The 57,205-nt window shown below is 47.3% G+C and carries 60 protein-coding genes (2 of these 60 cut by a window edge); 56 read left to right on the top strand and 4 right to left on the bottom strand.

Annotation, left to right across the window (positions count from 1 at the left end):
* The 3 genes from OSQ85_RS04570 to OSQ85_RS04560 all read right to left on the bottom strand — a co-directional run.
* Positions 1-214 carry the 5' end (the start) of a S1C family serine protease gene (locus OSQ85_RS04570; protein ID WP_265821618.1) on the bottom strand. It extends 1,142 nt beyond the left edge of the window, so the window shows 214 of its 1,356 coding nt (coding positions 1-214); the start codon lies at positions 212-214; its stop codon lies off the left edge, out of view.
* A gap of 75 nt (positions 215-289) precedes the next feature.
* Positions 290-4,075, bottom strand: coding sequence for an NACHT domain-containing protein (locus OSQ85_RS04565; RefSeq protein ID WP_265821617.1), 3,786 nt, complete (start codon positions 4,073-4,075; stop codon positions 290-292).
* Positions 4,072-4,791: a hypothetical protein gene (locus OSQ85_RS04560; RefSeq protein WP_265821616.1), complete on the bottom strand. Its 720-nt coding sequence runs from the start codon at positions 4,789-4,791 to the stop codon at positions 4,072-4,074. Before OSQ85_RS04560 ends, OSQ85_RS04565 begins: the two co-directional genes overlap by 4 nt.
* A gap of 137 nt (positions 4,792-4,928) precedes the next feature.
* Here OSQ85_RS04560 and OSQ85_RS04555 point away from each other — a divergent pair, with 137 nt between their 5' ends.
* The 46 genes from OSQ85_RS04555 (at position 4,929) to OSQ85_RS04330 (ending at position 46,749) form a co-directional block, all read left to right on the top strand.
* The gene (locus tag OSQ85_RS04555; protein WP_265821615.1) at positions 4,929-6,740 is read left to right on the top strand and encodes an ATP-dependent DNA helicase; all 1,812 of its coding nucleotides are present in this window, start codon (positions 4,929-4,931) and stop codon (positions 6,738-6,740) included.
* Positions 6,715-8,073, top strand: coding sequence for a glucose-6-phosphate isomerase (locus OSQ85_RS04550; RefSeq protein WP_265821614.1), 1,359 nt, complete (start codon positions 6,715-6,717; stop codon positions 8,071-8,073). The genes OSQ85_RS04555 and OSQ85_RS04550 overlap by 26 nt, the downstream gene beginning before the upstream one ends.
* Positions 8,057-9,295: a tRNA lysidine(34) synthetase TilS gene (gene tilS, locus OSQ85_RS04545; RefSeq protein WP_265821613.1), complete on the top strand. Its 1,239-nt coding sequence runs from the start codon at positions 8,057-8,059 to the stop codon at positions 9,293-9,295. Before OSQ85_RS04550 ends, tilS begins: the two co-directional genes overlap by 17 nt.
* A 133-nt stretch (positions 9,296-9,428) precedes the next feature.
* A complete protein-coding gene (hpt, locus tag OSQ85_RS04540) occupies positions 9,429-9,962 on the top strand; it encodes a hypoxanthine phosphoribosyltransferase (protein WP_265821612.1) in 534 nt (177 codons plus the stop codon).
* An 87-nt stretch (positions 9,963-10,049) separates the two neighbouring features.
* Entirely contained in the window at positions 10,050-11,957 is a 1,908-nt protein-coding gene (ftsH, locus tag OSQ85_RS04535; protein ID WP_265821610.1) for an ATP-dependent zinc metalloprotease FtsH, read from the top strand.
* Positions 11,944-13,134: a dihydropteroate synthase gene (folP, locus tag OSQ85_RS04530; RefSeq protein WP_265821609.1), complete on the top strand. Its 1,191-nt coding sequence runs from the start codon at positions 11,944-11,946 to the stop codon at positions 13,132-13,134. The genes ftsH and folP overlap by 14 nt, the downstream gene beginning before the upstream one ends.
* Positions 13,127-13,900, top strand: coding sequence for a diadenylate cyclase CdaA (gene cdaA, locus OSQ85_RS04525; RefSeq protein ID WP_265821608.1), 774 nt, complete (start codon positions 13,127-13,129; stop codon positions 13,898-13,900). Before folP ends, cdaA begins: the two co-directional genes overlap by 8 nt.
* Positions 13,897-14,802, top strand: a complete 906-nt coding sequence (locus OSQ85_RS04520) for a CdaR family protein (protein ID WP_265821607.1) — start codon at positions 13,897-13,899, stop codon at positions 14,800-14,802. The genes cdaA and OSQ85_RS04520 overlap by 4 nt, the downstream gene beginning before the upstream one ends.
* Before the next feature lie 2 nt (positions 14,803-14,804).
* Positions 14,805-16,163, top strand: coding sequence for a phosphoglucosamine mutase (glmM, locus tag OSQ85_RS04515; RefSeq protein ID WP_265821606.1), 1,359 nt, complete (start codon positions 14,805-14,807; stop codon positions 16,161-16,163).
* Positions 16,163-16,897: a pyridoxine 5'-phosphate synthase gene (locus tag OSQ85_RS04510; protein ID WP_265821605.1), complete on the top strand. Its 735-nt coding sequence runs from the start codon at positions 16,163-16,165 to the stop codon at positions 16,895-16,897. The genes glmM and OSQ85_RS04510 overlap by 1 nt, the downstream gene beginning before the upstream one ends.
* Positions 16,884-17,231: a holo-ACP synthase gene (acpS, locus tag OSQ85_RS04505; RefSeq protein ID WP_265821604.1), complete on the top strand. Its 348-nt coding sequence runs from the start codon at positions 16,884-16,886 to the stop codon at positions 17,229-17,231. Before OSQ85_RS04510 ends, acpS begins: the two co-directional genes overlap by 14 nt.
* Before the next feature lie 150 nt (positions 17,232-17,381).
* Positions 17,382-18,113, top strand: a complete 732-nt coding sequence (gene kdsB, locus OSQ85_RS04500; protein WP_265821603.1) for a 3-deoxy-manno-octulosonate cytidylyltransferase — start codon at positions 17,382-17,384, stop codon at positions 18,111-18,113.
* On the top strand, positions 18,106-19,731 hold the full coding sequence (locus tag OSQ85_RS04495) for a CTP synthase (RefSeq protein WP_265821602.1): 1,626 nt from the start codon (positions 18,106-18,108) through the stop codon (positions 19,729-19,731). The genes kdsB and OSQ85_RS04495 overlap by 8 nt, the downstream gene beginning before the upstream one ends.
* Before the next feature lie 2 nt (positions 19,732-19,733).
* A complete protein-coding gene (locus OSQ85_RS04490) occupies positions 19,734-20,699 on the top strand; it encodes a KpsF/GutQ family sugar-phosphate isomerase (protein WP_265821601.1) in 966 nt (321 codons plus the stop codon).
* A complete protein-coding gene (locus OSQ85_RS04485) occupies positions 20,696-21,193 on the top strand; it encodes a KdsC family phosphatase (RefSeq protein WP_265821600.1) in 498 nt (165 codons plus the stop codon). The genes OSQ85_RS04490 and OSQ85_RS04485 overlap by 4 nt, the downstream gene beginning before the upstream one ends.
* Positions 21,166-21,699 carry an LPS export ABC transporter periplasmic protein LptC gene (gene lptC / locus OSQ85_RS04480; RefSeq protein ID WP_265821599.1) on the top strand — a complete coding sequence of 178 codons (534 nt, stop codon included), beginning with the start codon at positions 21,166-21,168 and terminating at the stop codon, positions 21,697-21,699. Before OSQ85_RS04485 ends, lptC begins: the two co-directional genes overlap by 28 nt.
* Positions 21,674-22,150: an LptA/OstA family protein gene (locus OSQ85_RS04475; protein WP_265821598.1), complete on the top strand. Its 477-nt coding sequence runs from the start codon at positions 21,674-21,676 to the stop codon at positions 22,148-22,150. Before lptC ends, OSQ85_RS04475 begins: the two co-directional genes overlap by 26 nt.
* 1 nt (position 22,151) lies before the next feature.
* Complete coding sequence (lptB, locus tag OSQ85_RS04470; protein WP_265821597.1) at positions 22,152-22,871, top strand: LPS export ABC transporter ATP-binding protein; 720 nt, start codon at positions 22,152-22,154, stop codon at positions 22,869-22,871.
* Entirely contained in the window at positions 22,871-24,277 is a 1,407-nt protein-coding gene (gene rpoN / locus OSQ85_RS04465) for an RNA polymerase factor sigma-54 (protein ID WP_265821596.1), read from the top strand. Before lptB ends, rpoN begins: the two co-directional genes overlap by 1 nt.
* 1 nt (position 24,278) lies before the next feature.
* Positions 24,279-24,812 carry a ribosome hibernation-promoting factor, HPF/YfiA family gene (gene hpf / locus OSQ85_RS04460; protein ID WP_265821595.1) on the top strand — a complete coding sequence of 178 codons (534 nt, stop codon included), beginning with the start codon at positions 24,279-24,281 and terminating at the stop codon, positions 24,810-24,812.
* 9 nt (positions 24,813-24,821) lie between these two features.
* Positions 24,822-25,277, top strand: coding sequence for a PTS sugar transporter subunit IIA (locus tag OSQ85_RS04455; RefSeq protein WP_265821594.1), 456 nt, complete (start codon positions 24,822-24,824; stop codon positions 25,275-25,277).
* A 26-nt stretch (positions 25,278-25,303) separates the two neighbouring features.
* Complete coding sequence (hprK, locus tag OSQ85_RS04450) at positions 25,304-26,305, top strand: HPr(Ser) kinase/phosphatase (RefSeq protein WP_265821593.1); 1,002 nt, start codon at positions 25,304-25,306, stop codon at positions 26,303-26,305.
* The gene (rapZ, locus tag OSQ85_RS04445) at positions 26,305-27,156 is read left to right on the top strand and encodes an RNase adapter RapZ (RefSeq protein WP_265821591.1); all 852 of its coding nucleotides are present in this window, start codon (positions 26,305-26,307) and stop codon (positions 27,154-27,156) included. The genes hprK and rapZ overlap by 1 nt, the downstream gene beginning before the upstream one ends.
* A 5-nt stretch (positions 27,157-27,161) precedes the next feature.
* Positions 27,162-27,566 (top strand): PTS sugar transporter subunit IIA, encoded by a 405-nt coding sequence (locus tag OSQ85_RS04440; RefSeq protein ID WP_265821589.1) that lies wholly within the window; start codon positions 27,162-27,164, stop codon positions 27,564-27,566.
* Complete coding sequence (locus tag OSQ85_RS04435; RefSeq protein ID WP_265821587.1) at positions 27,563-28,054, top strand: PTS system mannose/fructose/N-acetylgalactosamine-transporter subunit IIB; 492 nt, start codon at positions 27,563-27,565, stop codon at positions 28,052-28,054. Before OSQ85_RS04440 ends, OSQ85_RS04435 begins: the two co-directional genes overlap by 4 nt.
* Positions 28,051-28,707, top strand: a complete 657-nt coding sequence (locus OSQ85_RS04430; RefSeq protein WP_265821586.1) for a PTS sugar transporter subunit IIC — start codon at positions 28,051-28,053, stop codon at positions 28,705-28,707. The genes OSQ85_RS04435 and OSQ85_RS04430 overlap by 4 nt, the downstream gene beginning before the upstream one ends.
* Entirely contained in the window at positions 28,704-29,402 is a 699-nt protein-coding gene (locus tag OSQ85_RS04425; RefSeq protein ID WP_265821584.1) for a PTS system mannose/fructose/sorbose family transporter subunit IID, read from the top strand. The genes OSQ85_RS04430 and OSQ85_RS04425 overlap by 4 nt, the downstream gene beginning before the upstream one ends.
* Positions 29,403-29,678 carry an HPr family phosphocarrier protein gene (locus tag OSQ85_RS04420; RefSeq protein ID WP_265821583.1) on the top strand — a complete coding sequence of 92 codons (276 nt, stop codon included), beginning with the start codon at positions 29,403-29,405 and terminating at the stop codon, positions 29,676-29,678.
* The gene (gene ptsP, locus OSQ85_RS04415) at positions 29,675-31,417 is read left to right on the top strand and encodes a phosphoenolpyruvate--protein phosphotransferase (RefSeq protein ID WP_265821582.1); all 1,743 of its coding nucleotides are present in this window, start codon (positions 29,675-29,677) and stop codon (positions 31,415-31,417) included. Before OSQ85_RS04420 ends, ptsP begins: the two co-directional genes overlap by 4 nt.
* A 73-nt stretch (positions 31,418-31,490) precedes the next feature.
* Entirely contained in the window at positions 31,491-32,060 is a 570-nt protein-coding gene (gene pgsA / locus OSQ85_RS04410; protein ID WP_265821580.1) for a CDP-diacylglycerol--glycerol-3-phosphate 3-phosphatidyltransferase, read from the top strand.
* Complete coding sequence (locus OSQ85_RS04405) at positions 32,041-33,123, top strand: DUF362 domain-containing protein (RefSeq protein WP_265821579.1); 1,083 nt, start codon at positions 32,041-32,043, stop codon at positions 33,121-33,123. The genes pgsA and OSQ85_RS04405 overlap by 20 nt, the downstream gene beginning before the upstream one ends.
* Positions 33,120-33,710, top strand: a complete 591-nt coding sequence (plsY, locus tag OSQ85_RS04400) for a glycerol-3-phosphate 1-O-acyltransferase PlsY (RefSeq protein ID WP_265821578.1) — start codon at positions 33,120-33,122, stop codon at positions 33,708-33,710. The genes OSQ85_RS04405 and plsY overlap by 4 nt, the downstream gene beginning before the upstream one ends.
* Positions 33,685-34,842 carry a bifunctional diaminohydroxyphosphoribosylaminopyrimidine deaminase/5-amino-6-(5-phosphoribosylamino)uracil reductase RibD gene (ribD, locus tag OSQ85_RS04395; protein WP_265821577.1) on the top strand — a complete coding sequence of 386 codons (1,158 nt, stop codon included), beginning with the start codon at positions 33,685-33,687 and terminating at the stop codon, positions 34,840-34,842. The genes plsY and ribD overlap by 26 nt, the downstream gene beginning before the upstream one ends.
* The gene (locus OSQ85_RS04390) at positions 34,824-35,447 is read left to right on the top strand and encodes a riboflavin synthase (protein WP_265821576.1); all 624 of its coding nucleotides are present in this window, start codon (positions 34,824-34,826) and stop codon (positions 35,445-35,447) included. The genes ribD and OSQ85_RS04390 overlap by 19 nt, the downstream gene beginning before the upstream one ends.
* 136 nt (positions 35,448-35,583) lie before the next feature.
* The gene (locus tag OSQ85_RS04385; RefSeq protein WP_265821575.1) at positions 35,584-36,798 is read left to right on the top strand and encodes a bifunctional 3,4-dihydroxy-2-butanone-4-phosphate synthase/GTP cyclohydrolase II; all 1,215 of its coding nucleotides are present in this window, start codon (positions 35,584-35,586) and stop codon (positions 36,796-36,798) included.
* Positions 36,799-37,290: 492 nt separating this feature from the next.
* On the top strand, positions 37,291-37,761 hold the full coding sequence (ribH, locus tag OSQ85_RS04380) for a 6,7-dimethyl-8-ribityllumazine synthase (RefSeq protein WP_407649315.1): 471 nt from the start codon (positions 37,291-37,293) through the stop codon (positions 37,759-37,761).
* Entirely contained in the window at positions 37,754-38,191 is a 438-nt protein-coding gene (gene nusB / locus OSQ85_RS04375) for a transcription antitermination factor NusB (protein WP_265821573.1), read from the top strand. Before ribH ends, nusB begins: the two co-directional genes overlap by 8 nt.
* Entirely contained in the window at positions 38,184-38,591 is a 408-nt protein-coding gene (locus OSQ85_RS04370) for a hypothetical protein (protein ID WP_265821572.1), read from the top strand. The genes nusB and OSQ85_RS04370 overlap by 8 nt, the downstream gene beginning before the upstream one ends.
* Positions 38,569-38,817 (top strand): DUF4911 domain-containing protein, encoded by a 249-nt coding sequence (locus tag OSQ85_RS04365; protein ID WP_265821571.1) that lies wholly within the window; start codon positions 38,569-38,571, stop codon positions 38,815-38,817. Before OSQ85_RS04370 ends, OSQ85_RS04365 begins: the two co-directional genes overlap by 23 nt.
* Complete coding sequence (locus OSQ85_RS04360) at positions 38,811-40,175, top strand: TldD/PmbA family protein (protein ID WP_265821570.1); 1,365 nt, start codon at positions 38,811-38,813, stop codon at positions 40,173-40,175. Before OSQ85_RS04365 ends, OSQ85_RS04360 begins: the two co-directional genes overlap by 7 nt.
* Positions 40,175-41,107, top strand: coding sequence for a 3'-5' exoribonuclease YhaM family protein (locus tag OSQ85_RS04355; RefSeq protein ID WP_265821569.1), 933 nt, complete (start codon positions 40,175-40,177; stop codon positions 41,105-41,107). The genes OSQ85_RS04360 and OSQ85_RS04355 overlap by 1 nt, the downstream gene beginning before the upstream one ends.
* 146 nt (positions 41,108-41,253) lie before the next feature.
* A complete protein-coding gene (locus OSQ85_RS04350; protein WP_265821568.1) occupies positions 41,254-41,907 on the top strand; it encodes a DUF502 domain-containing protein in 654 nt (217 codons plus the stop codon).
* Complete coding sequence (gene aroE, locus OSQ85_RS04345; RefSeq protein WP_265821567.1) at positions 41,876-42,715, top strand: shikimate dehydrogenase; 840 nt, start codon at positions 41,876-41,878, stop codon at positions 42,713-42,715. Before OSQ85_RS04350 ends, aroE begins: the two co-directional genes overlap by 32 nt.
* Positions 42,716-42,747: 32 nt before the next feature.
* Entirely contained in the window at positions 42,748-44,433 is a 1,686-nt protein-coding gene (pilB, locus tag OSQ85_RS04340) for a type IV-A pilus assembly ATPase PilB (protein ID WP_407649314.1), read from the top strand.
* A gap of 16 nt (positions 44,434-44,449) precedes the next feature.
* On the top strand, positions 44,450-45,535 hold the full coding sequence (locus tag OSQ85_RS04335) for a type IV pilus twitching motility protein PilT (RefSeq protein ID WP_265821565.1): 1,086 nt from the start codon (positions 44,450-44,452) through the stop codon (positions 45,533-45,535).
* Positions 45,536-45,540: 5 nt separating this feature from the next.
* The gene (locus tag OSQ85_RS04330) at positions 45,541-46,749 is read left to right on the top strand and encodes a type II secretion system F family protein (protein WP_265821563.1); all 1,209 of its coding nucleotides are present in this window, start codon (positions 45,541-45,543) and stop codon (positions 46,747-46,749) included.
* Between the two features lie 104 nt (positions 46,750-46,853).
* Here the strand turns inward: OSQ85_RS04330 and OSQ85_RS04325 are convergent, their stop codons facing one another.
* Positions 46,854-48,122 carry a TolC family protein gene (locus tag OSQ85_RS04325; protein WP_265821561.1) on the bottom strand — a complete coding sequence of 423 codons (1,269 nt, stop codon included), beginning with the start codon at positions 48,120-48,122 and terminating at the stop codon, positions 46,854-46,856.
* A gap of 269 nt (positions 48,123-48,391) precedes the next feature.
* Between OSQ85_RS04325 and OSQ85_RS04320 the strand changes: the two genes are divergently transcribed.
* The 10 genes from OSQ85_RS04320 to infB form a co-directional block, all read left to right on the top strand.
* The gene (locus tag OSQ85_RS04320; RefSeq protein ID WP_265821559.1) at positions 48,392-49,066 is read left to right on the top strand and encodes an LOG family protein; all 675 of its coding nucleotides are present in this window, start codon (positions 48,392-48,394) and stop codon (positions 49,064-49,066) included.
* 36 nt (positions 49,067-49,102) lie between these two features.
* Positions 49,103-49,759 (top strand): histidinol phosphate phosphatase domain-containing protein, encoded by a 657-nt coding sequence (locus OSQ85_RS04315; RefSeq protein ID WP_407649312.1) that lies wholly within the window; start codon positions 49,103-49,105, stop codon positions 49,757-49,759.
* 1 nt (position 49,760) lies between these two features.
* The gene (locus OSQ85_RS04310) at positions 49,761-50,333 is read left to right on the top strand and encodes a hypothetical protein (protein WP_265821555.1); all 573 of its coding nucleotides are present in this window, start codon (positions 49,761-49,763) and stop codon (positions 50,331-50,333) included.
* Positions 50,334-52,073, top strand: a complete 1,740-nt coding sequence (gene iorA, locus OSQ85_RS04305; RefSeq protein ID WP_265821553.1) for an indolepyruvate ferredoxin oxidoreductase subunit alpha — start codon at positions 50,334-50,336, stop codon at positions 52,071-52,073.
* 2 nt (positions 52,074-52,075) lie between these two features.
* Entirely contained in the window at positions 52,076-52,648 is a 573-nt protein-coding gene (locus tag OSQ85_RS04300; protein ID WP_265821551.1) for an indolepyruvate oxidoreductase subunit beta, read from the top strand.
* A 418-nt stretch (positions 52,649-53,066) separates the two neighbouring features.
* A complete protein-coding gene (locus OSQ85_RS04295) occupies positions 53,067-54,227 on the top strand; it encodes a PHP domain-containing protein (protein ID WP_265821549.1) in 1,161 nt (386 codons plus the stop codon).
* Positions 54,228-54,342: 115 nt separating this feature from the next.
* Complete coding sequence (locus OSQ85_RS04290; protein WP_265821547.1) at positions 54,343-54,828, top strand: ribosome maturation factor RimP; 486 nt, start codon at positions 54,343-54,345, stop codon at positions 54,826-54,828.
* A gap of 8 nt (positions 54,829-54,836) precedes the next feature.
* Positions 54,837-56,195 carry a transcription termination factor NusA gene (nusA, locus tag OSQ85_RS04285; RefSeq protein WP_265821545.1) on the top strand — a complete coding sequence of 453 codons (1,359 nt, stop codon included), beginning with the start codon at positions 54,837-54,839 and terminating at the stop codon, positions 56,193-56,195.
* Positions 56,146-56,790: a YlxR family protein gene (locus tag OSQ85_RS04280; protein ID WP_265821543.1), complete on the top strand. Its 645-nt coding sequence runs from the start codon at positions 56,146-56,148 to the stop codon at positions 56,788-56,790. Before nusA ends, OSQ85_RS04280 begins: the two co-directional genes overlap by 50 nt.
* Before the next feature lie 39 nt (positions 56,791-56,829).
* A protein-coding gene (gene infB, locus OSQ85_RS04275; RefSeq protein WP_265821541.1) for a translation initiation factor IF-2 crosses the window boundary here: on the top strand, positions 56,830-57,205 show its 5' end (the start). It continues 2,993 nt past the right edge of the window; 376 of the gene's 3,369 nt are visible here — the first part of the coding sequence; the start codon lies at positions 56,830-56,832; its stop codon lies beyond the right edge, outside the window.

Here is a 57,205-nt window from a genome sequence, read left to right as displayed (position 1 = left end):
TCACCACGCTGTCTTCAATTTTGCGTATTGCAAGAACAGTGGGAGTGACCCTGCTGGACTCGGATGCATCCGGCTGATGTCCGGGATGAACAGGAGCCACAGCCTCCGCCTTCGGCTGCTGATCGTCAGCCTGCGCGGGCTTTTCGTGCTTTGCCGCTCCGCAGCTTACGCTGAGGATGATAATTATGAGGACTGCTGATAATTTTCTGAACATTTAACTCTCCGACGGGTAAAAATTCTATCAGAAAATGGACGCATAAAAAAGATGTTTTGTTCGCCAGTTTTATTTTTAAAAGGTTAGATCTATGCAGAGAACTTTAATGGAATCACTTTTTTCTTGTGGAATATTGCTTATAATTTTGTTTACCATGTTTTCTTGATTTTTCGTTTTATTGAAGAAAAATACAATATATATTCCGAATTCACAGCCATTCAGATATTTTTTATATAGTTGCTCATTTATCCCTTTATAAAGTTCACTGTTCGAGTCATTTTTGCATTCAATCTGCACTTCATAGTCCGTATTTGCTTTATACTTGATATTGATGTCAACTCTGTTATTAGCCTCATATTTCTCTTTTGTAATCAGAATATCTTTATTGTACAGATTCGATAAGTTACGCATTATTTCATCTCTGCACATATTTTCATCTTTTTTTGTCTTTGTCTTTTTAAGATGATTATAGAATGCATCCTTTTCGTTGTTTCTGTTATTTTGAATTTTATCTCTCAGCTTTTCCAACCGGGCGTATACTTCTTCGAAAAAATCTTTTTTATTTATTATTGCTTCAGATAATATAAAATTTTTTGTACTTTCAATTGAATAAGGATTGTAACTGTCATTCGCTCTTGTTGATTCTATTTGATTAAGACGGCTTAAAATTCGGTATCTCCATATGTCGCCATCATTATTATGTTGCGATAATAAATATTTTAAATCGTTATAAGGCAAATCATTTATAATGTGTTCTCTCAAAAATGATGCGCATTGGTCGTGGATTGATTGGACTCCGTTTCTATGTTTGATAAGATCCTCAGTGTTAAAGGAATTAAACATGAAATCAATCAGACGTACTTTCATTTTATTTGTAATTTTAAATGAAAAGTATTTTCTGTCCCTATCCATCAGACCGAAAACAGCTAATGCCGAACTCAATGTAAAGTTTTCTTTGTTATTGTTATTTAATAACAACAGTGCTTTAATAATATTGGTGTTTTCCTGATTAATTCCTGAGTTCCGCTGGAGTGTTTCTAAATCATTTGTAGAAAGCTCAAAAGCATATATTTTTAAAAACTCAAATAAAAATGTATTAAAAAGATCTTTATTCTGGAACACTGAAATTGAGGCGAGCTTTCTGAGACTGCTATATTTTGTATTCTTTAAGTAATTTGAAACTGTTTCATAGTTTTCTTTGAATAAGTGTTTACAAATTCTAATTAAAAAATTCTTAATAATATTTTCGGATTTCGATTTGAACTCTTTTTCATAATAGTTGTGAAATTTTAATGGAATAATGCCATGTATATTTTCATTTCTTAATGATTGAATGAAAACATAATCCAGTATTGTCTTATGGAGAGCAATAAGGTCTTCCGGTTTATTTAGAGCACACGATACATAGTAAACGTCGTCAACATTTCTGCTTTCTAATTGAGCGTCATTTATCAAAGATTCCAAGCTTAAGAGTTTATTATCGACAGGTTGGAATATCGCTTGTTTCATAATTTGCTTGAGTCTTTGAACTGTGTTTTGTTCCAGATAGTTAATTTCTGATTTTTGACGAGTAATATAGAATAATCTGGATATAAAAAAAAGATCATCGAAGTCAGATAGAATATCATCATCCGATCTCGCACTGAAATATGTTTCATTATTTTCTTTGATTTTTACGGACTTTTCTTTTCTCTTTTTTTCATGTTCTCGTTGTTCAATTTCCCACTTTTTAGGTTTCAGCATTTCATTCAGTGTTTCTTCTAGCTTATGTGTTTTAATAACTTCTTTGATTTCCTCCGTTAATTTAGGTTTTCCCGATTTATTTTTTGGTAATCCTATTATGAGAATATGTAAAAGAGATTCATTTTTTTCTTTTGAGTTAGTGTTATTGAATTTACTCATGTTTATTTCTGTTCGTCTTGTCGGAGGATATTTAGAGAAAAAACTCATCATGAAATAGCGCATATCCATGTTCGCATCATCGTCTGTATGCTTTGCGTATAGCTCGTTTGAGAGCTTTTCCAGACGGTTTTGCTTTTCTGTTTCATTTTCTTCAGAGTTGATTCTGAAAGCTTCAAAATCAAAATGAAAGAAGTCATAACTACTGCTTAACTCATAAAAAGTTGAGTATATTTTATCGGCAGTATTTTGTTCTCTGAATATTGTTTCATGGAGGTAATCATTGATGAATTTTTCCAGAAAATATAAACGTCTTCTGACTTTTTCATTGTGGAGTTCTTTAAACTTTATAAGAAGATTTTTAATAAGCTTCAGTTTCTCTTCATAAGGAGTCGAGAATAAGAAGAGACAGTCAAAAGAGCTGTCAGTATGATATAGCGTAACATAATCAACAACTTCATGCGGAGTGATTTCTTTAAGGTATAAGTATCTTAGTATTTTGTTTTTTATTAAGTCTCTTGAATCAGGAATCTCAGCATTTTTTATTTTATCCAGAACCTGCTTTAAAAAGCTGACATCAGCCTTAAGCAGTTGGATAAAGTCGGTTTTAGCTGAATAATCCTCATTATTTTCATCAATATAGTTTTTAATAAAGTCAATTAACTTTGCACTAGGGCCGGTTGCAGTTGAAATTATTGTTGAAATGAAAAAACGATAGTGAGTTTTTATATTTAGAGATTCTTGAAATTCATTTATTAAAAAGTCATCCAGTTTTGTATCATAGAATCCGATTAGTTCCGGTTCATGAAGTGAGTTCAAAAACCAAGGCTCTGTTTCCTGTGAATACTTTTTGACTTGTTTGATAATCTCTTTTTTTAATTCAATATCAAAAAGCGAGTTATCTCCATAAATAATCTGATTGTAGGGATCAGCGTTAGTTAATTCTTCTTTTTGACTTATAGAACATAGCCATGCATAGGTTGCTCTCAATTCAGATGGTATTTTGTTCTTAACTATAAACAGCGAACGGATTTTTCTGAGATTATTTTCACTTTCACTACTCAAAAAGACCTTACTCAGGAAGTAAGCAAATGCAAACTCCGCAATTGTTCTGTGGGTAAAGCAGTTATCGTTGAACAAAGTTGTATCAAGTGCTTTTTTTAAGTTCTCTTCGCTGTATTTATCGGTACTTATCATGTTTATTACGTCATCAGTAAACTTTGTGACTCTTGATAGTATATAATATGAAGCTATATAACCGACATATTCTAAAATTTCCTGTTCGCTGAGCTTTTTTAAGTCTGAGTATATTCTTGTGTGGTTCTTTTCTTTTGCTGACGATATGTACTTTTCAAAAAGCTGCATTTTTTTTTCAATTTGTTCAGGGGAGTTTTGGGATAGTTCATACAGCATTTTGAACATCTGCGGGTTTTCCAGAAAACCGTAATCTTTGTATTTTTTAATAAAATCATCTGTGTTTGCAATACCGTAGCATTGCGCCAGTTCACGTTTTTTGTCATCACTTAAAAGCTGAACGTAATAAATATTAACATCTGAGTCTAGGTAATCTTCTAATGCTTCTATATCATTATCACCGTACCAATCCATTTCTCTGCAAGCAATTACTATATTAGAAGAGAGATTCCTCAGCTTGTTTCCTAGCTCCCTTGTTACAAAGGATTTATCTGGTTTTATACTTCTGTATTCATCCAGTCCGTCAAGCAACAAGACAGTAGTTTCCTGCTTGATTTCAATGTTATTTATTAAAAATTCTCTGACTGTCGTGTATTGTGCGGTTTTTTGCTTTTCTTCTTGAAACTTTTTAAGAATAGATGTTTTTCCGCTTCCAGGTGAACCCAGAATTACTGAAAGCTTATTATTTACAATCTGGTCTATATAAACGAGCTCACTTTTATCATCTTCTTGATTATTTTTTAGTAATTCAAGATTTATAAAGGTCATAAAATCCACCCATCAAGGCAATTTTTTTGTAAAGGTTGTTTAAATTTGTGATGATAATACCTTAAAAGCCAGACATACTTATCTCTCACTGATGTTTCTTTTTTATATTCAGCTATTTTGCTATCAATTAAATTATAAAACGATTCGTTTTCTTCGTTAATAAAATCAATAAAGTAAATATCTTCACCATTTTTATTAAAGCATTTTATAAGATTAAAATTTTCTTCAGGGTCTTGTATGTTCAATTTTTCTCTAATTTCATTTAAATGATTTTTATTTGTGCCAACGATAGGCCAGTTAATTTTTGTGTTCTCAATTTTTACCGCCCTCGCTAGTCCGTTGCTGATGTATGATTTGTTTTCTTGATCTTGTTTAAGCCTGCTCCCTACCGCAATACCCCCACGAATAAAGTGCCTATCCTTGAGGATAAACTCGTACTGTTTTTCTCCGATTGATTTAAATACTTTGCTAATAGTGTCTCGATCAGAAATATCTATGTTTATTATTATCCCATCAGATATTATATCCGCTTGGCATCCTTGTAATTTTGTAAACGCATTCTTGAAGTTGTCTAGTATATTAGCAAGCTCAGTATATTTTACCTCATCTTCAACTATACTGCTGAAACCTAAAATATCTATCCAGATAAACAGTTGTTGATTGTATTCTTTCGATGAACCTGATGGAGAAATATTAGATAGACCTGCCCGCATCATTTTGAAGTTCCTTGTAACTTTTTGATTAGTTTAACTCATTGAAATTAAATTATCAATTTGTTGTATGACTGTTTTTGCGTAAATAATAATTTGTTTATACTTCCGCCGCTGTGTGATATAAATTTTCCTGTGATGATATGAATATAAAAAATTACTTTGAAGATGAAGACTTTCTGCCGTCAGTGCTGAGCGGCTACAGGCCGAGGAAGCAGCAGGCGGAGATAGCGGAGTTCATCCATAAATCTATGAGCGGTCATGTTCCGGCTGTGGTTGAGGCACCCACAGGCTCCGGCAAGACTCTGTCATACCTTATTCCCGCCCTTGAGCTTGAGCGGAAGGTGATAATATCCACCAAGACAAAGCAGCTCATGCTCCAGATCCTGAACAAGGATATTCCCATAGCTTCAAAGCTTTTCGGACATTCCCCAACGGTGTACTATCTCAAAGGGCGCAGGAATTACTTCTGCCATGAGCGTTTTTTTCGTCTGGTTTATCCGAACTCAAGCTTTTACCCCGATGCGGTTAAGTGGTTTGAAGGGATAGCCGAAAACTACGTGATAGAGATACCCTTCGGCATGTTCGGCGGGGAGGTCATAGAGAAAATGACCGCAGACAGCTACCAATGCTCCGGAAGCGGCTGTCAGTTTTTTGCCCACTGCTCATTCTACAGGGCAAAGGAGGCGGCGAACGCATCGGATGTCATCGTCACCAACCATCACCTCATAGCAAGCGATATAGCAATGAAGAGCAAAAGCGAGTTCGGCGCTGTGTTCGACTTCGCCGAGCATGTAATATTCGATGAGGCGCACGCCCTGCCGGATATTTACCCGCAGTTCGCAGGGAGCGACATCAACCTGCGGAGCTTCATGTCCCTCATACGTGAGAACAAGGCGCATTTCTCACCGAAAGATGTGGAAACAGCCACCGGAGCCTACAACACTCTCCTTGCCGGAGTAAGGGAAAGCCGCATGCTCCTTGAGCAGATGAAAGGGGATGTGGACAGATACGTAGAAACAGTTTTCAGAATAATAGAAGACAAGACAGAGAAAGAGATAAAAGACCCTTTCACAAAGCTGAAAGCCGCCCTTGTCCCCATACGCGGGGATGAGGAGGGAGTGAGGCTCTGCGAAGCGGGAGCGGGCTCTTTCACAGTGAAATTTATTCCGCTTATCGCGGGCGATAATTTCAGGGAAGGCCTGAAAGGAACCTGCATTTCCCCTCTGTTCATAAGCGCTACACTCACCGCGGGGGACAGCTTCGGCTATTTCCTTTCGGAGCTTGGCTATGACGCAAGCGAGGTCAACGCACTTAAAACAGGTGCGGTTTTCGATTACGAGACCAGAGGGCGTATTTACGTTCCCAAAGGTTTATGGAACGATAAAAACGCAGACGGAATATACACCTCCCTTGCCTCCCGCCTTGAGGGCTCAATGCTTGTTATATGCAACAGCACGAGAAGGATGGAGGAGCTTGCCGCTCTCTTTGAAAACACTATGCCCCACAAGAAGATTTTTATGCAGGGGAATGTGGATATAAGCGACCGGGAACTGGAGACAGGGGGCATATTCATAGGCTGCAACATCTTCCGAGAAGGGGTGGATTTTGCTCACACAGGGCTTAAGTGCGTTGTGCTGGACAAGCTCCCTTTTGAATACCCGGATGATGCTTTTCTCAAACAGAAATCCGAGAAGGTTAAAAATAACGGCGGCAATCCTTTCATGGATTTTTTCCTTCCCCGTGCCGTGATTTACTTTAAGCAGGCAGTGGGAAGACTCTTCCGCCATGAGGATGATATGGGGCTCTGGGTGGTGCTGGATGACCGCCTGTTAACTAAAAATTATGGAAAGTCCTTTATGGATGTGCTAAAAAATGTACACAGGGTACGCACGCTGAGCGAAGCCCTGAGCTTTCTGGAGGTTTGCGATGGAAAGGATCAGGCTGGATTATAACTATACGTCATCCGTTTTTATTAAAGGCGGCATGGGCGAGGCTGACTTCGAGCAGTACAAGGAGAAAGCCAGACTAGGCCTTTCCAGACTGATAGACCTTGTTAACTCCGGTGCGGTGGGCTTCCCGAACCTAAAAGGGCAGAACACGGTCGCCATGAAGAGCTTCGCCAAGGAGATAAAAGGCTCCGTGAATGACTTCATAGTGGCGGGCATAGGCGGCTCATCCCTTGGGCTTGAAACCCTGTGCGATGCTCTGCTGCCTTTCGGCTACAACTCGCTTTCCTACGGGGAGAGGGGCAGCAAGCCCAGAATATGGGTGGCGGATAATGTCGACCCTTCCAAAGTCGCCTCCATAATGAACACCTGCGAACCTGACGACACTTTCCTGTGTGTTATCTCTAAATCGGGCAGCACGGTGGAAACAGCCGCAAACTTCAACATCATCTATGAATGGCTCAAGAGCAATGTAAAAGATATATCAAAGAAAGTGGTGGTTATAACAGATCCTGAAAAGGGGATCATGCGTTCCATCGCCTCCGAAAAGAAATTCCGCGCGTTTGATGTTCCCTCTAATGTGGGCGGAAGATACTCCGTGCTCAGCCCTGTGGGGCTTCTCCCCGCTGCTGTTCTGGGCATGGATATTGACAGGCTCATAAAGGGCGGAGCCTCGGTCACGGCAGATAATTACGAGATGATTCTCGTTCTCGCCTCTATCTACATGTATTACATGGACAAAGGGCGCAACATGAACGTTATGATGCCCTACAGTTCAAGGCTTAAGTCGTTTTCGGCATGGTTCTGCCAGCTCTGGGGCGAAAGCCTCGGCAAAAGGTACGACCGCAGCGGAAAAGAGGTATTCTTCGGCTCCACCCCTGTTCCGTCAGTGGGCGTTGTTGATCAGCATTCCCTTGTGCAGCTTTTCAAGGAAGGTCCCTCGGACAAGCTTGTGACTTTTATAGAAGTTCTGAACCACGAGAGCGACAAAACGCTGAAATCATCTTTCCCCGCTTATGACTATTTAAGCGGACACACAATGGGCGAGCTCTGCAATGTGGAACTTAAGGCCACTGAGGCAGCCCTGAAAAACACAGGCAAGCCCTCACTGAAACTTACTGTGGATGTGCTGGACGAATATACCCTCGGTCAGCTTTTCATGCTTTATCAGTATGTTGTGCCGGTAATCGGTCTCGCTTACGATATAGACCCCTTCGACCAGCCCGGTGTTGAAGAGGGCAAGCAGTACGCCTACGGGCTCCTCGGCCGTGAAGGCTTTGAGGCAAAGAAAAAGACATTTACGGAAATTTACCGCAAACAGAATGATTTTATCCTTTGACAGATACATGGAAGAAAGCGCCGGAAGCATGGCGGGCAGGAAAGTTCTTGCCGCTTTCTCCGGCGGAAAGGATTCATGTGCTCTTCTCCACTGGCTTTATATTAATTCGCAAAGGCTGAAAATTGCCTTCGGAGCCTGTCATGTCAATCACATGATACGCGGTGAAAATGCGGACAGGGATGAGGCTTTCTGCCGTGCGTTCTGCGAAAAGCGCGGTATAGACTTTTATGCGGAGAAAAGAAATGTTCCCGAACTGGCTTCAAAACAGGGGCAGGGGCTGGAACATGCAGCCAGAAAGCTCCGCTATGAGGCTCTGGAAGCCGCTGCTGAAAGGGGAGAGTTTGAACTGATCCTCACCGCCCACACCAGAGACGACATGGCGGAAACCTTCTTCATAAGGGTTTTTCAGGGCGCGTCCCCTCACTCTCTCGGCGGTATAAGGCTGACGAGGGGGAACATCTTCCGCCCCATGCTGAAAATCTCCACGGAAGATGTTCTGGAATATATAGAAAAGAATGGCATAGAGACCACTTTCGATGAAACGAATCTGGACTCCTCATACCTGCGTAACTGGGTGAGGGGAGAGGTGGTTTCAGAGATAAAACGATATAATCCCGCCTTTCTGGACAAAGTTATACAGCTTATGGAGCAGTCTGCCCTGCTTGATGCGGAGACTGAGAAGCGCTGCTGCGGGGTATACAGCCACAGCGGCGGGGTGTTTATTGCGGAAACTGACAGGCTTTTTGCCCTGAGCCCGCTTGAACAGGCGTGGGTTGTGCGGCGGATGCTTTCCGGGTGCTTCCGCGCGGAGAAAAGGCATGTTGATACTGTTCTTGCACTGGCATCGGAGAGTGAATCTGCCCGGATCGATCTGCCGGAGGGCTATAATGCGGAATGCTCGTACGGCAGACTGAGGGTGTTTCACTCGGAACTTATAAAGCCCGTAAGCGCAGTAAAGCAGGCGGGAGAAAGGGAACTGACGGCAGGCGGCAGGGTGCTGGAGTTTTCCGGAGCGCTCATTGATGCGGAAATAACAGTAAGAACCCGCAGGAACGGCGACCGCATAGGCGGCAGAAAGCTTAAAGATATTTTTATAAACAGTAAAACTGAACTTTTTGACAGAGACAGGGCTCTTATTGCGGAGAAAGACGGTAAAATTATCTGGACTGAAAGGGTTTTTCAGAATCAGGATATATCTCTCCGCAAGGCTGAGGATGATTAGGCAATTACTATTAACGGATTATTTTTGTTTGACTTTATCCTTTCCGTTGACTAAAAAAGTATTTTTTCCTGAAAAGTTCCAGTGTCCATAGAACCTGTTTTTATGTATATTTATGGACAGTTGCGGAGGGTTCGTGAACAAGCACACACTTGCGGGTTACATATCGGAAGAGAGCATCAGCGGAAAAGTCGCTGAGCTGGCAGAGAAAATAAATAACGACTTTGCGGGCAAGGAGCTTCTTGTCGTGGGCGTTCTTAAGGGTTCTTTCATTTTTATGGCGGATCTGGTGAGAAGGCTTGATAAACCTATGGTTGAAACTGCGTTCATAACGGTTTCCAGCTACAAAGGCGCCAGCACAAAGTCAAGCGGCTCGGTACAGCTTGTCTGTGATATTGATAAACCACTGAAAGACAAATGTGTTCTTCTTGTGGAAGATATTGTGGACACGGGCTATACTATCAATTATCTTACCAAGATGCTTAAGGTGCGCGACCCCGAATATGTCGGTGTGTGTGCTCTTCTGGATAAGCCTTCAAGGCGTATAATGGACTTCACTCCTGACTACGTGGGCTTTTCCATACCGGACAAATTTGTTGTGGGTTACGGGCTTGACTATGACGGTAAATACCGGAACCTTGCGGATATAAGAGTGGTTGAGTTTCAGTAAAAGCTTGACAATATTGTGTTATATATCGCTTTTGCTCAGCTGCGGCACGCGGTTGAAAGTTCAGTTAAAATATAATTCGGAGGAGAAATGAACAACAACCTCTATAAAAATATGGCTCTCTGGCTTGTTATAGCATTCATCATGGTGTTCCTGTTTAACATAATTTCAGGAACTCAGGGAGTCATCAAGAACATATCATACTCGGAGTTTCTTCAGTCCGTTCAGAGCGGCGAGGTTGATTCCGTTACCATTAAACAGGAAAAGCTCAACGGACAGTACAAGGACGGAACCCAGTTTGAAAGCTATGCTCCGAATGATCCCGAACTTGTGAAACTGCTTGTTGACCATAAGGTTAAAATAACCGCACGTCCGCCTGACAAGAGCCCGTGGTATATGCAGGTTCTTATCTCATGGCTGCCTATGATACTGCTTATCGGTGTCTGGATTTTCTTCATGCGCCAGATGCAGGGGGGCGGGGGCGGAGGCAAGGCCTTCAGCTTCGGCAAAAGCAAGGCGAAGCTCCTCACGCAGGATCAGCAGAAGGTCACTTTCAAGGATGTTGCGGGTATTGAAGAGGCGAAGGAAGAGCTTGAGGAAATAATAGAGTTCCTTAAAGACCCCCATAAATTCCAGAAGCTCGGCGGTAAAATCCCCAAAGGCGTACTCCTCGTGGGCCCTCCGGGAACAGGTAAAACCCTGCTGGCAAAAGCTGTTGCCGGTGAAGCGGGCGTAAACTTTTTCAGCATAAGCGGCTCGGACTTCGTGGAGATGTTCGTGGGCGTGGGTGCTTCCCGTGTGCGCGACCTTTTTGATCAGGGTAAAAAGCATGCCCCCTGCATCATTTTCGTGGATGAGATAGATGCTGTGGGCCGTCACAGAGGCGCAGGTCTCGGCGGCGGGCACGATGAAAGGGAGCAGACCCTCAACCAGCTTCTCGTTGAGATGGACGGGTTTGAATCCAATGAAGGTGTTATCCTTATTGCTGCCACAAACAGGCCGGACGTTCTCGACCCCGCTCTGCTCAGACCGGGCAGGTTTGACAGACAGGTGGTTGTCCCCAGACCGGATATGCAGGGCAGGCTCCAGATACTTAAAGTGCACACAACCAAAATACCCCTCGATCCCGAAGTGGATCTTGAAACCATAGCAAAAGGAACCCCCGGTTTTGCCGGAGCGGAACTGGCAAACCTTGTTAACGAGGCCGCTCTCCTTGCCGCCAGACGCAACAAGGAAAAAGTGGACATGAAAGACATAGAGGACTCCAAGGATAAAGTAACCATGGGCAAGGAAAGACGCAGCATGGTTATCAAAGACGCGGAGAAGGAAAACACAGCATACCACGAGGCAGGCCACGCAATAGTCGCCAAGCTTGTTCCCGGTGCTGACCCTGTCCACAAGGTAAGCATTATCCCCAGAGGAATGGCGCTCGGCGTTACCCAGCAGCTTCCTGAGGATGACAGACACATGTACACCAAGGAGTTTATGGAAGGCATGCTTGCTGTTCTCATGGCGGGAAGATGTGCGGAAGAGGTTATATACGGCAGACTGAGCACAGGTGCCGGAAACGACATCGAACGCGCCACCGACATAGCCCGCAAGATGGTCTGCTCATGGGGTATGAGCGAGAAGATGGGCCCTCTCGCCTTCGGTAAGAAGGATGATCAGGTGTTCCTCGGACGCGATTTCGGACATACGAAAGACTACAGCGAATCAACGGCTGTTATGATCGATGAGGAAGTTAAGCGCTTCGTGCTCACCGGTTATAACAACGCTAAGGATATACTTAAAAATAACATGGGACTGCTGCACGCCGTCACCAGACTTCTCCTTGAAAAAGAAACCATCGACGGACATGAAATAGATGAGCTGACAGCAAAAATCGAATCAGGGGAGATAGACCCCGCCATGCTTCTGCCCATCGAAAGAAAAAGCGAAGTTAAAGCTGAATCCGCCGAGGTTAAGGAAGGGGAAGAAGCGCAAGTTGAGACTGTTTGAGGTAACGCCCGAAAAAGAGCGGATAATCTATGAACTGAAAAAAGTAGGTGTAGACCCCTACGCCCTGAGAATGGCAGACAAAGCTGCAGCCCGCGCTGTTAAAATATGCGGGCTTAAGCCTGCTCAGGGTAATATTATAAAGCAGGAAGCTCTTGCATGCGGTATAGATGCCGCCGTGTGCAGAGGCACGGTAAACTGTACGGTGGAGAGAACGGATGTTCTTATCATCGGCACTGAAAGAGGGCTGAAAGCTCTGGCCGGAAGGCTTGCCGTTCAGCCCTTTAATCTGTCTGAGATCGCAGCCGATCTCAAATCTTTTCTCGTAAAATCAAAAAAACGTTCATTCTTTTCATGCGGAAGGGAATTTTCACTGGAAAAACCTTTGGTTATGGGTATTTTTAATGTGACCCCGGATTCTTTCAGCGACGGAGGCATCCTCACTGATGAAGAGGGAATCAGGGCAAAGCTTGCCTTGTTCGCCTCTCAGGGTGCTGATATAACCGACATCGGCGGTGAGTCCACCAGACCCGGTTCGGACTCTGTTTCACTTGATGAAGAGCTGAAAAGAGTGCTCCCCGCTGTTAAGCTTGCTAAGGAAATGAATCTTTTTGTGTCTGTAGACACTTATAAAAGCAAAACAGCGCTAAAGGCTCTTGAAAACGGAGCCGATATGATAAATGATGTCAGCGGTCTTACCTTTGATGCGGACATGGCAAAAGTATGCGCGGATTTCGGCGCAGCGCTGTGTGTGATGCATATCAAGGGCGAGCCGAAAAGCATGCAGGATGCGCCCTCATACGCCAACCTGCTTGAAGAGGTTAAAAACTTCCTTTACGATTCGGCGGATACTGCTGTGAAAGCGGGCGTAAGAGAGGATTCCATAATTCTTGATCCGGGGTTCGGATTCGGAAAGACTTTAACGGATAATCACGTTATCCTTAAATATCTGGAGGAATTCACCTCAATGGGTTTTCCGCTCCTTGTGGGAGTTTCCAGAAAATCCATGATCGGCGGTATAACCGGAAAACCGCCGCAGGAGAGGCTTATCGGAACAAAATCCCTTGAGGCGGTCGCCGTTTTCAAGGGGGCTGACATTATCCGTTCCCACGATGTGGCGGAAACCGCCGAGATGATTAAGGTGGTTGATTTCTTAAGAAAGGCAGGGTGTGATGCCTGAGTTTTTAAAGTTCGTAACACTTATTGATATTCTTGATATAACCATAATCGCCGTTGTGGCGTACAGGGTTCTTCTGCTCATAAAGGGCACAAGAGCCATACAGATGATTCTGGGCGTTCTTCTTCTTATTGTTATTTCCTTTGCTTCCAAATACATGGGGCTCAAAACCACAAGCTGGGTACTGAGCAATTTCACCGGTTATCTTTTCATAACCCTTGTGGTTCTCTTTCAGCCTGAAATAAGGCGTGCACTGGCGGTCTTCGGTGAAACAAGAATGCTGGGCTCCGGCGGGAAATCAACAGGCAAGGTTCTGGATGAAATAGTCAAGGCTGCAAGCATACTTGCCAACAGGCAGATAGGTGCTCTCATCGTTATAGAAGGCAACACAGACCTTGAGCATTACCTCGAAACGGGGGAAACACTGAGAAGCCTTGTTACCAAAGATATTCTTATAAGCATATTCATCCCTTACTCGCCCCTTCATGACGGAGCGGTGATAATAAAGGACGGTGAAATCCTCAAGGCGGGGTGCATACTCCCCCTGAGCAAGAAGGTTGACATAGGTAAAAACTACGGAACCCGCCACAGGGCAGCCATAGGCATTACTGAGGAAACGGACGCAGTGAGCGTGACCGTCAGCGAGGAGAAAGGCTCCATTACTGTGGCTCACAAGGGTGTGCTGAGCGAGGAGCTTGACGCTGAGATGCTGAGGGTCAGGCTGAAAGAACTCTTTGAAGCGGACAGAAGAGGGACTAAGAAAAAATGAAAAACCTTCATTTGAAAATACTTTCAATCGTTATCGCTGTTTCTCTCTGGTTCGGCCTGGTTACAGGGGAGTATCAGGAGTTCAGCGTTTACGCTCCGGTGAGGTTTAAAAACATGCAGGGCGAGCTTGTGGCCGTTTCTGCCGATACCCATGTGAATGTCACAGCCAAAACTCCCAGAGGGCTTATGCGTGCTCTGGATTACAATGCCGTAACAATTGAGGTGGATGTTTCCGCTCTGGGTTACGGTGATACATACCACAGGCTTGTACCCTCTGAAATCAAACTCCCCTCCGGTGTGGAGCTTGTGCGGGTTGAGCCTGAGGGGATAAATATCACAGTGGACAAGCTGGTTAAAAAATCAACCAAGGTTGTCCCCACCTTCATCGGTGAGCCGCATCCGGGTTTTAAGGTTGGCAGTGTAACAGTATACCCTGAGTATGTTGAGATTCAGGGAGCAACTAAAAAACTTGCCGGAATCAACTCCATCGAGACAAAACCGGTGAACCTCTCCTCCAAGAAGGAAGGGCTTACATACAGCATAGGGATAAAAGAAACTGACGGAGTGCTCACCTCCGCGCCTGAACAGGTTGAAGTGTATGTGAGCTTTAAGGAAAACATTGTTGAGGACACTGTTGACAATGTGTCCGTAATTGCTGTCAACCTTGACAGCGGCCTGTCCGCAGCGATCAATGACATTGTCTCAGTGAGGGTGAAAGGGCGCAAGGACCTGCTTACTCCTGAAAATATTGAGAAAAAGATTAAATTCTACGTGGATCTTGAAAATACAGACAAGCCCGGCAGATACACAATGAAAGTATATTCAAGCAAAGCCGAGGGGTATCAGGTACTCAGAATTACCCCTGATAAGGTTAGGATTAAGCTCGAACGGAAAGGTGAATAAGGGTGAGAAAATATTTCGGAACCGACGGGGTCAGGGGAAAGGCAAACGTATTCCCCATGACGGCTTCATTCGCGCTTCGTCTTGGTCAGGCGGCGGCGCAGCAGTTTAAAAACGGCAAAAAAGCTCACAGAATTGTTGTGGGAAAAGATACTCGTATTTCAGGCTACATGTTCGAGAATGCGCTCGTGGCTGGAATATGCTCCATGGGTGTGGATGCTGTACAGATAGGCGTTATCCCCACGCCCGCCATAGCGTTCATCACACGCAGTCTCAGGGCTGATGCAGGTGTGGTTATATCCGCCTCTCATAATCCTTACTACGACAACGGAATCAAATTTTTCTCCTCAGAGGGGCTTAAGCTGCCCGATGAGGTTGAGCTTGCCATAGAGCAGAAGACCGACAGCATGGTTCACGGAGGCGAGGTTTCGATCTCCGCCGAGAACATAGGCAAGGCATACAGGATAGACACTGCGGTCGGGCGGTATGTTGAGTTTGTGAAAAGCAGTCTGGATAAGGATCTTGATCTCATGGGGATGAAGATAGTTATGGACTGTGCCAACGGTTCCGCCTACAGGGTTGCCCCCATGGCTATGATGGAGCTGGGTGCTAATGTCACCACAATAGGTGTTGAGCCGAACGGAACAAACATCAACGACGGAGTGGGCTCCGTTCATCCCGAAAAAAGCGCGGAACTGGTCAGAAAACAGGGCGCTGATGTGGGCATATCCTTTGACGGCGATGCTGACAGGGTTATTTTCACAGATGAGAACGGTGAGGTGGTCGACGGCGACATCATCATGGGTATATGCGCCCGTCAGATGAAGCTGGAAGGCAGGCTTAACAAAAATACCCTTGTGGCGACTGTTATGAGCAACTACGGCTTCGAGAAATCGATGAACGGTATAGGCATAAACCTTGAGCGCTGCGCCGTGGGCGACAGATACGTGCTGGCAAAAATGCTTGAGGGCGGCTACAACATAGGCGGCGAGCAGAGCGGACACATGATCTTCTCCGATTATAACACCACAGGGGACGGAATGGTAAGCGCCATTCAGCTTCTGAAGGTTATGCGCAGAACCGGGAAGCGGCTCAGCGAATTAAAGCAGTTTATCGAACTTTTTCCGCAGGTGCTGATCAATGAAATGGTGGAAAAGAAGGTTCCGCTGGAAGAGCTTACAGCGTCTGCCGCTCTTATCAGAAAAGCAGAGGAAAAGCTGAAAGGCAGGGGCAGGGTGCTTGTGCGCTACTCCGGCACGGAGAACAAGATCAGGGTCATGACAGAAGGTGATGACCATGACGAAATCACGGAAATAGCTCAGGACATAACCAAAAGCATAACGGATGAAATAGGCAGGAAGTAATGGTAAAACTCGGCGTAAATATAGATCACGTAGCCACGGTAAGACAGGCAAGAAGAGGGCATGAGCCAGACCCCGTTCAGGCGGCTGTTCTGGCGGAACTGGGCGGCGCAGACGGTATAACCGTCCACCTCAGGGAAGACAGAAGGCACATAAACGAGCGTGATGTCATGCTTCTGCGTGAAACCATAAATATTCCCCTGAACCTTGAAATGGCATGCAGCGAGGAGATCATACAGATAGCCCTCGCAGTTCTGCCCGAAACCTGCACACTTGTGCCGGAAAAGCGTGAGGAACTCACCACCGAGGGCGGGCTTGATGTTATAGGCAATTATGACACTGTGAAATACACTGTTGAGAAGCTTATGAACGCAGGAATTGCAGTGAGCATATTCATAGACCCTGATAACAGGCAGATAGCAAAAGCCTATGAAACAGGGGCAAAATACATCGAACTTCACACAGGAAGCTATGCCGAGGCACAGGGGATGCAGAAAAGGGGTGAGCTCACCAAGCTTGCCACCGCGGCTGATTTTGCTCTTGAAACAGGCTTTATTGTTAACGCCGGTCATGGGCTTAACTATAAAAATGTCGGTGAAGTGGTTACCCTCAGAGGGATGCATGAGGTGAACATCGGGCATTCCATCATAGCCAGAAGCATTTTCACCGGACTCACTCAGGCGGTGAAGGATATGAGGGAAGCCATAGACAGGGCCGCGCTCCATGCTGGGCTGTGACATTGTTGAGCTTTACAGGATAAAAGCGGCTTACGCCCGCTTCGGGCAGAGGTTTCTGGACAAGATACTCTCGGAGCGCGAACAGGCTGTTTTTCATAAAAGAAACAAAAACGGGCTCAACTTCCTTGCGGGGAGGTTCGCAGCCAAAGAATCCATATCAAAGTCCCTCAAAACCGGAATGCGCGGAATAGGCTTTTCGGATATTGAGGTTTTACCCGTTCGCGGCGGCGCTCCTGAGGTTTATGTCAGGGGCATTAAGCGCCCGGACATTGAGGTCTCCATATCGCACGGCAAGGATTATGCCATTGCTGTCAGTGTGATGCGGCAGAGCTGATTCACCCCGCTGTTAAAATCGTTTATAAGCTAAAGAAGAAAAGTTATTGTGCGGCATTGTTTTTGCTTGTTGAAAATCTCTGCCGTTCATACTATTATGTAATGTTTTGAATGCAGGTAAGATTTAAATCTGCCTGAGGTCAGGTTTTTTATGAGTGTTGTTGTTATTCCGGCGCGCTACGAATCAAGCCGTCTGCCGGGCAAACCGCTTGCGAAGATAGGCGGTGTGCCTATGGTTCTGCGCACTGCGGAAAGGTGCATGAAGTCCTCTGCGGACAGAGTCATTGTGGTGACTGACGATATACGCGTTCTTGATGCCTGCGCAGCGGCGGACGGGCTGGAATGCTCTATGTCCGATCCCGCTATACCTTCCGGTACGGACAGGGTTGCCAAGGTTGCAAAGTTTATAGAAGACGATATAGTTATAAACGTTCAGGGGGATGAGCCGTTCATCGACCCGGAACTTATAGATGCGCTCATAGCCGAACTCAGGGCTGATGCCGGGCTTAATATGGTAACTGCATGCACCCTGTTTGAGGATGGTGAGGACACAGGCAACCCCAACGCGGTCAAAGTCGTGTTCGGTGCTGACGGAAACGCCCTTTACTTCTCCCGCCTCCCCATCCCCTATGACAGGGACGGAAGCGGAGTGCAGAGATACAGACACATAGGGATCTACGGATTCAGAAAGGATTTTTTACTGAAATTCTCTTCCATGGAGCCGGGAAGGCTCGAAAACACAGAAAAACTCGAACAGCTCAGGGCTATGGAAGCCGGAGAGAAAATCCGTGTTGTAGTAACAGGATATAAACCCGTCTCCGTTGACACGGCAGAGGATTTAATAAAAGCAGAAGAATATTTAAAAAGGTTGGGAAATGGCTAAGTATATTTTTGTAACGGGCGGGGTTCTGTCTTCGCTGGGAAAAGGAATAACTGCGGCGTCTCTTGGCGCTCTTCTTGAGTCCAGAGGCTACAGGGTAACGGTGAAAAAACTCGATCCTTATCTTAACGTTGACCCTGGGACAATGAGCCCGATTCAGCACGGAGAGGTTTTTGTCACCGAAGACGGGGCGGAAGCCGACCTTGATCTTGGTCACTATGAGCGCTTTCTCTCCTCAAACACCACAAAGGAGAGCAACTACACCACCGGAAAAATCTACAAATCAGTAATAGACAAGGAAAGAAGGGGCGATTATCTGGGCGCAACTGTTCAGGTTATTCCCCACATAACTGACGAAATAAAAGCAAACATCCGCGCCGGAAGCGAGAACTTCGACATAGTTCTGGTGGAGATAGGCGGCACAGTGGGCGATATTGAGTCGCTTCCGTTCCTTGAAGCAATCAGGCAGTTCCGCTATGAAGACGGGGAAAGCAACGTTATGTACATACACGTTACCCTCGTGCCCTACATGAAAAAAGCGGGCGAACTGAAAACAAAGCCCACACAGCACTCAGTTAAGACACTGCGCGAGATAGGTATTCAGGCGGATGTCCTCGTCTGCCGCTCCGAGTACCCGCTGAACGACAACTACAGGGAGAAAATAGCCCTGTTCTGCAATGTTTCAAAAGAATGCGTAATCAATGCCATTGATGCCGCGTCAATATATGAAATCCCTCATAAAATGAGCAAAGAGGGGATAGACAGAGTTGTTCTTAAGAAACTCTGCCTTGAAGAGAGAGAATCAGACCTTTCCGTATGGGAAGATATAGTTTACAGAATCAAACAGCCTGAGGACACGGTGGATATAGCCGTGGTGGGCAAATACATTTCACTGAAAGATGCTTACATAAGCATTTCCGAGGCTCTTCTGCACGGCAGCATAGCCAACAAGCTTAAGGTGAATATCAAGTGGATCGATGCGGAAGACCTTGAGGAGAACACTCCGGATAAATTCCTTGACGATGTGGACGGTGTGCTTATTCCCGGCGGCTTCGGCGACAGAGGCGTGGAAGGGAAGATAAACGCAGTCAATTTCGCCCGTATCAAGGATATTCCCCTGTTCGGAATATGCCTCGGTCTCCAGTGCATGGTGGTGGAATACGCCCGTAACGTGCTCAAGCTTGAGAACGCCCACAGCATAGAGTTTGCGGAGGAAACCCCGCACCCTGTCATCCATTACATGCTGGAACAGAAAAACATTCAGAACATGGGCGGAACAATGAGGCTCGGCGCTTATGCATGCAGGCTTGAAGAAGGCAGCACAGCACATGCCGCTTACGGCGAACAGCTCATCAGCGAGAGACACAGACACAGACTTGAAGTTAACAATGAATACAGAGAAGCGCTTAAGAAAGGCGGTCTGCATATAACGGGCGTTAACCCCGAAAAGGATCTGGTTGAAATACTAGAGCTCAAAACACACAGATGGTTCCTCGGCTGCCAGTTCCATCCGGAGTTCAAGTCCAAACCAACGAAGCCGCACCCTCTGTTCTCAAGCTTCATAGCCGCTGCCTACAAGTTTAAGAAGGAGCGTGAGGAGCTTGAAGGCAAGGGGGAGTAGCCTTGGATATTCTTGAAGCGGGCAGAAAAACCCTTGATATTGAGATAGATGCCCTGCACAGAGTTAAAGATTCCCTCGGTGACGGATTTGTTTCCGCTGTTGAGCTTATCTTTTCCTGCAAGGGGCGCGTTGTCGTCACCGGAATGGGTAAATCCGGTCATATAGGCAAAAAAATAGCCGCCACATTTGCCAGTACGGGCACTCCGGCTCTTTTTCTTCATCCTGCGGAAGGGGTTCACGGAGACTTGGGGATGCTTGTTAAAGGGGATGTGGTTATAGCCCTCTCCAACAGCGGCGAGACAAAGGAGATTCTTGAGATTCTTCCTGTTATAAAGAGATTTAACATCCCGCTTATCGGCATAGTGGGCAAAACAAACTCTATGCTTGCCAAAAAGAGCGACTGTGTTCTGGATGCTTCCGTGGAGAAGGAGGCCTGCCCTCTTAATCTTGCGCCGACAGCCAGCACAACAGCGGCTCTTGCCATCGGCGATGCCCTTGCTGTGGCTCTCCTTGAAAAAAGAGGATTTAAAAAAGAGGACTTCGCCATTTTCCACCCCTCAGGCTCACTGGGCAAACAGCTTCTGCTGAAAGTTGCGGATATATACAACACAGGAGACGCGCTGCCGCTGGTTACGGAAGGCACTCTGGTTTCGGATGCTGTTTTTGTCATAAGCTCCAAAGGTTTCGGCTGCACAATAGTTGTGGACGGGCAGGGGACGCTGAAAGGCATACTCACTGACGGAGACCTGAGACGGGGTATGGAAAAGCACAGAGACATGGTTTTTGCCATGAAGGTTGAGGAGGTCTGCACAAAGACTCCGAAAACCATACCAGATGACGCACTGGCGGCGAAGGCACTCTCCGTTATGGAGACATACTCCATAACATCGCTGGTTACTGTGGACTCGCAGGGCAGACCGTCAGGTATAATACATCTCCATGACCTGCTCAGGGCCGGGCTTGCATGAAGAAAGACATAAAAGTCATCTTTCTTGATGTTGACGGTGTAATGACCGACGGCAAAATCATTTATAACGAAAAAGGCGAGGAAACAAAACATTTCAACGTCCATGACGGTCTTGGTATTAAGCTGGCTATGCGCGCAGGGCTTGAGATAATCATCATCTCAGGCAGAAAGTCAGTTGTGACGGACATCCGTGCTGCCGAGCTTGGGATAAAAGCCTACACAGGCATAGCGGACAAAGCTGCTCTCTACAGACAGATCAGGGATGAAAAAGGCTATGAGGACTGCGACTGCGCCGCAATAGGCGATGACATTAACGATATAGGCATGCTGAGATCGGTCGGAACATCTGCAACGGTTGCGGATGCGCCGGAGTACGTGAAAAGCGAAGCAGACTACATCACCTTTGCCAAAGGCGGAGAGGGTGCAGTCAGGGAATTTATAGAGTATATACTTAAAAAATGCGGAATATGGGAAGACGTTTTAAGATCATATTAGCCGCCGCGGGCGGAATCGTTATGCTGTTTATCCTTTTCTCCTGCTCCGGCAGCAGCAAAAAGGTGAAGGGCTATGTGCCGCCCTCAAACGTGTTTGAGATAACGGATTTTGAGATGCTGACCGGCAGGGAAGGGGCAAACTACCGCCTCACCGCCGTTAAAGCGTCATTCAACAGGATAGAAAATATAGCCGAACTCACCGACATTACAGTCGAGTTTGAGGACGGCGATGAAAAGATAACTGCCAGAGCCGACAGGGGTTATTATCTCCAGAACCGCTATCTTGTGGCGGAGGGGAATATAAGCGGTGAGACAGGCAGTCTCCGCTTTAAAACCGCAGACGAAGGCATTATGAACTACGATTTTGAAAGCTACACCGGAACCGTGGAGAATGAAGTCATCTGCATGCAGGGTCCCAATGTGATCAGGGCTGACAGGGCGGAAATGGACTTCAAAACTAAGATAACGGAGTTTAAGGGCAATGTATCGATTAATTATTCTATGTAGCCTTGCTGTCATCACCGCTTTCTCAGCGGTATATGCCGCAGGGAACTTTACAGTAGGCTCATCCGGCCCCATACATATAGAAACGGATAACGTGACGATCCTCAAGGATAAAAACATCCTCAGGGGAAATGTCTATGTTAAGCGCGGCGACCTTGAGGTGCGCTCCGCAGAGCTTGATGTCTTCCTTAAGGGTTCAAGCGATGTGGAAAGGCTGCTTTTCAGGGGCAATGTGAGGATGAATAAGGAAGATATGCGCGCCATAGCCGACAGGGCGGAGATATTCGTCACAGAAGACAGGGCTGTCCTCAGCGGTTCCGTTAAGGTATGGCAGGGAACAAGCTACCTCGAAGGCGAACAGGTGAATATAAACAACAAAACCGGAGAAGCCAGAGTCACAAGAGGGCAGGAAAAAAGGGTGAAAATAATACTCAACCCCAAGGAAGGTAATTAAATTGGGACTTTCTGCCGATAACCTGCGCAAGGTTTATAAAAAACGCGCCGTAGTTGACGGAATCTCGCTGAATGTTTCAAAGGGCGAGGTAGTCGGTCTTCTGGGGCCCAACGGAGCCGGAAAAACCACCACCTTCTACATGCTCACCGGGATAGTGAAACCGGACGGCGGAAGTGTGCACCTCAACGGCAAGGATATAACAAAAAGCCCCATACACGAGCGCAGCAGAGCAGGAATAGGCTATCTCCCGCAGGAGCCTTCGGTTTTCCGGAAGCTCAGCGTTTATGAAAACATATATGCAGCTCTTGAGCTCAAAAACAATGATAAATCCCTCAACAGGGAGACCACGGAAAGGCTGATACGTGAGTTCGGACTGGGGAAGGTGCGTGATTCAAAGGGCTATTCTCTCTCCGGCGGCGAAAGAAGAAGAGTGGAGATCGCGCGCTGCATATCCACAGAGCCTGATGTCATAATGCTTGATGAACCGTTTTCGGGTATTGACCCCATATCGGTATCGGACATACAGAGAATGATTTTTTCCCTGAAAGAGATGGGTTTAGGCGTTCTGATCACCGATCACAACGTGCGTGAAACCCTCAAGATAACCGACAGGGCTTATATTGTAGCGGATGGGAAAATACTCTGCCACGGCTCCCCGCAGGAGATCGTGAGCAATGAAGAGGTCATCAGCCGCTATCTGGGTGAGGGCTTCGAAATCTGATGGTATCGGGAAAACTTAATATAGGTCTCCAGACAAAACTTGCCCAGAAGCTGCTCATCACCCCGCAGATGAAGCAGTCTCTTAATATCCTCCAGATGCCTATTACCGAACTGGTGCAGGAGCTTAACACCTATCTTGAGGAAAACCCCGTGCTGGAAGAGGTTCAGGAAGGGGAGGAGAAATCCGCCGAGGAACTCAAAAACGAGGACAACTTTGAGGATGATCTCCTTAAAATGGACTGGGACGAACTCTACCGTGATAACGAAGAGCTCCAGTACTCGCCCTCCAGTGACGAAGGCTATGATTTTGAAAAATTCATAGGCCGCAGTGACAACCTTTTTGATCATCTTATGTTTCAGCTTAAGATAATGGGGATGGGCTCTGAGGCTGAGAAAATAGGCGAATACATAATCGGCAACCTGTCCGAAGACGGTTTTTTCAGGCTGCCCTGCGCGGAGGTGGCCGAGTATTTCGGCTGTCAGGAGAGGCAGGTAGAGGCTGTTCTGGATGTTATAAAGGGGTTCGAGCCCTCCGGAATAGCCAGTTCAAACCTGCGTGAATGCATCTGCCGGCAGCTTGCGGATTTCGGCACAGAGGAAGTATATGTTGAACTTGTGGCTGAACTCCTTGAAAATTACGAAGAAGAACTGATAAACTTTAAATATGCCGATATAATGAAGAGCATCGGTATCGAGCAGGATACTTTTGAGTATCTCCTTTTTTTAATAAGAAAGACAGACCCCAGACCGGGGCTTTCTTTTCAGAAAGGGGAGAACAGGCATGTCACCCCTGATGTTTACATAGCACGCAAAGGGGACGACTTTGATGTTGTCCTTAATGAGGACGGAATGCCCTCGCTCCGCACAAGCGCCTACTACATGCGTCTTCTTAAAAGCGCGAATGTAGATGCAAAGGCCAAGGAGTATCTGGAAGAGAAGATCAAGGGTGCTGTATGGCTTATAAAGAGCCTTAACAAGCGCCAGAAAGCCATCTATCGGGTAGTGCGGGCTATAATAGATGCGCAGAAGCCGTTTTTCCTCGGCAATGTAAAGCATCTCAGCCCGCTGAAACTGAAAGACATAGCGGAAGTGACCGAACTGCACGAGTCCACAGTGAGCAGGGTTACCTCCGGCAAGTACGCCATGACAGAGCACGGTGTCATGGAGCTGAAGTCCTTCTTCGTGAAAGGGCTCGACACGGCGGAAGGGGATATGTCCACCGACAGGGTGAAGGAGATGATCAAAGGTATCATTGATGAAGAGCCCGCAGACAGCCCCCACAGCGATCAGAAAATTGTGGAAATTTTGCAGAAAAAAGGTATAAAAATTGCACGGCGAACCGTTGCAAAATACAGGGATGAGTTGAATATACCCACCAAATCCCAGAGAAAAAAAACCGGGAGGTAGCATGAACGTCCAGATCACTGCAAGAAACATTGAAATTACGGATGCCATAAGAAGCTACGCAGAAAAGAAAGTTGCTAAACTTGAAAAATACTTTGACCACATCACAGAGGCTAACGTTCTTCTGGAGGTTCAGAAAAATCTTCATATAGTGGAAGTGCTTATTACTGCCAAAGGCGTATTTATGAAGGGGCTTGAGAAGTCCGAGGATCTTTACGCGTCCATCGACCTTGCCGTGGATAAAATAGAAAAGCAGCTTGTGAAATATAAAGAAAAGCTGAAAAACAAAAAACTTATGGAAAAAGAGTTCAAGGCTCCCCTCAAGCTCAACGTTCTTGATGTTGAGAGCTTTGACAGCGATGAACCCCGTGTTGTGGTTTCCAAGGACATGCCTGTTAAACCCATGGATGTTGAGGAAGCTGTTATGCAGATGGATCTTCTGAACAAAACCTTCTTCGTTTTCCGCAATGCGGAAACCAGCGAACTGAGCGTTGTTTACAGAAGAGACGACGGAAACATCGGTCTGATCGATTCCTAGGCTTATTTAATGAATCTTTCCGATTACATAGACGGGGAGAGGGTAATCCTCTCCCTTTCTTCTCAGGATAAAGATTCCGCAATAAGTGAGATGGTGAATTTTCTGGACGGAAAAAACGCTCTCACTGACAGGGAATCAGCGTTACAGGCACTTTTTGAAAGAGAAAAACTCGGCAGCACGGGTGTAGGAGAGGAGATAGCCATCCCCCACGCCAAACTTGCCGTTGATGACCTTGTTATACTGCTGGCTTTCAGTGACGGGCTCCCTTTTCAGTCTGCGGACGGAAAGGATGTGAAAATACTTTTCCTTGTCCTTGCCCCTGAAAAACAGATGAATCTCCACCTGAAAACACTGGCAAAAATAAGCCGGCTGGTAAAGGCGACCGATTTTAAGGAAAGAGTGCTTCAGGCAAAAAGCGTAAGCGATGTCTGCCTCATTCTCCGCGAAGAGGAAGAAAAACTTTAAGGGGATTATAATCCGGATGAATCTGCATGGATAAAATGCCTGTTTCCGAACTGCTTTCTGCCGGAGCGAAACACATTGGGCTCAGGCTCCTCCACGGCAAAAAGCAGATTCACGAACGTTTCATAACCAGCCACCGCATACAGAAACCGGGGCTGGCTCTGGCGGGTTTTACGGAATATCTGCACGAGGGGCGCATACAGATCCTCGGCAATACAGAAATAAGCTACCTCTGGACTCTGCCGCCTAAACAGCGCAAATCAGCGGCGGACAACCTCATGCAGCATGAAATCTGCTGCTTCATTGTTACCAAAAACCTGAAACTGCCGAAGGAATTTCTCTCATCGGTTCAGGAATGCGGCATTCCTCTTTTTAAAACAAAACTTCTCAGTTCAAAAGCCATAGAACTTATAACAGACTTTCTTGAGGAAAGGCTCGCGCCGGAAACAAACGTTCACGGCGTTCTAATGGATGTTTACGGTATCGGTGTGCTTATAATGGGCAGAAGCGGCATAGGCAAGAGCGAGTGCGCGGTGGAACTGGTAAAGCGCGGTCACAGGCTTGTGGCGGATGATATAGTCACCATCAAGAAACGCTACGACACTCTGGTCGGCATGAGCAATGATATTCTCCGCCACCATATTGAAGTGCGCGGTCTGGGGATTCTGAACATAAAGGATATGTTCGGGGTAACCGCAATACGCATGCGCAAAAAGATTGAGCTTGTGATTGAGTTCGTGGACTGGGATCAGGTGGGAAGCTGTGACCGCATAGGTCTTGAGAAAAAATTCTACGAAACTCTCGATATAAAAACCCCGATGATTGTTCTGCCCATAACTGCGGGAAGAAATATGGCTGTGATTGTGGAAGTCGCTGCCAGAAATCAGCTTCTGAAAGTTATGGGGTATGACTCCGCCAAGGATTTTTCGGATAACCTGCTGAACAGAATGAACCCGAAAAGAAAAAAGAATAGCGTTCAAAGCGGAGAGATATTATCATTTAAGAATATTCCTAAAAAGGGGGAAGAGTAGTGCGGAGAGTTTCTCTCATCGTTCTTACAGGGCTTTCCGGTGCAGGCAAGTCGCGCGCGGCAGCCGTTCTGGAGGATCTTGGCTATTACACTGTGGATAATTTTCCTCCGCAGCTTCTGGAAAAATTTCTTGAGCTTATTTTCACATTCAATATGGATGTCTCCAAGGTTGCCCTTGTTATAGACATACGCAGCAGAAACAGCGTGAAGGCTTCCGAGGTTATCTCACTTCTCAAAAATAATTACGGTGCGCAGGTGCTCTTTATTGAGGCAGATGACGCCACACTCATAAAACGCTACAAAGAGACAAGGCGTACTCACCCTCTGGGTGCAGCCCTGCCGGAGGCTATTAAGACCGAAAGGGAAAGCCTGCGGGAAATAAGGGAAACAGCGGATATTGTCATAGACACATCCCGCAAAACGGTGCATGACCTTGCCCGCCAGATTGAGTCATATTTTAAAGACGATGATTCCGTAAACCTTAGCGTGACAGTTCAGTCATTCGGTTTCAAGTACGGCGTGCCGGAGGATTCCGACCTGCTTTTTGATGTCCGTTTTTTAAAGAACCCTCACTTTGTTGAGGAACTGAGAGAAAAGACCGGGCAGGAAAAAGTTGTGCAGGACTATGTTTTTTCTGATGAAAAAACGGGTATTTTTATTGAAAAAATTAAAGATATGCTGAATTTCCTCATTCCGAACTATTTATCTGAAGGAAAAAGATTTCTCACGGTATCAATAGGTTGTACAGGCGGTAAACACAGATCCGTTGCGGTATCCGAAAATCTATCGAAATATCTGAGAGAAACTACTAAATTTAAAGTTATAACTAAGCACAGAGATATGGACAGGTGACAATGATGGTCGGAATAGTTCTTGTAACACACGGCAGGTTCGGAGAGGAGCTTAAAAAAAGCGCAGAGATGATTTTAGGCACTCAGGAAGGTGTGGAGACGATTTCCATGGAGTATGGCTCATCACTGGCGGATGTGGCCGATGAGATAGAGAAAATTATAGCCAGATATGAGGATTCGGGCGCAATAGTGTTCACCGATATGTTCGGCGGAAGCCCATCTAACGTGGCAATGGCTTACCTCGGCTCAAAAAATGTCGAGGTGGTTTCGGGCGTTAACCTTCCCATGCTTATCAAGGCTCTGGGAATGAGACGTGAGAATAAATCGATCAGGGTGATGTGCAACGAGTGCGCTGATTCCGCAAGGCAGAGCATTATAGTTGCCGGAGAGCTTTTAAAAGAGACATCATGAAGAAGATAATTTTTCGTGTTGATGACAGACTTATACATGGTCAGGTGATAGAAGGTTGGGTCAAGTATTACAAGATCCACCGCATTATGGTCGTCAGTGACCGCATAGCGGGTGACAGCCTTCAGCGCATGATTTATCAGAGCGCCCTTCCTTCGGGCTGCACGCTTGAGATTATGGGCGTGGATCAGTTCGTTGCCTCCTTTGACAGTCTCAAAAACGTGAAGGACTATACCCTTGTCCTAATGGAGTCTGTGGATGATCTGGCGCGATGTACCGACCTTATAGACAACGATGTTTATGTGAATATAGGCTGCGTGGCATGCAGGGAACACAAGGTGGAGGTTTCCAACACCGTGTTTCTCGATCTGGACGAGATTGAGCAGGTCTGTTCAATCCGGGACATGGTGGAAGTGTATATTCATAAGGTTCCGTGGGAACCCAGTGTAGAAATAAGAAACTTTTCAAAACTCCTTAAAGGCGGGTTATGACCCAACTGATTCTGCTGTTAGCTTTTTCGGGGATAATCACTGTGGACAGAGCCGCAGGGTTTAATACTATGATTTCCCGCCCTCTTGTTGTGTCCGTGGTCATAGGAATGATATTCGGAACAGTGGAATTGTGCTTTTTGGGCGGATTGATTTTTGAAATCATCGGTCTTGTGGATGTGCCTGTGGGTACAAGGATTTCCAGAGACGACAGCTTCGGCGCTTATGCTTTCAGCCTTGTTTTGTCATACCACGCAGTGACAGGGATGAGTAACTTTATTCTGGCGCTCATGCTTGTTATAGTGTTCACATATCCTGTTACCCTTTCTCTTCATATATGCAGAAAACTCAACAAAAGGCTCTATATGAGAGAGCTTAATAAAGGCGACAGATTCAATCCCTCAAAACTGGTCAGACTGGGGCTCTTTTTCCATTTCGGACAGGGCGTGGTGGTCTACAATCTTGCATTTGTGATAATATACACGCTTTATCAGTGGTTTGCCGCCTATCTTCCCGGTAATGACAATTTTATACCTTATATAGTTTTTACCATTATATTTCTTTCCGGTTTCCTGCTCCGCTTCCTTTCCGGTAACAGCTACGTTAAGTATGTGCTGTTTCTCTGCGGTGTTCTGGTTGGTTGGGCAGTTTTATGAAAAATATTGTCACTCTTTTCAAAAGCCTTTTCTATCACGCCGGGCTTAACCATGAAAACATGCAGGGGACAGGTTTCTACTACCTGCTCAGGGATGCGGCAAAGCGGGACGGGATAGAGATAGACGAAAAGTGCCTTGAAAATCAGCGGAAATATTTTAATACTCACCCGTTTCTGGTGAACTTCATCCTCGGCATGTGGCTGACTGAATATAAAAACGGCTCTGATCCCGAAACATTTAAAAAGGCATACTCCTCCGCCTTCGGCGCACTGGGAGACAGCTTTTTCTGGCACTCTCTCCGCCCGTTTTCGTTTGTTTTCGCAGCCATCACAGGCACAGTCAACCCGTTTGCAGGCATAATGGTGTATCTGCTTACGTTCAACCTTTTTCACTTCACGTTCCTTTTCACAGGCTACAGTCTGGGCAGGGAACTGGGGCGTGATGTCATAGTCTGGTTCAATCGCATAGGCTTTAACAAATGGCCTGAATACTTTGATCTTATAAGCGTCTTTTTTCTGGGCGTTTTTCTTTCATATCTTTTTAAAAGCGGCGCTGAAATCAGCGTGGATGTCTTCTTTGTTGCCGCCGGCTATCTGACCATGGGGCTTATTCTCGCCAAAAAGCTGGATATAACCCTTGGGCTGATGATCAATCTTATTCTGAGCGGCATAATATTTTTTCAATTGGGAGTTTAAATGCAGTTACTTAACAGAAAACTGGAAATTGTAAACGAGCTTGGGCTGCACGCCAGAGCGGCGGCGAACCTTGTTAAGGTGGCCGAGAAGTTTTCCTGCGATATTAAGGTCAAGAAGGACGGCTTCGAGGTAAACGGAAAAAGCATTATGGGTCTTATGATGCTTGCTGCGCAGAAGGGAAGCTTTATTGAAATAATAGCCAGCGGAGCGGATGCCGATGACGCGGTATGCGCCATAGAGAACCTTGTCGCTGACAGGTTCGGTGAAGGAAAATGAAAATCTATAAGGGGATTGGTTCGTCCGAAGGGGTATCAATAGGCAAATGCTACCTCCTTGACCGCCTGAAAGTGAGTTTTCAGAAACGCAGGATAGAACCGGACGAAATCGGCAGTGAGTGCGCGCGTATTGATGCGGCTGTGGCGGATGCCACCGCTTATATCGAAAAAGTGCGTGAGATGGGAAGGGATACTTACTCCGAAAGCCATTCCATGATTTTCGACGTTTACCTGATGCTTCTTCGTGATGAAATGCTCATAGGGAAAAGCAAAGAGCTTGTCAGAAACAGTCTGGTAAATGCCGAACAGGCCCTGCACAACACAGGCAGGGAACTCAGTCGTGTCTTTCAGCGGGCTGATGATGAATACCTCCGCGAGAGGGGGAACGATGTTGTTCATATAGTGCAGAAACTTCTGCGTTTTCTCACCGGTGAGGGCTACGATATTCTGGAGCAGGTGGAGGAGAACTCCGTTGTGGTTTCATACGACCTCTCCCCGTCGGACACGACCCATATACTCAAAAAAAAGATAAAAGGCTTCGCTACCGATCTGGGAAGCAAAATATCCCATACGTCCATCCTCGCCCGTTCTCTGGGGCTGCCCGCTGTTGTGGGGCTTGAGGATATTTCAAAGATAGCCGAAAGCGGCGACACTATTATTCTGGACGGATTTGAGGGGGTGGTGATTATCAACCCCGATGCCGAAACCCTTGAGAAATATGCGACAAAAGAAAGACGCTACCGCGAATATATAACCGCTCTGGAAAACCTGCGCGATACGGAAGTGCGCACGGCGGACGGGGTGGATGTCTACCTCTATTCCAATGTGGAGCTTAATGACGAAATCCACCTCTCAAACCTGAACAATTCCTCCGGTGTAGGGCTTTACAGAACGGAGTACATATACCTCCAGCACGGGGATGTTTCAGAGGAGCAGCAGTTTCAGATCCTGAAAGAGGCTGTGGAACTGAACTCCGGCAAACCCACCACCATAAGGACATTCGACCTCGGCGGTGAAAAACTTTCAGAAGAGATGCCGCATCCGAAGGAGCAGAACCCGGTAATGGGGCTCCGCGCGGTGCGCTATTCCCTGCGTTTCAGGGAGTTTTTCATAAGACAGCTGAGAGCCATCCTCCGCGCCTCCGTCTACGGTGATATAAAGATAATGTTTCCCATGATCTCAGGTCTGCACGAATACCGCAAGGTGCGCGAGGTGTACGAATCCGCTAAAAAATCGCTCCGTGCGGAAGGAATACCTTTTGCCGACAATATAAAGCTGGGCATAATGGTGGAGCTTCCCTCCATAGCCATAATCAGCGGCCTGATAGCCCGTGAGGTGGATTTCATGAGCGTCGGCACGAACGACCTTATACAGTACACGCTGGGCATAGACCGCAACAACGAATACGTGGCGTATCTTTACAGGCCTGCGCATCCGGCGATACTCACGCTTCTGAACACTATCATAACCGCCGCCAGAAAAGAGGGGATAGACTGCTCCGTCTGCGGGGAGATAGCGGGTGAACCCAGATATATCCCCATACTTCTGGGTCTCGGCTACAGGCAGCTCAGTATGAGCCCCGCCCATATACTCAGGGCGAAAAAGCTTATTAAGCAGCTTAAGGTTCATGACTGCGAGCATCTGGTGGCGGATCTCATGAAGTGTGACACCTCTGTGCTGGCGGAGGAAAAGGTTACCGCCTTCTTGGAGAGTCAGGGAGAGGGCATCTTCTTCTCCTGAAATTTTTCTTTGTAAATAAAGACGTGAACGTATATAATTCGCCCTGCTATTAAAAATATTACGGAAGTTTTTTATGAATAAAGTACAGCGTGAGCTGAACCCCGCCAACCTGCTTACGGCACTGAGGATTATCTCAGTTCCTGTTTTTCTTGCTTTTCTCTATTTTGACAAGCCTCTGCTTAATGTAATCGCCTGTGTCATATACACTGTGTTCGCCGCTACCGACTATGTGGACGGCTACATAGCCAGAAAATACAATATGGTGACTGATCTGGGTAAAATTCTCGACCCGGTGGCGGATAAAATATTCGTTGCCGCCACAATGATCGCTCTGGTGGAGATGGGCAGACTTGAGGGCTTTATCCTCATGATTATCCTCACCCGTGATTTTGCCGTGGGAGCCCTGCGGAACCTTGCTGCCAGCAAAGGCATAATCATAGCTGCGGGCAGCGCCGGAAAATGGAAAACAGGCTTCCAGATGACCGGGGTAGGCTGCATTATCTTCAAGAACAAGCTCTTAGGGCTGGACATACACCTTATAGGAACAATACTGGTCTACATATCGCTCATATTCTCCATGTATTCCGCATGGGAGTATTTCAGAGGTTATTACAAGCCTGCTGATGAAAAAAGTAAGCCTTAGTACGGCAGAAGGGTATTCCGACCCTGCCGTTGTTTCGTTTATTGACACCTTTTTTTCCCTCTATGCCGTCAGGCTGGCAGAGGCGGGAAAAATTCTGCTCAAACCCAATCTTCTCCTTGCCGCTCCTCCCGAAAGGGGGATCACAACTCATCCGCTGTTTGTTGAGTCTGCCGTGACAGCCTTGAAAAGATATACAGATGCGGAGCTTTTCCTCGGCGACAGTCCGGGAGCGAACTTCGGCAAATATGAAACTGTCCTTAAAAAGACGGGCATGGCTGAGATATGCGAAAAACACGGAATACGCACTGTCCGCATGGAGGCCTCTGCGCCTAAAATGAAAAACGGGCGGGTTTACGCCCCCGCGGCTGATGAGGCTGATTTAATAATAAATATAGCCAAGCTCAAAACCCACTCCCTCACAGGGCTGACACTGTGCGTTAAGAACATGTTCGGGCTTGTCCCCGGCAACGCCAAGGTGGGCTACCACAGGGAGCATCCGGATGACAGGGAACTGGCTTATAATATATACGATTTCTTTTCCATGTTTGACGGGAAGATTCTGAATCTGCTGGACGGCATAACAGTCCACGAAGGGGACGGCCCCTCAAGGGGAAAACCTGTTCACCTTGGCCTTATGGCGGCATCAAGCGATGCTGTGGCACTGGATGCGGCAGTCACCCGCCTGCTTGGCTTTGATGAGGACTTCTGCCTGACGACTCTTGGTGCTAAGAGAACAGGGTATGACACATCAGACATTCAGGCTGATTTGCCCGGAGGAAGGTTCAGAGTTAAAATCCCTGTGTCCAAAAAAGTTCCGGTTCTGCCGGAGTTTCTTAAATCTTGGGTATCTGACAGGGTTTTCGTTAAACCTTTCATTATCGCGGAAAAATGTATAAAATGCCGTCTGTGCGTAAAAAGCTGTCCTGTGGATGCGATACGCACTGACAGTAAATTTTTCATAGAAACTGACAAATGCATAGAGTGCTTCTGCTGTCATGAGGTCTGCGAGTCAGACGCAGTGGGCATGAAACGCTCATTTCTGCATAAGGTGTTTGTAAGATGAAATTTGTTTTACTTATTATTTGTTATCTTGTGGGCTCCGTACCGACTGCGTATCTTCTGGTGAAGAAGCTTAAAGGTGTGGATATAAGAACGGTGGGAAGCGGAAACGTGGGAGCTACTAACGCCGCCAGAATCCTTGGCAAATGGGGCTTTGCCGCTGTTTTTTCAGCAGATATGCTCAAGGGGTTTATCCCCGTGTGGATAACAGGCATGCTTTATCCCGATGTGGTGCTTATCGCCGCTGTGCTTGTTGTTCTGGGGCATACTTATACTGTTTTTCTCAATTTCAAGGGAGGCAAGGGGGTCGCAACCGCTGTGGGGGTTTTCCTCGCTCTGGCTCCTGTTCCGCTGGGAGTGGCCGCTGTGGCATTCGGCGTGGTGTTTTACGTCGGGCGTATGGTCTCCCTAAGCTCAATAACCGCCGCCGCTGTTCTTGCCGCCGCAGTTGTTCTTATGGACACTCCCGTATCATTAAAAATTTTTACAGTGGTTATCGCCGCTTTTGTGATCTATAAACACAGAACAAACATCAGCAGAATAATGAAGGGTGAGGAAACCAAAGTTGAGCTCAACCGTAAATCCTCTTGATATAATGGATGAATGCGCCTCTCTCGCCCTTGCGGGAAAGGGGTTTACCAAAACCAACCCCATAGTGGGCGCTATTGTGGTAAAAGAGGGAAAAGTAATCGGCCGCGGCTGGCACTCAGAGTACGGCAAGGCACACGCTGAGGTAATGGCCATAGCAGATGCCGGGGATGTGCGGGGCGCTGATCTCTATGTGACTCTTGAGCCTTGCAGCCATCACGGGAAAACTCCTCCCTGTGTCAATAAAATTATAGAAACAGGCATAAAGCGTGTGTTTGTCGGTGTCGTTGATCCTAACCCGGTGAACGCCGGAAACGGACTCAATATTCTCATGGAGCATGGCATTGAGGTGTTCCTCGGCTATCGTGAGGAGCTCTGCGCCGCGCTCATTGAGGATTTCACAAAACGCATCCTTACCGGAATGCCCTATTATTCACTGAAAACCGCAACATCAATAGACGGCAAGCTCGCCACCAGAACCAAGGACTCCAAATGGATTTCATCACCTTCGTCAAGGGCTTACGCCCATTACCTCCGGAGTGTTTCCGATGCTGTTCTGGTCGGGGTTAACACTGTTATAGCAGATGACCCGCAGCTCACCGTGAGGGATGTGCATTCCGAAAACGACCCTTATAAAATTGTTCTCGATCCTCACGGCAGAATGCCCGAAGGCAGAAAGCTTGAGGAAAATCCCGATAAACTTATTTATGTTACCGGGAAAGGGGCGGAAACTGCCGCTGCCGCACGTCTGCGGGGAAAAGGCGCTCATGTGCTTGAGATTTCCTGCATAAACGGCGGGCTTGACCTGCGTGAGCTTTCAGACAGACTGCTGGATATGAAGATAATGAACATCCTCATCGAAGGGGGCGGCGAAACCGCCGGAGCCTTTTTTGATGCGGATTTGGTTGATAAGGGGTATTTTGTCATAGCCCCCAAAATAATAGGCGGGCGGGATGCGGTTATGACCGTTGCCGGCAAAGGCGCTGATTTCGTCTCCGGCGCAAAGGAAATGCTGGAGACTGACATAAGGCACTTTGAAAAAGATATACTGATCAGCGGGCGCTTTACGGACTACCGCACGCATGTGCTTGACCTGACCGAAAAACTGAGGAACAGATGTTCACGGGGATTGTAGAGGAAACAGGGAGAGTTGATGCCCTGAACATAAAAGGCAGTTCCGCCGTAATCAGAATCAGGTGCTCCAGGGTGCTTGAGGATGCCAAAATCGGCGATTCAATAGCGGTAAACGGCGTATGCCTCACCGCAACAGAGATAACAGACGGCAGTTTCAGTGCGGATATATCATACGAAACGCTGAAACGCACATCCCTTGCCGGAGCCGCCGCCGGAACCCGCGTGAACCTTGAGCGGGCGCTGACACTCACCACCCGCCTCGGCGGACATATCGTCAGCGGGCATGTGGACGGGCTTGGAACTGTGGATTCAATAACTCCCAAAGGGGATTCCTATGTGCTGCGGATCAGATTCCCTGAGGAGATGGACAAATACATAGCTGAGAAGGGTTCCGTAACCGTGGACGGAATAAGCCTCACTGTGGCATGGGTTAACGGGCTGACGTTTGATGTGGCGGTTATTCCGCACACTTTTAAGGAGACTGTCCTTTCGGATAAGCGGAGAGGGGACAAAGTTAACCTTGAAGCGGACGTGATAGCGCGTTATCTTGAAAAGCTAATGAAAAAGGAAGGGAAGAGCATAACTTCACTTCTTAATATGCTGTAAGATTTGCATGGAAGGAAATCCGCCGTGCGCAGCGAAGCCTTGTTCCACAAGGCGCGAGCGTGTGGCGAGTGTTTCCATGGATGGCAAACACGAGCAGTAAAGTAGATATGCTGTAAGGTATAAAAGGTGTTTTTTTATGAAATATAAAAATCTGGCAACAATAGATGAAGCCATAGCAGACCTTAAACAGGGTAAGATGATCATCCTTGTTGATGATGAGGACAGGGAGAACGAGGGCGACCTTGTTCTTGCTGCTGAGCATGTAACGCCTGAGTCCATAAACTTTATGGCGAAATTCGGGCGCGGGCTTATCTGCCTCGCCATGACGGAAGACCGCTGCGACAGGCTTGGGCTCAATCTTATGGTGGGCGGAGACGGAAATACGGCGCGCTTCGGCACAGCCTTCACTGTTTCCATAGAGGCGAAAGAAGGTGTGACCACCGGAATCTCAGCATTTGACAGGGCCCACACTGTCAAAGTGGCAATTGATGATAAATCCACATCAAAAGACCTTGCCAGACCCGGCCATGTCTTCCCGCTCAGGGCGAGACAGGGGGGCGTGCTTGTCCGTGCAGGACAGACCGAAGGCTCAGTTGACCTCATGAAGGCCGCAGGGCTTAAACCCGCGGGAGTGATCTGCGAGATAATGAACGATGACGGTACAATGGCCAGAATGCCCCAGCTTGACGAATTTGCTGGGGTTCACGGGCTTAAGATAGTTACAATAGCGGATCTCATATCTTACAGAATGGATCATGAAAAACTCATAGAAGAAACAAATGTGGCAAGGCTCCCCACCCATGCGGGCGAGTTTAACATCCTCGGTTTCAGAAGCGTCGCTGACGGTCAGGAGGCGGTTGTCCTTATGAAAGGGGATGTCACCACTGATGAACCCGTACTTGTCCGTGTTCATTCTCAATGCCTCACCGGGGACGTTTTCGGCTCCAGAAGATGCGACTGCGCCTCCCAGCTTCATGAGGCCATGGACCGTGTGGAGGAGGAAGGCAGAGGCGTTGTGCTCTACCTGTTTCAGGAGGGGCGCGGAATCGGCATCCTTAACAAAATCAACGCTTACCACCTTCAGGACGAAGGGCTTGATACCATAGAGGCGAACATCCATCTGGGCTTTAATGAAGACCTGCGTGACTACGGCTTCGGGGCGCAGATTCTCAGGCATCTGGGGATAAAACAGATCCGCCTGATTACCAACAATCCCAAAAAAATGCGCTGCCTCTCCGGCTACGGACTTGAGGTTGTGGAGCGTGTGGGCACATTGAGCGACCTCAACCCCGAAAACGAAAAATATCTGTTTACTAAAAAGGATAAAATGGGGCATAAACTGGATCTGTGATGTAATAAATACGGTTCCATGGATGGAACCGCGCCGTGCGAAGCGAAGCCGCTTTTTAAGCGGCGCGAGCGTGTGAGAAGCAACACAGGATGTAGTTGCTTCGAACTATCATTGTATAGACGCATAAACTGGATCTGTGATGTAATAAATACGCTTTACTGCGTCACTGCGAGGAAGGCACAGCCTGACGCGGCAGTCTCTCCATGCTGAGAGATTGCTTCACTCCTTTGGAGTTAGTAATGACATATACGGTTTGATGTTATAGAATGAGAGATTCTTCGGCAGAAGCCTCAGAATGACGCTTTACTGCGTCACTGCGAGGAAGGCACAGCCTGACGAGGCAGTCTCTCCATGCTGAGAGATTGCTTCACTCCTTTGGAGTTCGCAATGACATGGTTTACTACGTCACTCTGAGCGTATGCGAAGAGTCTCTACTTTGAAATGTGTGCATTCAGAATAAAATATAATTAAACATCTAAGGAGTTCCTTATGATCAAGGCTATAGAAGGAAAATATGACGGAAAAGGGTTTAAGTTCGCCATAGTGGCTTCCCGTTTCAATGATTTCATTACACAGGCTCTTATCGGCGGCGCTGTTGACGCACTTGTGAGACACAACACCGCAGAGAAGGACATCGATGTGTTCAAGGTTCCCGGCGCTTTTGAGATTCCCCTTGTGGCTCAGAAACTTGCTCTTACCAAGAAATACGATGCGGTTATCACTCTCGGCGCTGTCATCAGGGGTGCTACGCCTCACTTCGACTTTGTAGCCGCAGAGGTTTCAAAGGGTGTTGCCAAGGTTTCCCTTGATACTGGTGTGCCTGTTATCTTCGGCGTTCTCACCACAGATACAATCGAACAGGCAGTGGAAAGAGCGGGAACAAAAAGCGGAAACAAAGGCGCGGACTGTGCAATGGGCGCGCTTGAACTTGTAAATCTTATTAAGGACAATAAACTTGGCTGATAAATCAAAACGCACAAAGGCGCGTGAATACGCGTTTCAGATGATGTACCGTTACGGCATGACAGGGGAAACACCGACTCAGATTCCCCTTACTTTCTGGCAGCCGCTTGGTGTTGTGGAACCGGAGGTTAAGGACTTCGCAGAGAGCCTTTTCCGCGGAGCCGCTGCAAAAGCCGCTGACAGCGATGCCATGATAGAAAAATACCTTAAAAACGGCTGGACGTTTGAGCGTATGGGCGAGATAGAGAAAAATATAATGCGTGTCGCCCTGTATGAGCTTCTGGACGGTAAATCGCCTTATTTTGCCATACTTGATGACTTCGTGACACTCACCAAAAAATTCGGCGATGAAGCCGCAGCGGGGCTTGTAAACGGCATTCTGGACAATGTAAGGAAAACCTACAGCCTCTCGGCAGGTGAAAATGAATAAGGCTAAGGTCGGTCTGCATAACAAAGGGCTGTTTCCCGCATTTCTAGATTACAATGTGGCAGAGCTCAAATGCAGAGGAATGTCCGCCAAGCTTGATCTCTTCTATTACGGCGGTCTGAACAGGGTTCTTTCCGCCCTCAGTGCTGAGGAGAGAAGGTTTATACAGGAGGAATGGCTTTTTCTCAGGAGCACAGGCTTCTTTGAGGAGGACGGTTTCTTCGTTACTGACTTTAACTCAATTGCTCCCGCAAAATTCGCCGAAAAGGTGAAAGATGCGGGCTTTAACAAAATATATCTGGAAAACGCCCTTAACTTTGACATAAAAGAGCTTCAGGATGAGCTTAAGGGTGTTGAAATTGTTCTGATGGAATTTGCAGATGACCCGTACCGTAAAAGTTAAGTGCCATGTGGACAGGCAGAACATTCTTCTGGTAAACAGCCTCGTGGATTCATACGAGGGGCTGGGCATAGTCCGCACACTGGACAGCGCCAAGGGGAATGTGGTTATCTACTCCACCGACACGGTTTATGAAAAACTGCTCAGAGTGCTTGATGAACTGAACAAAACAGGCATAGGCGTTACGGACATCAGAACGGAATTCAGTGAGGAAGTTGATAATTGGTAAAAATTCCCGATTACACCCGCATACTTAAAAAACTCGCCTCATGCGGGGATTACGCGGATATTTTCATAGAGAGCTCCTTCCGGCGCATTATCGTTTTCGAGGACGGCAAAATTGACACGCTTTCCAGTGAGGATGATGCCGGTGTCGGGCTCAGACTCATCAGAAACGGCAGAACCTTCTACGGCTATACCAACTCGTCAGATCCTGATGTACTTGATGAAATAGCCTGCGGACTCACGGCTCTTGGTGAAAAGGGCGCTGAAACTGTGCTTGATTTCACAAAATCCGCCCCGGTTTACACTTTCGAGAGGCCTTGCGAGCAAATCCCTTTGCAGGATAAGATAAAAATAGCCGAAACCGTAAGCCGTGCGGCATACGGGGATAAAAGGGCTGTTCAGGTTCGCGCTTTCTACGGTGATGTTTTCAGGGATGTGCGGATCATTAACTCACTTGGTGATGACAAGACCAAAAAGCTTTCATATATAACAATATACGCTAATGCAGTCGCCAAAGACGGTGATGATCTCCAGACGGGGTATGAATCCTTCGGCGGTGTTTTCGGTGCGGAAGGGCTTGACGGATTTGAGCCGGAAACGGTTGGCAAAGAAGCACTGAGAAAGGCACTGAACAACCTTGCTGCGGATTATGCTCCCGCAGGCAGAATGCCTGTTGTGCTTGCCTCCAAGGCCGGCGGAACAATGGTGCATGAGGCTGTGGGGCACGGTCTTGAGGCTGATCTGGCGGAAGAGGGGATGAGCGTTTACGAAAATAAGATCGGTATGCAGGTTGCAAACCCGATTATCAGCGTGATAGACGACGGAACGCTGAAACCTAAACGCGGCTACATCCCTTTTGATGATGAAGGAACGGACGCTGCCCGCAATGTTCTGATAGAAAACGGAATACTGAAAAGCTATATGCGTGACAGGCTGTACGCTCTCAAAAACGGCGGAGCACCCACCGGAAACGGCCGGAGGGAAAGCTACAGACATAAACCCATAGTACGCATGACAAATACGTTTATAGCCCCCGGAAATGACAGGCCGGATGATATAATCAAATCAGTCGACAGCGGAATTTATGTGGCTGATATGGGCGGCGGACAGGTAAACACAGTCAACGGCGACTTCGTTTTTGAAGTAACCGAAGGCTATATCATAAAAAACGGAAAAATAGACAGACCGGTCAAAAATGCCACGCTTATGGGCAACGGACCGGAAGTGATGCAGAGTATAGACATGGCGGGAACAGACCTCGGCTTCGGGATCGGAACCTGCGGCAAAGGCGGGCAGGGTGTCCCTGTTTCCGATGCACAGCCCACTCTGCGTATTCCCTTGATAACTGTAGGCGGTAAATAATGGAACTTACTATTAAAAAAGATTTTATGCTCACTGACATAAACAAGAACGTAACAAGGGACGGTAAACCCTTCCTGCGCCTCGTACTGAACGACAGCGAAGGAACAAGGCACAACGGCATAATGTTTGACAGCAACAGGCTGGCTTTTGAACCCGCAGGCGGCGATGTTGTGACTGTCGAGGGTGTTCTCCAGCAGTATTCCGGGCAGACTCAGCTTAAAATCACCATGATGGAAAAAAAGGAGAATGCTGATCCGTCGCTTTTCCTGCCAACAAGCGGTCTGGATGCGGACAAGCTTCTTAAGGAACTTAAGGATCTTCTGGATGAGAGGGTGAAAACAGATTATCTGAAAGCTTTTATCAGGCTGTTTTTCTCTGATGAAAGAATGATTGATAAATTTAAGAAAAGCCCGGCAGCAAAAGCCGTGCACCACGCTTACGTCAACGGGCTTCTTGAGCATACGCTAAGCGTTGCGAAGCTTGCTGTGCTGATGGGTGATTACTACGGCGAGAAGGCCAATACGGAGCACCTGCTTTTCGGCGCTCTTTTCCATGATATGGGCAAGGTTGTAGAGCTTGACTCAAAACTCGGTTTCGATTACACGAACAGCGGCAAGCTTCTTGGACATCTCATTCAGGGTATTATGCTTTTCAGGAATCTTGCTGATAAAGTCGATGGATTCCCCGAAGAGGTTAAGGATCTCATATGCCATATGATAGCGAGCCACCACGGCTTTCTTGAGTTCGGCTCACCGAAAAAACCGAAGACTGTGGAAGCGCTTATCCTTCACCATATAGATGATATGGATGCCAAAATAAATACCTTCTCCTCCATCTTTGTTAAAGATGAGGTTCTGGACGCAGGATGGAGCGGGTACGACAGACTTCTTGAGCGTCAGATCTTCAAACACGGCTACAAAGAAGAAGTGTAAACGAACGGCGCAGGAAGCGCCGTCCGCCGTGCGCAGCGAAGCCGCTTTTTAAGCGGCGCGAGCGTGTGTAAAAAAAATCCCAAGGATGGTGATTTTTTTTACTTGATAAATATAGACAACTTCATTTTCCTATCGTATGCTTTTTTATGAAAAAATTCAGAATATTTTTGCGCAACGCCTTCATAGCCGGAATTTTGTCATGCTTACCCATAGTGGTGACATTTTATTTCCTCCGCTTCGTATTTGAGAAGTTCTCCGGCTTTCTTCTGCCTTACTTCGACATGTTCGTAATCAGGTATGACCTCGTAATTCCCAGATATATTATGGAGTTATTCTCTTTTCTGGTCATTCTTCTTGCCATACTCTGCATAGGGCTTGTGGCGAAGCATTATGTGGGCAAAAAGTTTTTTAACCTGCTTGAGGTCTTCGTCTCAAAGATTCCGTTTGCCAAAAGCGTATACGGCATAATGCGCCAGATTGTTGATACCTTTCAGAATGCAGGCGGAAACAACTTTAAAAAGGTCATTCTGGTGGAATACCCGCGCAAAGGGATTTACAGTATGGGGTTCATCACTAAGGATGCTTCCGACTTTTTCACAAAAGCAACAGGGCAGGACTGCGTGAGCGTGTTCATACCAACTACGCCGAACCCTACATCCGGCTTTGTCCTCATCATACCCAAATGCGAGCTTATAGAACTGAAAATACCCGTTGAAGAAGGGGTAAAATACATTATTTCCGCCGGGATTCTGGAACCCTTTGACAAAGATGGCAAACCGGGCTCTGAAAATGTATCTTAATCTCGGACTCATAGGAAACCCTTTATCCCATACACTTTCCCCGTCTCTTCATTCACGTTTTCTTATATCCGCCGGAATCAACGGCGGATATGTCTGCTTTGAAACCCCTTCAAAAGATAAGCTGCCGGAAGTTTTTGATACATTAAAAAAGTTCCGGTTCAGAGGGGTTAACGTCACAGTGCCTTACAAAGAGGACGTGATAAGCTTTATGAATGAGCTTGACCCTTTGGCGGATGACCTCCGGGCTGTAAACACTGTACTTTTTGAGGAAGGACGTGCGAAGGGCTTTAACACTGATGTTCACGGATTCGCAGAAACGCTGCGGGAAAACAAGCTTGATTTCACAGGTTCAAAAGTGCTTATGCTTGGCTGCGGCGGCGCTGCGAAGGCTGTTCTGCGCTGTTTAAAAGATTTCAGAAATATTAAACTCACAGTTGTTAACAGAGATACGGCAAAAGCTGAAAAAATTTTGAAATTTCTTAATTTTGACAATGCAGAAATATGTGATTATAATTATATCAGCAGGGAAGCGGTATTTGATTCGGTAATTAATGCCACTTCCATAGGGCTGGATGGTTCGCCTTTTGCTGATATGAGCAAAATAAAATGTACGCAGGCAGCAGTTGATCTGCAATATAAACCGTGGGTTACACCTTTTCTGAAATGTTATGAAAACAGCGGGTGCAAGACGGTAAACGGCTTTTCAATGCTTGTTCATCAGGCTCATAAGGCATTTGAAATCTGGACGGACAAAAAAGCCTGTATTGATATGCCGGAACTAATAAAACTGTGCGGAGCCGCTAATTGAACACCGTCAGGAAGAGCACCAAGCTTGGCAGCATGCTTATTCAGGAAAATCTGATCACTCAGGAGCAGCTTGAAAAAGCCCTTGAGCATCAGATAGGCAAAGGCGGCAGGCTCGGTACTATTCTTATTGATATGGGCTATGTGGATGAACTGTCCATAGCAAAGCTCCTGAGCAGGCAGTACGGTGTGCCCTATGTTGATATTTCCGAGATAGAGATAGACCAGTCCGCTTCGGACGCTCTCTCCACCGACCTTTGCAAAAAATACAACGTTGTCCCCTTCGCCAGACAGGGAAAAACCCTGAAAGTAGCCATAACCGACCCTTCCAACGCATATGCACTTGAGGAGCTCCGCTTTGTTTCAGGCTTTAACATGGAGCCTTATGTAACAGTGGAATCCATGATGAATGAGTTTCTCCGCAAGCGTCAGGAGAAGGACGAGGAGAGCAGAACCGATCTTATGAGGGAGATCGGCGATTTTGACATGGATGATCTTGAGATAGAGACTGTGGAGGAGAGCAATGTGGCTCTTGAACAGCTCCGCCGAGATATTGAAGACACCCCCATTGTCAAGCTTGTTAACCACATCATGCACGAGGCTGTGAAAAAAGGAGCCTCGGATATTCATATAGAGCCCTATGAGAAGGAGTTCCGTGTCCGGCTCAGGGTGGACGGTGTTCTTCAGGAACTTATGAACCCACCGAAAAGCATAAAGGACGCGGTTATCTCGCGTATAAAAATTCTTGCCGATCTGGACATAGCCGAACGCAGACTTCCGCAGGACGGACGTATCAAGCTGCGGCTGGGCTCTATCACCATAGATATGAGGGTTTCGACACTTCCTGTTCTCTTCGGGGAGAAGGTGGTTATCCGTCTTCTGGACAAAAGCAACCTCCAGCTTGATATGGAGAAGCTGGGATTCGAAAGGGAATCTCTGGACAGGCTTATAAAGGCAATAGAAAGCCCCTACGGCATGGTGCTTGTAACCGGGCCTACGGGCAGCGGCAAATCCACCACGCTTTACTCGGCACTCAGCCGCCTCAACAACGAGGACGTAAATATTATGACCGCAGAAGATCCCGTGGAATATAACCTCTTCGGCGTTAATCAGGTGCAGATGAAGGATGAGATAGGTCTCAACTTCGCAGCCGCTCTCCGTTCATTTCTCCGTCAGGACCCGGACATCATAATGGTCGGGGAGATAAGGGACTATGAAACAGGGGAGATAGCCATCAAAGCGGCGCTCACCGGACACCTTGTGCTTTCCACTCTTCACACCAACGATGCGCCCAGTACAATCAACAGGCTTCTCAATATGGGGATAGAGCCTTTCCTCGTGGCTTCCTCCACAAACCTTATCCTTGCCCAGAGGCTGGCTAGAAGGATCTGCCAGTCATGCACAGAGGAGATCGATCTTCCGCCCGAAGCTCTGTTAAGCATAGGTTTCAGAAAGGATGAGATAGGCACATTCAGGGCGCATAAAGGCAAAGGCTGTGAAAAATGCGGCGGAACAGGCTATAAGGGCAGGGTTGCCTTTTACGAAGTAATGGAAATTACGGAAAATATACGAGAATGCATACTCCGCGGAGCAAACGCAGGCGAAATTAAGCGAGCGGCACTCGGCGACGGTATGATATCATTAAGACGCAGCGGTCTTGAAAAGATAAAGAGCGGCATAACCACGGTGGAAGAGGTGGTAAGAGTCACCTTCACCGACTGATTTCGGAGGATAGGAAATGTACAGCCTTCAGGAACTTCTTTCCAAAATGGTGGAGCTTGACGCAAGCGATATGCATATAACAGTGGGCACACCCCCCACATACCGTGTCAGCGGCGACTTGGTGAGAATCGAGGGCGAGCCCATGAAGCCCAACGAGACCAAGCAGCTTTGCTACAGCATACTCACCGAGGCGCAGAAGCAGAGGCTTGAGGAGGACTGGGAGCTTGATTTGTCCTTCGGGCTTAAAGGCGTCAGCCGTTTCAGGGCAAACTTCTTCATGCAGAGGGGCGCAATAGCCGCCGCTTTCCGCCGGATTCCATATAAAATACTCACCTTTGACGAGCTTCACCTGCCCGCTGTGGTGAGGTCACTCTGCGATAAACCGAGAGGACTCATTCTTGTTACCGGCCCCACGGGCAGCGGTAAATCAACCACACTGGCATCCATGATAGACAAAATAAACACAGAAGACCCTGTGCATATTGTGACTGTGGAAGATCCCATAGAGTATGTTCATGTGCATAAAAAGGCGACTGTGAACCAGAGAGAGCTTCATGCGGATACAAAATCGTTCCGCAATGCGCTGAAATACATTCTCCGTCAGGATCCGGACGTTGTTCTCATCGGCGAGATGCGAGACCTTGAAACCATAGAGGCGGCACTCACTGTTTCCGAGACAGGACACCTCACCTTCGGAACCCTCCACACCAACAGCGCCGTGCAGACAATCAACCGTATTATAGATGTTTTCCCCCCGCATCAGCAGCCGCAGATCAGGGCCCAGCTCTCCTTTGTGCTTGAGGGTGTCATATCTCAGCAGCTTATACAAAGGGCAGACGGCAAGGGGCGTGTTATGTGCTGCGAGGTTATGGTTCCCAACTCCGCCATACGCAACCTTATCAGAGAGGACAAGCTTCATCAGGTTTACTCCATGATGCAGTCCGGCCAGTCAGAACACGGCATGCAGACCATGAGTCAGTCACTGTTTGAGAACTACAGCAGAGGGCTTATCACATACGAGGATGCGGTTAACCGCGCCGTTTACCCTGATGAGGTAAGGCAGCTTATCGACAGGGCTGGCGGCCCCAGAAAGAGAAGGTAGGACTCATGGCTGTTTACAAATACAGAGGCACAGACCCAGGCGGTCAGCCTATTCAGAGTATAATTGAGGCGGACAACAAGCAGCAGGCAACGGAACTGCTGAAAAACCGCAGGATAGTAGTACGTGAGATTAAGCGTGATCTCAGCAAGGTTGAGATAGGTCTGCCCGAAAAGGTTAATGATGAGGATATACTCATCTCCACGAGGCAGCTTAGCGTTATGATTGATGCCGGGCTGCCCATTGTGAAGGCTCTGGACATCATAGCCACTCAGGCATCCAAGAAACGCATGCGCAAGATATTTGTGGATGTCAAAGGCGGAATAGAAACAGGTTCGGAGTTCAATAAGGCTCTGGGAAAATATAAAAATGACTTCGGCGAACTGTATGTGAATATGATCGCAGCAGGTGAGGCGGGCGGTCTGCTGGATTCAATTCTGGACAGGCTGGCCAACTATCTGGAAAAGGCTATATCGCTGAGAAGAAAGGTAAAAGCCGCCATGACATACCCGACTGTGGTTCTGATCGTGGCGATTGCCGTTGTTTACGGCCTTATGGTTTTCATTATTCCCAAGTTCAAAGAGATGTATGAGGGGTTCGGTGGTGAGCTCCCGGCTCTTACTCAGCTTGCCATAGCCATAAGCGACTTTTTGAGCAAGTGGTACGGCGGCGGGCTTATCTTTGCGACTATTATAGTCAGCTTTACGGTGCTGAAACTTACCTATACGCGCTCACCCGCAGGGCGGTATAAGCTGGATCAGATTTTCCTGCGGATACCGAAAATAGGGGATCTTATACGCAAGGTTGCGGTGGCCAAGTTTTCACGCACATTCGGAACCCTGCTCTCAAGCGGTGTTTCCATTCTTGATGCCCTTGATATTGTTGCGAAAACCAGCGGCAACAAGGTTATAGAAAAAGCGCTTCTGGACAGTAAAAGGGATATAGAATCAGGTAAAACAATCGTTGAACCTCTGGAGAAATCGGGCGTTTTTCCGTCAATGGTTATCCAGATGATCTCAGTGGGCGAGGAAACAGGCTCCCTTGATTTGATGCTCCAGAAAATAGCAGACTTTTATGACGATGAGGTTGACAGGGCGGTGGAAGGGCTTACCAAGCTTATAGAACCCTTCCTTATGCTTTTTGTGGGCGGCGCAGTAGGCTTCGTAATCATTGCAATGTATCTGCCGATCTTCAAACTTGGGGATGTTATACAGTAAGGGTATTCCGGTCATTCTGAGGCTTTAGCCGAAGAATCCCTATTCATTGCAGAATGAGAGATTCTTCACTGCGTTCAGAATGACCTGTCCTGATGAAGAATCTTTCAGAACACCTGCTGTTCCACAACCCTTTCTATTTCTGCCATTGCCTTATAAATATCATACAGCGCCTTGTTATAGTTGTTTCTTGCTCTGGTGAGCATAACACGTGCGTCAAGAAGGTCAGTGGCGGTGGTTACGCGCTGCTTGTACTGGCTTTCGGTTATGCGGTAGTTCTCTTCCGCTGATTCCACCTCTTTTTCAGCTACTGCAAGGCTGCCTGTTGCCAGAGAGTACTGCTCAAGGGCGTTTTCAAGCTGGTATTTCATCTGGGCTGTGGTCTTAAGCTCCTGATGTTTCAAGGACATAGCATATGACTTTTCCGCTGCCGCAGTGCTTCTGCGGGCGTTGCCGTCAAAAATGCTCCATGTTGCGGAAGCGCCGAAGATCACTTCGTCATCATATGAGCTTTCCCTGTCTGCTGGTTTGGCATCATCACCGTATGAGTTATAGGAAGCCGACACACTGACAGAGGGCAGACCGCCGCGTCTGGTTGCATCTGCGGAATAGTTCTGCGCCTTCACAAGCTCACGGACGTATTTCAGTTCGCTTCTGTTGGTTTTGAGGCTGTCAAAAAGCGAAGCGGAGTTCATTTCCATGCGCTCCGGCTCAGTGAAATCCTGATAAGCCTCGTTCGCCGGAATGTTTTCGTTCATCAGCCTTTCAAGCTCAAAAACAGCAGTATTTTCAGCGCTCTGAGCCTGCAGCAGCGCCTGTTTCTGGGAAGCGAGCTCCGCCTCGACTTTCAGCACCTCATTTTTGGGTGATATTCCCACTTCATAGGTGAGCCTTGCATCCTTAAGCTGGCTTTCAAGAAGGGCAACGCTCTCCTTCGCCGCCTCCACATCCTTTTTGGCCTGTAAAACACTGAAAAAAGCTTTTTTCACATTGAGCACAACATCAGCCCTTATGCTCTCTTCCATGAATTTCTGTGCCTCAAGCGATGATTTCGCCGCCCTGAGGTTCAGGCTGTCCGCTCCGCCTCTGAAAAGGTTGTAGCTCACTGTCACATCCGCACTGGAGGCCTGATTTTTGCCTGAGCCGTATTTGTTGTCCTCATTTGAGCGCTGGTAGCCGTATGAGGCATCAAGCTGAGGGAGAAACGGTGAGCGCGCGGTGCTTACCTGATTCTCCTTCTGTTCGGTGAGGTATCTGTATTCGGTTATCTCGTGGTTGTTCGCAAGCGCCTTGTTTACCGCCTCATCCAGCGTAAGGGCATGGGCGGAAAAAGCAAAGGAAAAACAGAAAGCGGCTGCCGCAGCTTTTTTCATCATTGTAGGTCACCTTTTTGTCATTAATTAAAGCATATTAACACAAACAGAACGCGCCGGGAAACAGGAAAGAAAGCAACGGCTGTCTGTGGCTCGCATGGGAATGACCTTTTAACAGCAATAAAGTTTGCGCAGAACTGATAAAAACGGGCAGTATATTTATCAGGTTATGAACAGGAAATGTTTTTCTTTGAAGCTTTTGCAAAAATGAATTATTATATTTTTTATCAGTCAAAAACAGTACGGTTTACAAAACAGAGAGGGTGATTGAATTGAATAACGGTGAACTTAATCTCAACGGACTTCAGTACCTCATAGACGATATGAAGGTTGGCGATACCTGGCGTGTGTTTAAAATCCTCGCCGAGTTTGTGGAAGGATTCGAAACCCTCTCCAAGGTGGGCTCATGTGCCACAGTCTTCGGTTCCGCCCGTGTCAGGGAAGGGGACTACGACTATGAACTGGCCCGCAAGGTGGGAAGGCTTCTTGCGGATGAAGGCATAGCTGTTATGACAGGCGGCGGTCCCGGAATAATGGAAGCGGCAAACAGAGGAGCCTTTGAAAAAGGCGGACGCTCCGTTGGCTGCAACATCGAACTTCCCTATGAGCAGAAGCCTAACCCTTACACTAACATAAGCATATCCTTCAACTATTTCTTTGTCCGTAAAGTTATGCTGGTGAAGTATTCACGTGCATTTATAATAATGCCCGGCGGTTTCGGTACACTGGATGAGCTTTTTGAAGCAATTACACTTATCCAGACGAGGAAAATAAAGCCTTTCCCCATCATAATGATGGGCAGCGACTACTGGAAAGGCATGCTGGACTGGGTTAAGGAGAGCATGCTCTCAAAAGGTTTTATCCATCCTTCCGACCTTGATCTTATACAGATGCAGGACGACCCTTACGAGGCCGTAGAAGCGGTTAAGCGTTTCCTTGCAAAGTAAAGTTTTGTGATATAAAACAGGGGGCATACTATGCGGATGTATGATCTGCACACCCACACGGTTTTCAGCGACGGAGTTCTTGTCCCTGCCGAATCTGCGCGCAGGGCAGAGAAGGCCGGTTACGGCGGTATGGCATTCACTGACCATGCGGATGACTCCAACCTGCTTTTCGTGCTTGAAAACCTGCTTCGGTTCAAGGAGCGCTTCAACAGGGAATCACCTGAGTTTAAGGTGCTTGCAGGGGTTGAGCTTACCCATGTTCTGCCTTCATCCGTGGCAAGGCTTGTTGACGAGGCCAGACGCTTCGGCGCGGATATTGTTGTGGTTCACGGTGAAACACTCACTGAACCGGTTTCAGATGGAACCAACAAGGCGGCTATTGAAGCCGGGGCGGACATTCTGGCGCATCCGGGTCTTATCTCCGCGGAGCTTTGCAGGCTTGCGGCGGAAAAGGGCGTTCACCTTGAAATAACCACGAGGAAGGGGCACTCCCTCTCCAACGGATATGTGGCGAAAACAGCTCTGGAGAACGGTGCATCACTTGTGATTAATAACGATTTTCACGCTCCCGGAGATGCGGTGAGTGCGGAACAGGCGGAAAGAATACTTCTGGGCACCGGACTCAGCAAAGAGCAGGCGGCAGAAGTTTTTGAAAATAATAAAAAACTTTTTTTAAGAAAACTGGGAGGCTAAGGTGGTCAGGAAGAGAAAACAGCCCGTTCAGGAAGTGCCGATCGATAAAGTCGAAGACTTTATGTTTCAGAATTACAAAAAAATAGTGATTGTTGTGGGCGCGTGCCTGCTTGTTTTTGTGGCAGCTTATACAGTGCGCCAGATTTTGGCGGTGAACTCCGAGAGAGCGGATACCGAAATAGCAGCAGCCGAAACAAAAATGATAACCGGAAACGCCAGCGCGGAGAGCCTCGCAAGCTTCAAAGCCCTCGGTGATAAAAAGTCATCATCAAAAAACTATATATATCTTAAGGCCGGAATAATAGAAGCCGGCAACAACCTGCCCGATGCGCAGAAAACCCTTGTTGCGGTAACCGGTGAACTGGGCGAGCTTGCCAAGGGGCTTGCTTTCGACCTCGGTTCCAAGGATGTGGACCCCAAGGCCTACATCACATCAGGCAGCATGAAGCCTCTCTGGTATTACAGAGCCGTCCTTGCCGCTCAGGGCGATGAAAAGGCTAAGCTTCTTGAGGAGTTCGGCTCCAAATACCCCGAAAACGAGCTTTATGAAATGGTTAAAAGGTGGGAAAGCTAAATGAAGGAAGTTTTAAGCGGAAACGAGGCGTTTGCCAGAGGAGCGTATGAATACGGGGTGAAGGTTGTCAGCTCCTACCCCGGAACGCCCAGTACCGAGATTACCGAGCATGTGGCTCAGTATGATGAAATATACAGCGAATGGGCAACTAATGAGAAGGTTGCCCTTGAAACGGTTATAGGTGCATCCCTCGCGGGAAGACGCGCCATGACCTGTATGAAGCATGTGGGGCTTAATGTTGCGGCCGATCCGCTGATGACTGTCTCCTACACCGGCGTAAACGGCGGTCTGATTATCGTGGTTGCGGATGATCCTAATATGTTCAGCTCCCAGAACGAGCAGGACAGCAGGCATTATGCACGTCTGGCGAAGGTTCCCATGCTTGAGCCCGCAGACAGTCAGGAAGCCAAGGACTTCATCGGCATCGCCCTTGAAGTGTCCGAGAAATACTGTACTCCCGTTCTTGTGCGTTCATGTACAAGGATTTCCCACAGTAAATCGGTTGTTGCCCTCAAAGCCAGAAACACCCCTCCGATATTTGAACCGGAAAATGATATAAAAAAATGGGTTATGGTTCCCGCCAATGCCAGAGTGCGCCACAAGATTGTTGAAAACAGACTTGATAAGCTCTCTGACTGTGCGGACACCGGCAGGCTCACTATTAACCCTGTGGAGTTCCGCAGTGAGGAGATAGGCATAATCTGCGCCGGAGTGACATATCACTATGTCAAGGAAGCCATGCCCGAAGCATCCATCCTTAAACTTGAGATGGTTTATCCGATATGCTTTGAGAAGATAAAGCGCTTCGCTGAAAAGGTTAAGAAGCTTTATGTTGTTGAAGAGCTTGACAGATTCATCGAGAACGAGCTTAAAGCGGCGGGAATAGAGGTTGAGCCTCTGAACAGAAGCGTCTGCGGTGAGCTTTCCGTGGATGAGGTGAGAAAGCTTTTCGGAAAAAGCGTCAGGGAACCTGCTTTTGATCCCAGACAGCTTCCGGCGCGCCCGCCCAATATGTGTCCGGGCTGTTCGCACAGGGGCATGTTTTATGCCATAGCTAAGCTTAAGCTTTTCGCCGCGGGTGATATAGGCTGCTACACCCTTGGTCTTCTGCCGCCTCTTAGCGCCATTAACTCCACAGTGTGCATGGGGGCGAGCATCCCTATGGCGCACGGAATGGACAAAGCCACTGACGGTGCACTGGCGAGAAAATCCGTTGCGGTTATTGGTGATTCAACCTTCTTTCACACGGGTATAAACGGTCTTTTAAACTCTGTTTACAACGCCGGAACATCCACGGTTATCATTCTGGACAACAGCATCACCGGAATGACAGGTCACCAGCCTAACCCCGGAACAGGCTGCACCATCAAAGGCGCACCGACCCAGAAGATAAACTTCCCCAAGCTTCTTGAGGCTATGGGAGTGAAGAATATAAGAACAGTGAACCCTTTTGACCCTGATGAATGCATAAAGGTTCTGAAAGAGGAAACCGCAAAAGAGGAACTCAGTGTTATCGTGACTGATAAACCCTGCATTTTCGCAGACAGAAGCGTGATCAAGCCTCCTTTCTATGTGGATGTGAACAACTGCTCCGGCTGCACAATCTGCACAAGGCTCGGCTGTCCCGCTATCCTCTGGAACAAGGAAGAGAAAAGGGCGTTCATAGATGAAACCCTCTGCACAGGCTGCGAACTCTGCGTTAAGGTATGCAGGTTTAACGCTATTCATCAAAGGGGATAATTATGAAAGATATTAATATATTAATGATAGGTGTGGGGGGACAGGGAACTGTTCTCTCAAGCGATATAGTCTGCGATGTTGCCCTTGCGGGTGACGCGGATGTTAAAAAAAGCGAAATCCACGGCATGGCGCAGAGGGGCGGCAGCGTGGTTTCCCATGTGCGCATCGGGGCTAAGGTGCTTTCGCCCGTTATCCCGGTGGGTGAGGCAGATATTGTTATCTCTTTCGAGAATATGGAGTTTCTGCGTTATCCCGAATATGCGGGGAAAAACACATCGCTGGTGGTAAACAAATACCGCATTTATCCCCCTTCTGTTGCGGGCGGTCAGGAAACTTACCCTGCCGAGCAGACCGAGGAGACTAAAAAAGCTTTTAAAGAGGTTTTTGAGATAGATGCCATGAAAACCGCGACTGCCATTGGCAACTCAAAAGTTGCGGGAATGGTTATGCTGGGCAAGCTTGCAGCACTGCTTCCCTTTGATGCGGATCTCTGGCGCACCGTGATCTCCAAAAAGGTTCCGCCCAAAACAGTTGACATGAACCTTGCAGCGTTTAACGCAGGTTATCAGTTTTAAGATTCTTCCCTGCAGTCCCATGGAAGGGGCTGCGCCGTGCGAAGCGAAGGCGGGTTTATCCCGCCGCGAGCGGTTTCAGCCGTATCACAGGAAGTAGATACGGCGATATTAACTCAGACATGAACCTTGCAGCGTTTAACGCGGGTTATCAGTTTTAATATGTCATTGCGAACCTTGGAAAGGTGAAGCAATCTCTCAGTATATTTTAAGAGACTGCTTCGTCGCCTCGGCTCCTCGCAGTGACGATCTTGGCTTGTTAAGAGGGATGTTATTGTCGGTAAAGGCAAACTCCCTCCTTTTGAAAGGAGGGCTGGGGAGGATTTTCTGATCTTTAACGAAGAATCCTCAAGCCGCCTGCTTGTTCAGTTTTTGATATTCTTCACCCTTCGGGTTCAGAATGACGTTTAAGGAGACTTGCTTGCGAAGCGGTAAAGGATGTCTAGATCTGCGAACTATCCATCAGTCTGAGTCCCACAACCCCAAGGAAGGGGTTGCGCCGTGCGAAGCGAAGCCGCTTTCCAAGCGGCGCGAGCGTGTGAGCAGCCGGACAGGATGTCCCGGTCTGCGAACTATCCATCAGTCTGAGTCCCACAACCCCATGGAAGGGGTTGCGCCGTGCGAAGCGAAGGAGGGTTTATCCCGCCGCGAGCGTGTGAGCAGCCGGACAGGATGTCCCGATCTGCGAACTATCCATCAATTCGACCTGCATATACACACCAGTCACAGTTCGGACGGTGTATTGTCTCCTTTGGATGTATACGCCGTTCTGCGTTCACGTGATTACTCTCTTTTTTCCATAACAGATCACAATACTGTTTCCTCCGTGCGCGAAATGCTTTCTTTCAGGGACGGTGACGGAAGCACTCTGTTTATCCCCGCTGTGGAGCTTTCAACTTATCACGATGATACGGAAATACACCTTATTCCTTACGGCATAGATCCTGATGACGGTGACTTGGCAGCGCTTCTGGATGAATTTGCCGCAAACAGGCTGAATCAGGCGAGGCTGCGCACAGATAAGCTCAGGAGCATAGGTATGAAAGTGGATTTTGACAGGGTTATTGAAGCCGCCGCAGGGAAAACCCCTTCGGGCGTGACATTTCTGCGGGTGCTGGCGGAGTATGAGGAAAATCTTCCTGAGCTTGAACCTTATCTCAGCGGTGCTAAATCAGGCTCGCCATATACCAATTTCTATTTCGACTACTTTTTTAAAGGCGGCAGAGCCTATGTTGATGTGAGTTTGCTTGATTACCGAAAATGTGTTGCCGTGCTTTCAGATAAATCTGTACTGTCTGTGGCGCATCCGGGGCTTTACCCGCAAGGCAAAATCATGGAGCTTTTCATAGACGGAGTGGAAGGGATTGAGATATATTCCACATATCATAATGCGCAGCAAAGAGCGGAGTATCTCCGGTTTGCGAAAGAAAAAAACCTTATTGCAACAGCAGGAAGCGACTTTCACGGTGAAAGGATCAAGCCCGGAATACATCTGGGCGGACACGGCTGTGAGGATGCTTCGGTTCCTGCGCGGCTTCTCGAAAAACTGTCGGAAAAAAACTGCACTGTTTACAGCATATAAACTCACTTCTCATCTGTAACCCGCACAGAGTCAAAATATCTTGCATTGAAATTTAAATTGTGGTAGTTAAATTAGCGGTGGGAGTTATCCCACCAATTTTTTTGTAGCTGTTTATATGGGTAATTTTATAGAGAAAGATATTTCGTCCAAAGTCAGAAACGCGCTTGTGCCTATCGTTAAAGAGATAGGCGTGGATATTTTTGATGTAACTTTCAGGCGGGAAAAAACAGGCAGAACCCTTCGTATTGTCATCGACAGGGAGGACTGTCTGCCCGGACTTGACGAGTGTGCTGAAATAAGCAGACGCATTTCAAAATGGCTGGACGAAGCGGATTTTATCCCCTATGACGGCTACAGCCTCGAGGTCTCCACTCCCGGACTTGAAAGGCCGCTCCGCAGCGAGAAGGACTTCCTCAAGTTCTCCGGAAAAATCTGCAAAGTCACAGCCAAAGAAAAGGATGATACGGGGCGTAAAAGCTACACCGGAACCATTACCGGTGTGGAGAACGGCGTTGTTAAGCTGTTCGTTGAAAAAGAAAATAAAGAATTCTGCATAAAGCTGGACAATATCGCGAAAGCGGTTTTACAGCTCGATTTTTAGGAGGAGCAATGATAAGGGAACTTGCTAAGGTTGCCGATAAACTGGGTCGTGAAAAAGGGGTTTCAAGGGAAATTCTCGCTGAAGCTCTGAAAGAGGCGATAGTTGCGGCTGTTGGCAGAAAAATAGGAAAATACCTTGAACCGGATGTGGTTGTGGATCTTGACAGAGGACATATAGAGATACTTGTTCCGAAAGAAGTCAGCGAGGACGTAACCAACAAATGGTTTGAAATAGATATGGACGAAGCCGCAAAATATAAAGAAAACCCCCAGCTTGGCGATGTGCTTATGGTTTCCGTGACTCTGGATGACCTCGGCAGGCAGGCTGCGCTTGTTGCGAAGCAGAAGCTTTTTGAAAAGCTCCGTGATGCTGAACGTCAGGTTGTTTTTGATCAGTTCAACAATAAAAAAGGCGACATAGTAAACGGAACCCTCCTCAAAGCCGACAGAGACCTGCTTACGGTGAGCATAGGCAAAACCGAGGCTATTCTTCCCCGCAGGGAGATGATGGCAGGCGACTATTTCAACAGAGGCGACTATGTGCGCGCTCTTCTGCTTGATATTAAAACGCACAAAGGCTGGCCGCAGCTTGTGCTTTCCAGAACTCACCCTGAGTTTATGAGAAAACTTTTTGAAACAGAAATCCCCGAAGTTTTTGAAGGGATAATAGATGTCAAATCCGTTGCAAGAGAACCCGGCGACAGGGCGAAAGTAGCTGTTTACAGCCAGAACAGCAATATAGACCCCGTTGGTGCGTGCATTGGTCTTAAAGGTTCGAGAATCAACTCCATCAGCCATGAGCTCAGAGGCGAGAAGATAGACGTTGTGGAATGGTCTCCGGATCCTGTGCGCTTTGTGTGCAACGCAATTTCCCCTGCGGAAGTGGTTCTTACAAACGTATTTGAGGATGAAGGAACTATAGAGGTTGTGGTTCCCGATGACCAGCTTTCACTCGCAATCGGTAAAAAAGGGCAGAACGTAAGGCTTGCCGCCAGACTTACCGACTGGAGGATTGATGTCCTGAAAGAGAGCGAATACGCAGAGATAAGAAAAGAGCGTCTCGTTGCTCAGGAACAGGAAATGAAGGACTTCTACGAGCTTTACAACCTTGAAAACCTTGAAGGGCTTGAGGATTCAGTTATCTCTGAGCTCCTTGAAGCCGGTATAGACGATATAGAAAAACTCTCCAACGCCACGCCGGACGAACTGACGGAGAGTCTTGAGTTAACAGAAGAAGAAGGGGTAGCGCTTATCAACAAGGCCATAGATTACCTCTCATCAAAACTTGAAGAGGCAGGCGTTTTTGAAGAAGGCGAGCTTGAAGAACTTGACGAAGAAGAAAGCAAAGACGGAGAAGAAGACCGTTAAAAAGCCTGAAATCCCCGAACGCTCATGCATCTCCTGCGGAAAGACAGCAGGCAGGAATGAGCTGCTCCGTTTTGTGACGGATGGTGAAGGGAAGGCGATATACGACCGCAAAGGGAAACTTCCCGGACGCGGGGTTTACCTCTGCTTTGACGGAGAATGTCTTAAGCTGGCGGCGAAGAAAAATCTTTTCGCCAAAGGTTTTAAGGAAAACATAAACAGGAAGGAATACACACAGCTTCTGAACGAAATATATTCCGTTACATCGGGCTATTTCTTTGCCCTGCTGAGATCAGGCAGGGGAGCAGGGCTTGTGGCAGCCGGCAGTTCTAAATGCGAGAAACTGCTTGAGTCATCACTGGTGAGGCTGCTGCTCATTCCTGAAGATGCTTCGGAGGACACTGTTAAAAAAGTACTTGCCCTCGCAGAGGCAAAAGGCGTAACCGTGATGAAGTGTCCGGCCAAGCTCACAATGGCGGAGGAACTGGACGTTCCCTTGAGAGCCGCTTTTGTGGTTACGGACGAAAAACTTGCGGAAGCTGTATCTGTGCCGCTGAAAAACGCGGGTGTAATAAAGAGTTGGCTTGACGGGGTGTAATTGATGTCAGATTTTAAAAATAACGACGAGGGGAAAAAATTGAATAGAAATGACGAGCATGATAATACGGGACTGGATTTGACCGAAGGCGATTCCGACGAATCCGCAAAAGAGGATAAACATTCCAGACTGAACAGGCGTCAGGAACTGCTTCAAAAAGCCCTTGAAAGACACAAAAAACATCCCCGTGCAAGAGAAGTAAAAATAAAAGGCAATGAGGATGAACCTCAGCAGCCTAAAAGATTATCCCGTGAAGAACTGCTTAACCGCAAGCGCGCCCTTGAGAAAAATATCCGCAAAGTGGATGAACAGAGGGAACAGTACGTTAAAGAAACGGAAGTGAAAACACCCGTCCGCGCTGAAAACGTTCAGGAGACCTTTGTCTCCAAACCTGCGGAAGCATCTGTAGCGGCGA

This window comes from Geovibrio ferrireducens, from assembly GCF_026226615.1.
Taxonomy (GTDB): Bacteria; Chrysiogenota; Deferribacteres; order Deferribacterales; family Geovibrionaceae; genus Geovibrio; species Geovibrio ferrireducens.
The sequence above is the reverse complement of the archived record's forward strand: the minus strand, read 5'-3'. Positions and strand labels throughout refer to the sequence as shown.

What these genes read in the sequence shown, in the direction of transcription:
- OSQ85_RS04565 (WP_265821617.1), bottom strand. Translation starts at nt 4,075, where the DNA reads ATGACCTTTATAAATCTTGAATTACTAAAAAATAATCAAGAAGATGAT.
- OSQ85_RS04560 (WP_265821616.1), bottom strand. Translation starts at nt 4,791, where the DNA reads ATGATGCGGGCAGGTCTATCTAATATTTCTCCATCAGGTTCATCGAAA.
- OSQ85_RS04555 (WP_265821615.1), top strand. Translation starts at nt 4,929, where the DNA reads ATGAATATAAAAAATTACTTTGAAGATGAAGACTTTCTGCCGTCAGTG.
- OSQ85_RS04550 (WP_265821614.1), top strand. Translation starts at nt 6,715, where the DNA reads ATGGAAAGGATCAGGCTGGATTATAACTATACGTCATCCGTTTTTATT.
- tilS (WP_265821613.1), top strand. Translation starts at nt 8,057, where the DNA reads ATGATTTTATCCTTTGACAGATACATGGAAGAAAGCGCCGGAAGCATG.
- ftsH (WP_265821610.1), top strand. Translation starts at nt 10,050, where the DNA reads ATGAACAACAACCTCTATAAAAATATGGCTCTCTGGCTTGTTATAGCA.
- cdaA (WP_265821608.1), top strand. Translation starts at nt 13,127, where the DNA reads ATGCCTGAGTTTTTAAAGTTCGTAACACTTATTGATATTCTTGATATA.
- OSQ85_RS04520 (WP_265821607.1), top strand. Translation starts at nt 13,897, where the DNA reads ATGAAAAACCTTCATTTGAAAATACTTTCAATCGTTATCGCTGTTTCT.
- OSQ85_RS04510 (WP_265821605.1), top strand. Translation starts at nt 16,163, where the DNA reads ATGGTAAAACTCGGCGTAAATATAGATCACGTAGCCACGGTAAGACAG.
- acpS (WP_265821604.1), top strand. Translation starts at nt 16,884, where the DNA reads ATGCTGGGCTGTGACATTGTTGAGCTTTACAGGATAAAAGCGGCTTAC.
- kdsB (WP_265821603.1), top strand. Translation starts at nt 17,382, where the DNA reads ATGAGTGTTGTTGTTATTCCGGCGCGCTACGAATCAAGCCGTCTGCCG.
- OSQ85_RS04495 (WP_265821602.1), top strand. Translation starts at nt 18,106, where the DNA reads ATGGCTAAGTATATTTTTGTAACGGGCGGGGTTCTGTCTTCGCTGGGA.
- OSQ85_RS04485 (WP_265821600.1), top strand. Translation starts at nt 20,696, where the DNA reads ATGAAGAAAGACATAAAAGTCATCTTTCTTGATGTTGACGGTGTAATG.
- lptC (WP_265821599.1), top strand. Translation starts at nt 21,166, where the DNA reads ATGGGAAGACGTTTTAAGATCATATTAGCCGCCGCGGGCGGAATCGTT.
- OSQ85_RS04475 (WP_265821598.1), top strand. Translation starts at nt 21,674, where the DNA reads ATGTATCGATTAATTATTCTATGTAGCCTTGCTGTCATCACCGCTTTC.
- rpoN (WP_265821596.1), top strand. Translation starts at nt 22,871, where the DNA reads ATGGTATCGGGAAAACTTAATATAGGTCTCCAGACAAAACTTGCCCAG.
- hpf (WP_265821595.1), top strand. Translation starts at nt 24,279, where the DNA reads ATGAACGTCCAGATCACTGCAAGAAACATTGAAATTACGGATGCCATA.
- OSQ85_RS04455 (WP_265821594.1), top strand. Translation starts at nt 24,822, where the DNA reads ATGAATCTTTCCGATTACATAGACGGGGAGAGGGTAATCCTCTCCCTT.
- hprK (WP_265821593.1), top strand. Translation starts at nt 25,304, where the DNA reads ATGGATAAAATGCCTGTTTCCGAACTGCTTTCTGCCGGAGCGAAACAC.
- OSQ85_RS04440 (WP_265821589.1), top strand. Translation starts at nt 27,162, where the DNA reads ATGGTCGGAATAGTTCTTGTAACACACGGCAGGTTCGGAGAGGAGCTT.
- OSQ85_RS04435 (WP_265821587.1), top strand. Translation starts at nt 27,563, where the DNA reads ATGAAGAAGATAATTTTTCGTGTTGATGACAGACTTATACATGGTCAG.
- OSQ85_RS04430 (WP_265821586.1), top strand. Translation starts at nt 28,051, where the DNA reads ATGACCCAACTGATTCTGCTGTTAGCTTTTTCGGGGATAATCACTGTG.
- OSQ85_RS04425 (WP_265821584.1), top strand. Translation starts at nt 28,704, where the DNA reads ATGAAAAATATTGTCACTCTTTTCAAAAGCCTTTTCTATCACGCCGGG.
- OSQ85_RS04420 (WP_265821583.1), top strand. Translation starts at nt 29,403, where the DNA reads ATGCAGTTACTTAACAGAAAACTGGAAATTGTAAACGAGCTTGGGCTG.
- ptsP (WP_265821582.1), top strand. Translation starts at nt 29,675, where the DNA reads ATGAAAATCTATAAGGGGATTGGTTCGTCCGAAGGGGTATCAATAGGC.
- pgsA (WP_265821580.1), top strand. Translation starts at nt 31,491, where the DNA reads ATGAATAAAGTACAGCGTGAGCTGAACCCCGCCAACCTGCTTACGGCA.
- OSQ85_RS04405 (WP_265821579.1), top strand. Translation starts at nt 32,041, where the DNA reads ATGAAAAAAGTAAGCCTTAGTACGGCAGAAGGGTATTCCGACCCTGCC.
- plsY (WP_265821578.1), top strand. Translation starts at nt 33,120, where the DNA reads ATGAAATTTGTTTTACTTATTATTTGTTATCTTGTGGGCTCCGTACCG.
- OSQ85_RS04390 (WP_265821576.1), top strand. Translation starts at nt 34,824, where the DNA reads ATGTTCACGGGGATTGTAGAGGAAACAGGGAGAGTTGATGCCCTGAAC.
- OSQ85_RS04385 (WP_265821575.1), top strand. Translation starts at nt 35,584, where the DNA reads ATGAAATATAAAAATCTGGCAACAATAGATGAAGCCATAGCAGACCTT.
- OSQ85_RS04370 (WP_265821572.1), top strand. Translation starts at nt 38,184, where the DNA reads ATGAATAAGGCTAAGGTCGGTCTGCATAACAAAGGGCTGTTTCCCGCA.
- OSQ85_RS04365 (WP_265821571.1), top strand. Translation starts at nt 38,569, where the DNA reads ATGACCCGTACCGTAAAAGTTAAGTGCCATGTGGACAGGCAGAACATT.
- OSQ85_RS04355 (WP_265821569.1), top strand. Translation starts at nt 40,175, where the DNA reads ATGGAACTTACTATTAAAAAAGATTTTATGCTCACTGACATAAACAAG.
- OSQ85_RS04350 (WP_265821568.1), top strand. Translation starts at nt 41,254, where the DNA reads ATGAAAAAATTCAGAATATTTTTGCGCAACGCCTTCATAGCCGGAATT.
- aroE (WP_265821567.1), top strand. Translation starts at nt 41,876, where the DNA reads ATGGCAAACCGGGCTCTGAAAATGTATCTTAATCTCGGACTCATAGGA.
- pilB (WP_407649314.1), top strand. Translation starts at nt 42,748, where the DNA reads ATGCTTATTCAGGAAAATCTGATCACTCAGGAGCAGCTTGAAAAAGCC.
- OSQ85_RS04335 (WP_265821565.1), top strand. Translation starts at nt 44,450, where the DNA reads ATGTACAGCCTTCAGGAACTTCTTTCCAAAATGGTGGAGCTTGACGCA.
- OSQ85_RS04330 (WP_265821563.1), top strand. Translation starts at nt 45,541, where the DNA reads ATGGCTGTTTACAAATACAGAGGCACAGACCCAGGCGGTCAGCCTATT.
- OSQ85_RS04325 (WP_265821561.1), bottom strand. Translation starts at nt 48,122, where the DNA reads ATGATGAAAAAAGCTGCGGCAGCCGCTTTCTGTTTTTCCTTTGCTTTT.
- OSQ85_RS04315 (WP_407649312.1), top strand. Translation starts at nt 49,103, where the DNA reads ATGTATGATCTGCACACCCACACGGTTTTCAGCGACGGAGTTCTTGTC.
- iorA (WP_265821553.1), top strand. Translation starts at nt 50,334, where the DNA reads ATGAAGGAAGTTTTAAGCGGAAACGAGGCGTTTGCCAGAGGAGCGTAT.
- OSQ85_RS04300 (WP_265821551.1), top strand. Translation starts at nt 52,076, where the DNA reads ATGAAAGATATTAATATATTAATGATAGGTGTGGGGGGACAGGGAACT.
- OSQ85_RS04290 (WP_265821547.1), top strand. Translation starts at nt 54,343, where the DNA reads ATGGGTAATTTTATAGAGAAAGATATTTCGTCCAAAGTCAGAAACGCG.
- nusA (WP_265821545.1), top strand. Translation starts at nt 54,837, where the DNA reads ATGATAAGGGAACTTGCTAAGGTTGCCGATAAACTGGGTCGTGAAAAA.